This window comes from Shewanella sp. SM55 (assembly GCF_025654025.1).
Lineage (GTDB): Bacteria > Pseudomonadota > Gammaproteobacteria > Enterobacterales > Shewanellaceae > Shewanella > Shewanella oncorhynchi.
On record NZ_JAKKRS010000005.1, the window covers coordinates 173014 to 230684 of the forward strand.

Annotated in this window: 47 protein-coding genes, 2 pseudogenes and 1 riboswitch (1 of these 50 running past the window's edge); of the genes and pseudogenes, 15 read left to right on the forward strand and 34 right to left on the reverse strand. The window is 46.8% G+C overall.

The window, feature by feature from the left end:
- From cmoB to L5L91_RS09085, 3 genes are all read left to right on the forward strand, one after another.
- On the forward strand, nt 1–133 hold the 3' end of the coding sequence (gene cmoB, locus L5L91_RS09075) for a tRNA 5-methoxyuridine(34)/uridine 5-oxyacetic acid(34) synthase CmoB (protein WP_263236150.1). Its footprint begins 860 nt before the window's first position; the window shows 133 of its 993 coding nt (coding positions 861–993); its start codon lies off the left edge, out of view; its stop codon occupies nt 131–133.
- A 294-nt stretch (nt 134–427) separates the two neighbouring features.
- Nucleotides 428–2287: a M3 family metallopeptidase gene (locus tag L5L91_RS09080; protein WP_263236151.1), complete on the forward strand. Its 1860-nt coding sequence runs from the start codon at nt 428–430 to the stop codon at nt 2285–2287.
- A 203-nt stretch (nt 2288–2490) separates the two neighbouring features.
- Nucleotides 2491–3399 carry a LysR family transcriptional regulator gene (locus L5L91_RS09085; RefSeq protein WP_263236152.1) on the forward strand — a complete coding sequence of 303 codons (909 nt, stop codon included), beginning with the start codon at nt 2491–2493 and terminating at the stop codon, nt 3397–3399.
- Between the two features lie 147 nt (nt 3400–3546).
- On the opposite strand, the gene L5L91_RS09090 is transcribed toward L5L91_RS09085, so the two are convergent.
- The 9 genes and pseudogenes from L5L91_RS09090 to L5L91_RS09135 form a co-directional block, all read right to left on the reverse strand.
- Nucleotides 3547–5736: a putative metalloprotease CJM1_0395 family protein gene (locus L5L91_RS09090; protein ID WP_263236153.1), complete on the reverse strand. Its 2190-nt coding sequence runs from the start codon at nt 5734–5736 to the stop codon at nt 3547–3549.
- A 5-nt stretch (nt 5737–5741) separates the two neighbouring features.
- On the reverse strand, nt 5742–6005 hold the full coding sequence (locus L5L91_RS09095) for a chemotaxis protein (RefSeq protein WP_263236155.1): 264 nt from the start codon (nt 6003–6005) through the stop codon (nt 5742–5744).
- Nucleotides 6006–6107: 102 nt separating this feature from the next.
- Complete coding sequence (thiH, locus tag L5L91_RS09100; protein ID WP_263161354.1) at nt 6108–7223, reverse strand: 2-iminoacetate synthase ThiH; 1116 nt, start codon at nt 7221–7223, stop codon at nt 6108–6110.
- The gene (locus L5L91_RS09105) at nt 7220–7984 is read right to left on the reverse strand and encodes a thiazole synthase (protein ID WP_263161357.1); all 765 of its coding nucleotides are present in this window, start codon (nt 7982–7984) and stop codon (nt 7220–7222) included. Before L5L91_RS09105 ends, thiH begins: the two co-directional genes overlap by 4 nt.
- Nucleotide 7985: 1 nt before the next feature.
- Entirely contained in the window at nt 7986–8189 is a 204-nt protein-coding gene (thiS, locus tag L5L91_RS09110; protein ID WP_263138807.1) for a sulfur carrier protein ThiS, read from the reverse strand.
- Nucleotide 8190: 1 nt separating this feature from the next.
- On the reverse strand, nt 8191–9090 hold the full coding sequence (locus L5L91_RS09115; protein WP_263236156.1) for a HesA/MoeB/ThiF family protein: 900 nt from the start codon (nt 9088–9090) through the stop codon (nt 8191–8193).
- A complete protein-coding gene (locus tag L5L91_RS09120) occupies nt 9083–11020 on the reverse strand; it encodes a bifunctional hydroxymethylpyrimidine kinase/phosphomethylpyrimidine kinase (protein ID WP_263161363.1) in 1938 nt (645 codons plus the stop codon). The genes L5L91_RS09115 and L5L91_RS09120 overlap by 8 nt, the downstream gene beginning before the upstream one ends.
- 2 nt (nt 11021–11022) lie before the next feature.
- Nucleotides 11023–13128 carry a phosphomethylpyrimidine synthase ThiC gene (gene thiC / locus L5L91_RS09125; protein WP_263236157.1) on the reverse strand — a complete coding sequence of 702 codons (2106 nt, stop codon included), beginning with the start codon at nt 13126–13128 and terminating at the stop codon, nt 11023–11025.
- A gap of 201 nt (nt 13129–13329) precedes the next feature.
- A riboswitch (TPP riboswitch) is annotated at nt 13330–13428 on the reverse strand.
- A gap of 167 nt (nt 13429–13595) precedes the next feature.
- A pseudogene (locus L5L91_RS09135) lies at nt 13596–14971 on the reverse strand (hypothetical protein).
- Nucleotides 14972–15465: 494 nt separating this feature from the next.
- On the opposite strand from L5L91_RS09135, the gene trhA reads away from it, so the two are divergent.
- The gene (trhA, locus tag L5L91_RS09140) at nt 15466–16149 is read left to right on the forward strand and encodes a PAQR family membrane homeostasis protein TrhA (protein WP_263236161.1); all 684 of its coding nucleotides are present in this window, start codon (nt 15466–15468) and stop codon (nt 16147–16149) included.
- Between the two features lie 162 nt (nt 16150–16311).
- Here trhA and L5L91_RS09145 read toward each other — a convergent pair whose 3' ends face one another.
- The 3 genes and pseudogenes from L5L91_RS09145 to L5L91_RS09155 all read right to left on the reverse strand — a co-directional run bounded on the left by L5L91_RS09145 (nt 16312) and on the right by L5L91_RS09155 (nt 18640).
- Nucleotides 16312–16920 carry a tRNA-uridine aminocarboxypropyltransferase gene (locus L5L91_RS09145; protein WP_263236162.1) on the reverse strand — a complete coding sequence of 203 codons (609 nt, stop codon included), beginning with the start codon at nt 16918–16920 and terminating at the stop codon, nt 16312–16314.
- A gap of 148 nt (nt 16921–17068) precedes the next feature.
- Nucleotides 17069–17599 (reverse strand): NUDIX hydrolase, encoded by a 531-nt coding sequence (locus L5L91_RS09150; RefSeq protein ID WP_263236164.1) that lies wholly within the window; start codon nt 17597–17599, stop codon nt 17069–17071.
- A gap of 272 nt (nt 17600–17871) precedes the next feature.
- Nucleotides 17872–18640, reverse strand: a pseudogene (locus tag L5L91_RS09155) (tRNA (adenine(22)-N(1))-methyltransferase).
- Nucleotides 18641–18907: 267 nt separating this feature from the next.
- Between L5L91_RS09155 and L5L91_RS09160 the strand changes: the two are divergent.
- Entirely contained in the window at nt 18908–21070 is a 2163-nt protein-coding gene (locus tag L5L91_RS09160) for a glycoside hydrolase family 97 protein (RefSeq protein ID WP_263236166.1), read from the forward strand.
- A 105-nt stretch (nt 21071–21175) separates the two neighbouring features.
- Here L5L91_RS09160 and L5L91_RS09165 read toward each other — a convergent pair whose 3' ends face one another.
- Nucleotides 21176–22183 (reverse strand): class I SAM-dependent rRNA methyltransferase, encoded by a 1008-nt coding sequence (locus tag L5L91_RS09165; protein ID WP_263236168.1) that lies wholly within the window; start codon nt 22181–22183, stop codon nt 21176–21178.
- A gap of 211 nt (nt 22184–22394) precedes the next feature.
- The gene (locus L5L91_RS09170; protein WP_263236169.1) at nt 22395–22688 is read right to left on the reverse strand and encodes a YciI family protein; all 294 of its coding nucleotides are present in this window, start codon (nt 22686–22688) and stop codon (nt 22395–22397) included.
- Between the two features lie 890 nt (nt 22689–23578).
- Here L5L91_RS09170 and L5L91_RS09175 point away from each other — a divergent pair.
- Nucleotides 23579–25240, forward strand: coding sequence for an MFS transporter (locus L5L91_RS09175; protein ID WP_263236171.1), 1662 nt, complete (start codon nt 23579–23581; stop codon nt 25238–25240).
- Nucleotides 25241–25388: 148 nt separating this feature from the next.
- On the forward strand, nt 25389–27974 hold the full coding sequence (locus L5L91_RS09180) for a glycoside hydrolase family 15 protein (protein ID WP_263236172.1): 2586 nt from the start codon (nt 25389–25391) through the stop codon (nt 27972–27974).
- 120 nt (nt 27975–28094) lie between these two features.
- Here the strand turns inward: L5L91_RS09180 and L5L91_RS09185 are convergent, their stop codons facing one another.
- The gene (locus tag L5L91_RS09185; RefSeq protein ID WP_263138781.1) at nt 28095–28913 is read right to left on the reverse strand and encodes an AraC family transcriptional regulator; all 819 of its coding nucleotides are present in this window, start codon (nt 28911–28913) and stop codon (nt 28095–28097) included.
- An 80-nt stretch (nt 28914–28993) separates the two neighbouring features.
- On the opposite strand from L5L91_RS09185, the gene L5L91_RS09190 reads away from it, so the two are divergent.
- Nucleotides 28994–30385 carry an SLC13 family permease gene (locus tag L5L91_RS09190; RefSeq protein WP_263236174.1) on the forward strand — a complete coding sequence of 464 codons (1392 nt, stop codon included), beginning with the start codon at nt 28994–28996 and terminating at the stop codon, nt 30383–30385.
- A gap of 115 nt (nt 30386–30500) precedes the next feature.
- Here L5L91_RS09190 and L5L91_RS09195 read toward each other — a convergent pair whose 3' ends face one another.
- The gene (locus tag L5L91_RS09195; protein ID WP_263236176.1) at nt 30501–32375 is read right to left on the reverse strand and encodes a choice-of-anchor I family protein; all 1875 of its coding nucleotides are present in this window, start codon (nt 32373–32375) and stop codon (nt 30501–30503) included.
- Nucleotides 32376–32849: 474 nt separating this feature from the next.
- Between L5L91_RS09195 and L5L91_RS09200 the strand changes: the two genes are divergently transcribed.
- The 3 genes from L5L91_RS09200 to ilvN all read left to right on the forward strand — a co-directional run bounded on the left by L5L91_RS09200 (nt 32850) and on the right by ilvN (nt 36819).
- Complete coding sequence (locus tag L5L91_RS09200) at nt 32850–34073, forward strand: multidrug effflux MFS transporter (RefSeq protein ID WP_263236177.1); 1224 nt, start codon at nt 32850–32852, stop codon at nt 34071–34073.
- A gap of 533 nt (nt 34074–34606) precedes the next feature.
- On the forward strand, nt 34607–36325 hold the full coding sequence (locus L5L91_RS09205) for an acetolactate synthase 3 large subunit (protein WP_263164776.1): 1719 nt from the start codon (nt 34607–34609) through the stop codon (nt 36323–36325).
- Complete coding sequence (gene ilvN / locus L5L91_RS09210) at nt 36325–36819, forward strand: acetolactate synthase small subunit (RefSeq protein ID WP_028759823.1); 495 nt, start codon at nt 36325–36327, stop codon at nt 36817–36819. Before L5L91_RS09205 ends, ilvN begins: the two co-directional genes overlap by 1 nt.
- Before the next feature lie 101 nt (nt 36820–36920).
- Here the strand turns inward: ilvN and L5L91_RS09215 are convergent, their stop codons facing one another.
- The 14 genes from L5L91_RS09215 to trmJ all read right to left on the reverse strand — a co-directional run bounded on the left by L5L91_RS09215 (nt 36921) and on the right by trmJ (nt 47417).
- A complete protein-coding gene (locus tag L5L91_RS09215) occupies nt 36921–37364 on the reverse strand; it encodes an Hsp20 family protein (protein WP_028759822.1) in 444 nt (147 codons plus the stop codon).
- A 362-nt stretch (nt 37365–37726) separates the two neighbouring features.
- A complete protein-coding gene (gene ndk / locus L5L91_RS09220) occupies nt 37727–38158 on the reverse strand; it encodes a nucleoside-diphosphate kinase (protein WP_011789197.1) in 432 nt (143 codons plus the stop codon).
- Between the two features lie 197 nt (nt 38159–38355).
- The gene (locus L5L91_RS09225) at nt 38356–38523 is read right to left on the reverse strand and encodes a hypothetical protein (RefSeq protein WP_263164777.1); all 168 of its coding nucleotides are present in this window, start codon (nt 38521–38523) and stop codon (nt 38356–38358) included.
- Between the two features lie 217 nt (nt 38524–38740).
- Nucleotides 38741–38938, reverse strand: coding sequence for a Fe-S cluster assembly protein IscX (gene iscX / locus L5L91_RS09230; RefSeq protein ID WP_028759821.1), 198 nt, complete (start codon nt 38936–38938; stop codon nt 38741–38743).
- 113 nt (nt 38939–39051) lie between these two features.
- On the reverse strand, nt 39052–39957 hold the full coding sequence (gene rimK / locus L5L91_RS09235; protein ID WP_006081851.1) for a 30S ribosomal protein S6--L-glutamate ligase: 906 nt from the start codon (nt 39955–39957) through the stop codon (nt 39052–39054).
- 157 nt (nt 39958–40114) lie between these two features.
- Nucleotides 40115–40453 carry an ISC system 2Fe-2S type ferredoxin gene (gene fdx / locus L5L91_RS09240; RefSeq protein ID WP_006081852.1) on the reverse strand — a complete coding sequence of 113 codons (339 nt, stop codon included), beginning with the start codon at nt 40451–40453 and terminating at the stop codon, nt 40115–40117.
- Nucleotides 40454–40461: 8 nt separating this feature from the next.
- Nucleotides 40462–42324 carry a Fe-S protein assembly chaperone HscA gene (hscA, locus tag L5L91_RS09245; protein ID WP_263164779.1) on the reverse strand — a complete coding sequence of 621 codons (1863 nt, stop codon included), beginning with the start codon at nt 42322–42324 and terminating at the stop codon, nt 40462–40464.
- Between the two features lie 67 nt (nt 42325–42391).
- On the reverse strand, nt 42392–42916 hold the full coding sequence (gene hscB, locus L5L91_RS09250; RefSeq protein WP_263164781.1) for a co-chaperone HscB: 525 nt from the start codon (nt 42914–42916) through the stop codon (nt 42392–42394).
- Between the two features lie 16 nt (nt 42917–42932).
- On the reverse strand, nt 42933–43256 hold the full coding sequence (iscA, locus tag L5L91_RS09255; RefSeq protein ID WP_006081855.1) for an iron-sulfur cluster assembly protein IscA: 324 nt from the start codon (nt 43254–43256) through the stop codon (nt 42933–42935).
- Nucleotides 43257–43270: 14 nt separating this feature from the next.
- Entirely contained in the window at nt 43271–43654 is a 384-nt protein-coding gene (gene iscU, locus L5L91_RS09260; protein ID WP_006081856.1) for a Fe-S cluster assembly scaffold IscU, read from the reverse strand.
- Between the two features lie 37 nt (nt 43655–43691).
- Nucleotides 43692–44906 (reverse strand): IscS subfamily cysteine desulfurase, encoded by a 1215-nt coding sequence (locus L5L91_RS09265; RefSeq protein ID WP_028759818.1) that lies wholly within the window; start codon nt 44904–44906, stop codon nt 43692–43694.
- A gap of 80 nt (nt 44907–44986) precedes the next feature.
- Nucleotides 44987–45448, reverse strand: a complete 462-nt coding sequence (gene iscR / locus L5L91_RS09270; protein ID WP_006081858.1) for a Fe-S cluster assembly transcriptional regulator IscR — start codon at nt 45446–45448, stop codon at nt 44987–44989.
- Nucleotides 45449–45826: 378 nt separating this feature from the next.
- The gene (gene cysE / locus L5L91_RS09275) at nt 45827–46648 is read right to left on the reverse strand and encodes a serine O-acetyltransferase (protein ID WP_028759817.1); all 822 of its coding nucleotides are present in this window, start codon (nt 46646–46648) and stop codon (nt 45827–45829) included.
- A 40-nt stretch (nt 46649–46688) separates the two neighbouring features.
- On the reverse strand, nt 46689–47417 hold the full coding sequence (gene trmJ, locus L5L91_RS09280) for a tRNA (cytosine(32)/uridine(32)-2'-O)-methyltransferase TrmJ (protein ID WP_028759816.1): 729 nt from the start codon (nt 47415–47417) through the stop codon (nt 46689–46691).
- Nucleotides 47418–47570: 153 nt separating this feature from the next.
- Here trmJ and suhB point away from each other — a divergent pair, with 153 nt between their 5' ends.
- Nucleotides 47571–48374: an inositol-1-monophosphatase gene (gene suhB, locus L5L91_RS09285; RefSeq protein WP_028759815.1), complete on the forward strand. Its 804-nt coding sequence runs from the start codon at nt 47571–47573 to the stop codon at nt 48372–48374.
- Between the two features lie 276 nt (nt 48375–48650).
- On the opposite strand, the gene lolE is transcribed toward suhB, so the two are convergent.
- From lolE to L5L91_RS09300, 3 genes are all read right to left on the reverse strand, one after another.
- On the reverse strand, nt 48651–49901 hold the full coding sequence (gene lolE, locus L5L91_RS09290; RefSeq protein WP_263236179.1) for a lipoprotein-releasing ABC transporter permease subunit LolE: 1251 nt from the start codon (nt 49899–49901) through the stop codon (nt 48651–48653).
- Nucleotides 49898–50593 carry a lipoprotein-releasing ABC transporter ATP-binding protein LolD gene (gene lolD / locus L5L91_RS09295; RefSeq protein WP_028759813.1) on the reverse strand — a complete coding sequence of 232 codons (696 nt, stop codon included), beginning with the start codon at nt 50591–50593 and terminating at the stop codon, nt 49898–49900. Before lolD ends, lolE begins: the two co-directional genes overlap by 4 nt.
- 134 nt (nt 50594–50727) lie before the next feature.
- On the reverse strand, nt 50728–51960 hold the full coding sequence (locus L5L91_RS09300; RefSeq protein WP_028759812.1) for a lipoprotein-releasing ABC transporter permease subunit: 1233 nt from the start codon (nt 51958–51960) through the stop codon (nt 50728–50730).
- 94 nt (nt 51961–52054) lie between these two features.
- On the opposite strand from L5L91_RS09300, the gene L5L91_RS09305 reads away from it, so the two are divergent.
- The 3 genes from L5L91_RS09305 to L5L91_RS09315 all read left to right on the forward strand — a co-directional run bounded on the left by L5L91_RS09305 (nt 52055) and on the right by L5L91_RS09315 (nt 57268).
- Complete coding sequence (locus tag L5L91_RS09305; protein WP_212601065.1) at nt 52055–52696, forward strand: hypothetical protein; 642 nt, start codon at nt 52055–52057, stop codon at nt 52694–52696.
- An 85-nt stretch (nt 52697–52781) separates the two neighbouring features.
- A complete protein-coding gene (gene mfd / locus L5L91_RS09310; protein WP_263236182.1) occupies nt 52782–56267 on the forward strand; it encodes a transcription-repair coupling factor in 3486 nt (1161 codons plus the stop codon).
- The gene (locus L5L91_RS09315; protein WP_173244633.1) at nt 56267–57268 is read left to right on the forward strand and encodes a peptidoglycan binding protein CsiV; all 1002 of its coding nucleotides are present in this window, start codon (nt 56267–56269) and stop codon (nt 57266–57268) included. The genes mfd and L5L91_RS09315 overlap by 1 nt, the downstream gene beginning before the upstream one ends.
- A 76-nt stretch (nt 57269–57344) precedes the next feature.
- Here the strand turns inward: L5L91_RS09315 and L5L91_RS09320 are convergent, their stop codons facing one another.
- Nucleotides 57345–57620: an acylphosphatase gene (locus L5L91_RS09320; RefSeq protein WP_028759808.1), complete on the reverse strand. Its 276-nt coding sequence runs from the start codon at nt 57618–57620 to the stop codon at nt 57345–57347.
- Between the last annotated feature and the right edge of the window lie 51 nt (nt 57621–57671).

The following is a 57671-nucleotide window of genomic DNA, read 5'->3' on the forward strand; positions in this document are numbered from 1 at the left end:
CTGGATGCCCAACGAATCACTGGTTGAATACCTAGATCCTAACGACATCACCAAAACGGTTGAAGGTTATCCTGCGCCCAAACGCGCCACGATTATCGCAGTGAAAAATCAACCTAATCAGGATTTAAACTAACCTTTTCAGTCTGAAGTAAGCGAATATCAGTCATTGCGTCCTCAAGGTTTGAGTTAGTAATGGCTGATATCAAAAGCCGAAAGATCACCATTCATCTAATTATCTGGAATATGTAAGTGTTCAGCAGCTCAGTGTAACTCCTTCCTTGAATAGCAATACATTGGCGACTCCCACCCTTATCGTTGACATCCAGAACAGAACAGGGTTTCATGCATAACAATGACTTGAAGCTAACTCAATTGGATACTAAGTCAAAGTTAACTCATTCCATCACTGATGCAGAACACATAACCCATGTTAAAACCCACTTTACTGGTTAGCCTGTTTGGCTTGAGCCTTTATGTTACGAATGCCACCTATGCGGCGCCAAGCCCTGTTCCCCTCTTAGTTGAACAATGCCTGCGTTTGCCAAGTATTGATCTCGCGACTGTGTTCGCCAATGCTCGTTTAACTGCGTCTGAATTAACCTTGGCCCAGCGCGCGCTTATTTTTGAGCAACAGATGTTAGGGCTTAATAATATCAACGACAGGCTCAACTATTACCGTGGGTTTAACTTACCAAGTGAGGAACGCGAGGGTCTACTGCAATGCCAGCTACACCTCGCCGACACCCTGTCGCAACTTCTCAGCCAAACTGAATTGAGCCAACTAGCCTACGCCTTAGCCCAAGGCAATGCAGAACAAATACTGCTGAGCCAACAGCTTAAACAATTGCTACAACAACATTGGAGCGCCGAGGAGAAAGCGAAATTACATACAGCGCAAGCCAGTATAGGCCAAGGGTTAGGCAGTCAACAATTTAGTCTTGCCTTCAATGACAGCCAATGCCAACCTGAAGTGACTCAGCAACATCATCTGCATACAAAAGAGGATAAAAGTGACGAGCCGAAGCCCGACAGTTCAAAGGAGAGCGACTTTTCTGGCACTATAGTCAGTTACTTACTGACGCAAGAAAACACCGTATGTCGCCAAAATGTATGGCAGGCCTACCAAGCCAGAGCCAGTGAAACCAACCAAACGGCATTAGAGCGTATTGCTGAGCAGCGCCAACAAGCCGCCACTACTGCAGGCTTTACCGATTACAGCGCATTAGCGCTTAGTTCGCAGCATTTATCGTCCCCTGAATTAGTCAAAGCCTTTCTCGATAGCCAAACCCAAGATCTGCAAGTGGCTCCCTGGGATATTGGGCGAACCCTGTCACAACAAGCATCTGCCAAGGGGCCGACATGGCAAACCTCTGACGTCTTGAGTCGCAGCTTTACTTTTCTGCAAGTGTTTGGTTTGCAGTTTGAGACCATAGCAACCGCCAACGCCGAGAAAACACCAACCGTTCCTAATCGGCCGCATATCATCAGAGCCTACCACCAGCAAAGATTGTTAGGTGAAATCTATGTGGCGTACAACCAAAATCCACAACAAGGTAGTCAACAGCAAACATTGCGTCAAAGTGTACTCGGCCAGCAATTTGGACAACAAGCTTTAGATCTCAAGCCACAGCTGAGTAACTACAAAGACATTGAGCAATTAACCGAGTCTATCGCAGAGGCTGTCACTTCCCTTGCTAAAGCGAGCCATTTCTACCTCAACAATGCCATGGGACAAAGTCAAGATAGCTATTTTGTGGCGAGTCTTTGGTTAGCAGAAGTACTGCGCCATCAACTCTTTCCGCAGTTTGAGCACACCTATTTACAGGAGCGTGAAACACTGGCTAAAGCTTATTCGAAGCAGCTTAAAGTCTTTCGCGCTAAGGTTGCAGTCAACTTTTACCAAAACTCAAGTGCACAAGTCTACCCCGATCTCGGTGCGGAGTTTAATGCCAGCTTTGGCCAAGACTGGCCACAAACACAGGATTATCCTTATAGCTTCAATGCTATCGCCAACGAAGGACCGCTATACTACCAATCACTCTGGCAAGCATCGCTAGCCCAGCTGATAGCTCAATCCACATTCAACTGCCAAGACAAACTAAAATTATTCAATGTATTAGTCATCAATGAAGACGCTTTAAGCTTCAGTGACCAATTAAAAGCGGTCATTGGCGCCCCCGTTGATAGTGCTGCGCTGATCCAAAGAATTTCAAATAGCACCGCTTCAGAACATGCTGACAGCTCCAACAACCAAGCTTTTGACGCAATAGGTTCTTGTGCGTTTTAAGTGTGAATGCTTAGGATGTGTTTGTGACTCGCTCGGGCGCAAACACAGCTAATCGTCATGATTAGCCTCTCTATCCCCTCACTAACTTAGCGCGACATAGCTATCTATATGTCGTGGGAATGACTGACTCTATGATATTTAATTGAAAAAGTCGTAAGAAGTGGCCACTATAAGCCTCAATCTATCGTTTTTTTGAGATTATAATGACTCGAGCTAAATCTACCTTAGAACAATGGCGTATTTTGCAAGCGGTGGTCGATTTTGGCGGCTATGCCCAAGCGGCCGAAAAACTCAACAAGAGTCAATCGTCACTTAACCATGCCGTTGCCAAATTACAGCATCAATTAGGTATCGAGCTACTCGAAGTCAAAGGCCGTAAAGCCTATCTCACCCCGCAGGGCGAAGTGCTGCTGCGCCGCTCACGGCATGTCACCCAAGCCGTCAACGAGTTAGAACAGCTTGCGAGTAATCTCGAGCAAGGGTGGGAGCCGACACTCACGATTGCCCGTGAAATTATCTATCCGATGGAAAGCTTAGTGTGTGCCCTCAATACGTTTCTGCCCCATAGTCGTGGCACTCGAATCATCATGCTGGACTCAGTGATCACCGGCACTCAAGAGCTCATTCAGCAGAGTAAAGTCGATATTGCTATCTGTGCAGGGGTGCCGCCTAAAGGGTATTTATCCGAACCCTTATGTGAACAAGAACTCTACCTCGTCTGTCATCCAAATCATCCACTCGCTGATTTAGGCACAATTGAAGACGATAAACTACTGGCACAATATTTACAGTTAGTGATTAAAGATACTGGAGTGCAATCCAACATTGATATCGGCTGGCTCAAAGCAGAGCAGCGCTGGACAGTCTCTAACTTCCATGAAGCTAAAGTCATTTTAAATCAAGGTATTGGTTTCTGTTGGATCCCCTCTTTCTTAGTCCAAGAAGAATTGGCTTCGGGTAATCTAGTACGTTTACATCTTGAGGGCAGCCAAAAACGTCGCATCATGTTGAGCTTAGTGATCCCTAAAAGAGATCAACAAGGGCCTGCATCAAAACTGCTTGCTTCCTTGATTTTAAAACAGCATGGAATTGAAACGACGAATAGTCATTAACAGCAAGATACCAAACGAGTTATCAATTCGAGTGAGCAAAACGATAAGTACTAACTGCTGATTAAATGGTTAGTTCTTAGTGGTATTGAGAGGTTGTTTCGAAAAAGATGATGAACAGCGAATCATGGGAATAGTTAAAGCCTAATCTTACACACTAAAGTCGACATAGCGTGCTTGTTGATAACCCAAATATTGTGGCTGAATAAATCCCGTCTCCTGCAAGAGGTCATCTTCCACATATAACTCGCTCTGCAAAGACACATTCGTATTCGCGCTAGCACTGATATTTGAAGACTGCTCATTTACATTGTTTGCGGACAACACATCCGTAGATTGCAAATTGCTAGGCAGCTCATTTGAAGATGCCAGATAAGAAGGCAGAATATTGGCTTGCGACGTCATATCGACACGAGATGAAGGTCCAGCACTGGCTTGTGCAACCGCAGCATAATAACGGCTTGCAGCACTATCGGATCTTGAGATAAAACCCGTCGCTAAATCCGCTGAAGTTGAAGCTTCTCCAAATGCTAAAGTTGCGGTCGGTGGCTCAATCGTTTCCACTGTGGTCGATGTAGTGACTGAGTCACTGATATCAGAAGAGGTTTTCGAACCCGTATCAATGACTCTCGTGTTGGCCGTTTGTGCCTCGATCGCTTGTTTTAGCTTATCAAGCGCAGTAGAGGCTGGGGTGAATACAGCCTCTTGAGGCTGAACAATATTACCTGACTCATCAACATCTCCCGTCACCACAGGTGTATGTTTTTCTAACGGTGGCAACTCTTTGATTTGAGCATCCGCGTCTATTAATGTTTGAGCCGTTTGCAAGTCAACAATTTGTTTTTGTCGCTCCTCTGCCAGCATCACTTTAGCTTCATTCATTTTTTGCAAGGCTTCCGCGGCAACACGGATATCCGCTGATGACGGGTCAACAGGAGCCATTGCTGCGGCATAAACTTGCTTCATTTTGTTTATCGTTGCAAGCGGGTCGCCTCCCACTGGAGAGACATCAATCTGCACTTCGCCATCGGTGGCGTAACGTTGGCCATCAGCACCCTTTTCATACTTAAAACTCGGGCTCTGAGCGTATTGTCCTCCGACGGTTGCGTGGGCATGCTCATGGGCTTTAACCTCAGAATCTCTGGCCTTAAGTGAATCAACCTGTTGTTGCTGTTGCGCCTGCGCTTTCTCTTGGGCTTGTATCTCTTGTTCCTGAGCCTGCTGAACCAGTGATTGCTGCTTTGCCTCTTCCGCTGCTGCAATTTGCTGTTTCTGCGATTCTTCTTCCTGTACTTGCTTTTCAAGCTGATTATCATTTGGGGCAAAGACAGCAGCTAAGACTTGTTGACTATCATCTGGGTTAGACGCTGCCGCAGGAGCATCTACAGGACTAGCTTGAGCCTGAGCTTCACCGAAAACTTGAGTAAATTGTTCTAACACAGTCGGTTGAGCAACATCATTGCTAGCTGATTGATCTAAGGCTTGCGCAGAGTTTGACTGACCAACAGGCCCTGCACTCGTTGCTATACTCTTATTTACAGCACTGTTGATTACAGAATCAGACGTAGAGGGATCAACTAACGCAGCTCCAGTAAAGACAGTTTGTGGTCCAAACACTGCAGCTAAATCAGGCATTATTGGAGAAACATCACCCGTGCTAGATGGATTGAAAGCAGGAATATCAGTACCACTAGTGCCAATTGATGGACTCAGAGGCGTAAAAATATCAACGGGAATATTGCTCGTTACACTGAGATTTGGACTTATTGTAGCCAAGGAATTTACCCCAAGTCCGCTATTACTCGTACCCGCGACTGGCGAAAATACCTGAGTAGAAATAGGTGTCGCAATCTGTCCCCCGCGTACACCAGAAATAGATCTTGGTCCTGTTAACAAACTAAAACTCGCATCGGCATGTAAGCTAGCTCGATCATTTAACGTATTTACCTGAGGATTGCTCCTTGGCGTTGGTACGGAAAAAGGATCGATCTTGGGTGCTTGGCTTGCACCATTCAGTACAGGAAGTACAGATGCAGTAGTTGATGAAACAGCACTAGAAGCAGCAAAAGACACATTCGGTGATGAGTGGAGAGATTGAGAAACGTTAGCAGCTAATGAAGTAATAGGCGTGGCTTGAACTGGAGCAAATGAAGTTCCAGTAACCTGTAGTTCATGGACACCACTCGCTTCAATTTTTGCGGAGCCCGCAGTGTGAGCGCTGGCTCCTTGATAAGTGCTATTAGCGTGACTCTGGCTTAGATTCGAGCTTAGCATCTTATCATGTGCCGAAAATGAAGAGGATGGCGCTCCAACCTTAGGTGATAGCGCCACAACCGACATGATATTTACACCTTAATATTAATGATCGAACCTATCGTTTCAGAATCAGTTTCAATCACTTCTGTTGACGCTTCCCCTTGTCTTAATGACTCATTAGCGTTAAGTAATGCCGAGGTTTTATCAAGCTGCGCAACATCTCTTGTAGATTCAGCCGGAGATGCACTTTGCGTCGGTGTCGGTTTAGCCACATCTATTGTTGCTTGAGTGAGCCCAGATTGAGCACTTTGCAAGCCTTGCAGACCGGATGAATAAGCAGATTGGATTTGCATAACGGTATTCCTGCACGCTGTGATTAATGGGTCAATTATTGACCAATCACCTGCAAAAGTACAGGTTTTATCCGCATTCTCACCATTTATTTACGGTCTTATTTATCCTGTGATCCAATTGGCTTCCCAATCCTTAAATACGGGATTAAAACCCTGCCGTTGCATCTGTTCAATAACTTGCTCGACGCTGCGATCATCGCTTATCTCAAATTGATCGAGTTGACTGTCGGGTGCTTGATAGCCGCCCGGTTGTGTCGAACTACCCGCACTGATGTGAGTAATTCCAAGTGGTAAAAGATTATCCCTCAGCTCAGGGCTTTCCCTTGTCGACATGCTGATATCAAGCTGATGATTAAAAAGTCTAAATGCACAAATCATTTGTACTAAACCTAAATCCGATAGAATAACTTTTGGAGTGATCCCGCCAGTACAAGGTCTTAACCTTGGCAGCGAAATACTAAAGCGAGTGCGCCAATAGCGACGCTCTAAATAGTCAATATGATATCCCATCATTAACGCATCTAAACGCCAATCATCCAGCCCCAGTAACACCCCAAGACCAATTTTATCGACCCCCGCCGCCGCAACTCTATCCGGTGTTGCTAAGCGATAGGCAAAATCCATTTTTTTACCTCGCGAATGGTGACGAGCATAAGTCTCTGGCTGATAGGTCTCTTGATAAATCATCACAGCATCTAAACCTAGCGTGACTAACTGGCGATAATGGTCCTCACTAATGGGTTGGACCTCCATCGCCACATAGCTAAATTGCTGCTTTACCAATGGCAAAATCTGCTTGAAGTAATCGATACCAACCTTAGTTTCATGCTCACCCGACACCAGTAAAATCGAATCGAACCCCCTATCTTTGATAATGGCTATTTCGGCCATCAACTCCTGTTCATTCAAGGTTTTGCGTTTGAGTTTGTTACTCATGCTAAAGCCACAGTAATCACATTCATTAGCGCACAGATTCGAGACGTATAGCGGTAAATACATGCCCAGATTCGCGCCAAATCGCTGCCGCGTAAGCGCCGCTGAACGTTGTGCCATGGTTTCGATATAAGGCTCTGCCGCAGGTGATATCAAGGCCAGTAAGCTTCGTAAATCCCCTGCTGGACTCACTAACGCCCGCTCGACATCTTGGGCTGTGCAAGAATACAGATCGAGTAACAGTTTATCCCGTGGGATGTTGGCAAATTCCTCTACAAAACTCATTGGTTTAAAAATCCCGTCAGAGGACTGGTCTGTACCGCGCCAGTTTGTACTCGGCCAAGCCCAGCTTCAAAGGCTCGCCGACCGCATTGCACCGCCTCCTTAAAGCACTCGGCCATCACTATCGGCGACGCGCTGCTGGCGATAGCGGTGTTGACGAGCACCGCATCGGCGCCCAGCTCCATTGCCCGCGCAGCCTGTGAAGGCGCGCCAATACCGGCATCGATCACCACTGGCACCCGCGCCTGCTCTATGATGATTTTTAAAAAGCTTTCAGTGACTAAACCCTGATTACTGCCAATCGGACTCGCCAGTGGCATAACCGCAGCGCAGCCCACCTCTTCCAAGCGGCGACAGAGCACAGGATCGGCATGCACATAGGGCATCACGATAAAACCTTTATCACAGAGAATCTTGGCCGCTGCTAAGGTTTCAATTGCATCGGGCATCAGGTACTTAGGATCGGGGTGGATTTCGAGCTTAATCCAATGAGTTCCCAGCATTTCACGGGCAAGCTCTGCCGCAAACACCGCTTCCTTGGCGTTTCTCGCCCCCGAAGTGTTAGGCAATAGCCGGACACCCGCTTGACGTAACGGCGTGAGTAAATCATCAAACCCCATTTTAAAATCAATTCTTTTCATCGCGACTGTCACTAACTGCGATTTTGAAGCCGTTATCGCCTCAAGCATCACTTGGCTATTGCTGAATTTTCCCGTTCCGGTAAATAACCGTGATTCAAACTCCACATCGGCAATCGTTAACATATTAGCCTCCCGCCACTGCTGAAAAAAGTTCTAATTTATCTTCATGTTGGCAGAGAATAGATTGCCAGCGGTTGCGCGGAACCACCTCTGCATTCAACACGATAGCAACTGAGTCGAGGGCAATATCTTGCGCGAGGATCACAGCCGCGAGCGAAGTCGGTTCAGTCAACGACTGTGGGATATTATTTATGTGAATTAAAATCATATCAAACCTCAAGATTATCTTTATTTGATGATAGATAAGCCCCTTTGGGGCCACATATGTCACAATGGGGATCCCGCGTTAATATCGCCGCAGTCCATGAAAGTGATTTAGCGTCGAAGCGCCAAAAACGCCCCAACAAGGCACTTTTCGATTCATTACAACTATCCATATTCAACAAAAGTTGCATAGCCACCAAAGATTGCATTGACGCCATCACGCCCACGCTCGGACCAAGTACGCCTTGGGTACTGCAGCTCTGTGACACTCTCGTCTGTGCGGGGAAAATACAGTGATAACAACCACCAGAGGGGAACTGCACTTGATCGACTGCAAACAATTGGCCGCTAAATGCTGCGATTGACGCGCTGACTAAAGGTAAAGCAGCTTCGATACTGCTGCGATTAATGGCTTGGCGGGTCGCAAAGTTATCAGTGCAGTCAAGCACGAGCACTCTTTTACCCTGTTGTTTTAATTGTAAAACCTCAGCGAAGTGATGAGCTGATGTCTCAGCACTAAATGCTGTTTCATGGGCAGTAACAGTGCACTGCGGCGCTAAGCCTTTGAGCTTTTGCTTGGCAACTCGCGCCTTATTGAGTCCAATGTCGGCATCGTTGAATAGCAATTGTCTTGGTAGATTCGATACTTCAACCTTATCCCTATCGATTAAGGTCAAGCGACCAATACCAGCACAAGCCAGATACTGCGTCGCCAATTGCCCTAAGCCGCCAAGCCCTACAATAACAACGCTGGCGTCGACCAATTGCAATTGCCCTGCCTCACCGACCTCTGGCAATAAGACTTGCCGAGAATAACGCATGAAATCTGAATCACTGAGTGTATGAGTGCTTTGTGTTCCGTCGCAAAGAACCTCTGCGTGATAAAGCGGTGGTTTTTTACTCATGCTTTGCATCCAACTTATGCTTTACAGCCAGTTCTTCAGACAAGCTACATTGCTCCCAAGCTTGGCTCAGCTCTGCAAACGCTGCTAACGGATCCTTAGCTTTCGTGATGGCGCGCACCACAGCAATATTGCCCACCCCAGTAGCTTTCACCTTTGCCAGATTATCTAAGTCCATGCCGCCAATGGCGACCAAGGGATAATGGTCTTGGAGTAACGCCACATAGTGTTTAAGTTTTGCGAGCCCTTGGGGCGCCGAAGGCATTTGCTTCGTCGTGGTTGGGAATATATGCCCAAGCGCTATGTAGGATGGCGAGTATTGATGCGCCAGTAGCAACTCAAAATAACTGTGGCTGGATATACCTAATGCGAGCCCTGCCGACTGAATGGCCGCTAAGTCGGTAACGGCGAGATCTTCTTGGCCTAAATGTACCCCAAAGGCATGGTATTTTATCGCTAACTGCCAGTGATCATTGATAAAAAGCTGCGCATTAAAATGCTTACCTAAGGCAATGGCCGTTTGAATTTGTGCTTCTAATTCAGAGCCAACCAACTCAAATTTACCTGACTCAGACTTGCCTAGCGCAGATTTATCTCGCTGGTATCCTGCTAACCCTGCAGCAGTTGACCCGCTGGTATCGGTTTTTATCCGTAACTGCACGGTTTTAACACCCGCAACTAACAAACTTTCCAGCATGATTAAGTCACTCACCACGGGATAAACACCAAGATCGGCATCGAGCACTTTAAAACCGTGGGATGAGATGTATTGAGCTGGCGTCGAAGTTATTCTTACCTGAGCGGTTGCCTGATCTGTTGCGGAAAAAACTGTTGCAACTAAGTCATTACCAACATCAAGATGTTGGTTGAGGTGATAACTAATAAAATTACCATCACACAATTTTATCTTGGCATAGCGGGACAAGTCATTGGGCCACCCCGTACGGGCCAACGACCCTGGACCTTGCCCTAAACCAATCGCCGCGCTTAAGCCTTGACTCACGTAGGCTTTGGCAACCACCACCGCATCTTGCAATACAAAACCTTGCGCTAACACGGCGGCAATAGCCGATGACAAAGTGCAGCCGCTACCATGGTTATGACGGGTATTAACCCGCGGGCTTGCCAACCAAAAACGCCCATTTTGATGCAGCTCAGAGCTAGCGCGTACTTGATGGCAAACCAGATAATCCTCGGCAAGCCCATGATCCCAGCCGTTGCTATCGAGAGTGCTAACATGAACGTTAGCCTGAGTTTGAGCATGAGTGTTATCGTGAGTTTTAGCATGAGTATCATCAAGAATATCAGTGCTGCCAAAGCTCACATCGCCCCCTTTAGCGAGCACACTGCAATCTAAACTCTGGGATAAAGCCTGTGCTGCAGCAACGAACTGCGATTTGGTCGAAACATCACTGTTAGTTAACCGCCCAAGTTCAAGCACATTGGGCGTGATAAGTTCGATTAAGCCTTTGAAAGGATTAAAATCTAAAGCTGATTTGGCAGAACTTTTTATATCCTGACAGTTATCTGCTGCTAATGCATCGCCACAACTGGCGACCATCACAGGATCGACAATCACAGGCACAGATGGATAGTGGATTTTAAAACTCGCGATCCAATCTGCCAGCAATGCCACTTGAGTTTGATCTGCCAGTAAGCCGATTTTAATTGCTTTGGGTGGCAAGTCTGAAAGCAAAGTCGTCAGCTGAGCCATTAACATCGCCGCTGATACGGGCTCGACTAAAGTGACTGCTACTGAGCTTTGCGCCGTCACTGTGGTGATCACGCAGCAACCGTGACAGCCCAAATCTTGAATTGTCGCCAAGTCCGCCTGAATACCGGCACCGCCGCCGCTGTCTGAACCGGCTATGGTCCAAACAAATGCGGGGCGAGCGGTATTCATGGGCGAATTACCCCCATGAATACCCGACATAATTAGGCTTCCTCTGCTTCGGCGACAAGCTTGTCTTTCACGTGATAGATCTCGGCGCCCGAAGCAGCAAATTGTGCCGATTTTAGCGCCATTGCCGCTTCCAACTCCTGCGGCGTCTTGACTGTGACTTGCATGGCTTGGTCAGCCGCTTCAACTTGATCCGCCTTCGCTTGTGCCGCCTCTAAGCCAGCGGCATAGGCGCGCACATCTTGGGTGATTTTCATCGAACAAAATTTAGGGCCGCACATAGAGCAAAAATGCGCGACTTTAGCGGATTCCTGCGGTAAAGATTCATCGTGGTAAGCGCGCGCGGTTTCAGGATCGAGTCCTAAGTTATATTGATCTTCCCAGCGGAATTCGAACCGCGCCTTTGCCAGCGCATTGTCACGAATTTGCGCACTCGGATGACCTTTGGCCACATCGGCGGCGTGGGCAGCAATCTTATAAGCAATCAAACCTTGCTTAACATCTTGTTTATTCGGTAATCCTAAGTGTTCTTTTGGCGTGACATAACACAACATAGCGCAGCCATACCAAGCAATCATGGCCGCGCCTATGCCGGAGGTGAAATGATCATACCCAGGTGCGATATCGGTGATTTGTGGGCCAAGGGTGTAAAACGGCGCTTCGTCGCAGTGAACTAACTGCTTGTCCATGTTCTCTTTAATGAGCTGCATCGGGATATGTCCCGGTCCTTCGATAATGGTTTGCACGTCGTATTCCCACGCGATTTTGACTAGATCACCTAAGGTTTCAAGCTCTGCAAACTGGGCGGCATCATTGGCGTCGGCAATTGAGCCTGGACGCATACCATCACCTAAAGACAGGGATACATCGTAGGCGACGCAAAGCTCACAGATCTCACGAAAATGGCTGTAGAGGAAGTTTTCCTTATGGTGGCTCAGGCACCATTTGGCCATGATTGAACCGCCGCGGGAAACGATCCCAGTAACACGTTTAGCCGTCATCGGCACATAACGCAGCAGTACACCAGCATGAATAGTAAAATAATCAACACCTTGCTCCGCTTGTTCAATCAAGGTATCGCGGAACACTTCCCAGGTTAAATCCTCTGCCACGCCGTTCACTTTCTCCAGCGCTTGATAAATAGGCACAGTGCCGATGGGCACTGGCGAATTACGGATGATCCACTCGCGGGTTTCGTGAATATAACGACCCGTGGATAAATCCATGACAGTATCTGCACCCCAACGGGTTGACCAGACGAGCTTTTCCACTTCTTCCTCGATGGAAGACGTCACCGCCGAGTTACCGATATTGGCGTTCACTTTCACCAGAAAATTACGCCCGATAATCATAGGTTCGGCTTCGGGATGGTTAATATTCAGCGGAATAATCGCGCGGCCACGGGCAACTTCGGCGCGGACAAATTCGGCGGTAATCGGTTCGCCGACTAAGGCACCAAAGGCTTCGCCCTTGGCTTTACGATTGAGGATTTCATCCTGTACTTGCGCAAGTACCATGTTCTCGCGGATCGCCACATATTCCATTTCTGGCGTGATAATCCCTTGACGGGCATAGTGTAATTGACTGACACGTTTGCCCTGCAGCGCTCTGCGTGGGCGGACAATGGCACTCGAGCCTGCCTCAAAACGCAGATGATCTAAACCGTCGTCGGCGAGTCTTTGTTGGGTAAAGTCTGAGGTCGCGCAGGATAATTGCTCTGTGTCGTTGCGGGCTAGGATCCAGTTTTGTCTTAATTTACCAAGGCCTAGACGCACATTGATGTCGGCCTCAGGATCGGAATAAGGTCCGGCGCAATCGTACACGCGGATTGGCGGATTTTTTTCCATGATGGGCGCATCATCTGTGCCGCCGACCAGGGTGTCAGTCTGCAGAATTTGCCGCATGCCAACGCGAATATCGGCACTGGAACCCTCGAGATAAATCTTTTGTGAATTAGGATGTTGCAGTGGCGCTAGCGTATCGATAAAGGCTTGGGCCTGCGCACGGGTTTCGCGGCGACTCGGCGCCTGAGGCACGATTGATTGACGAGACTCAGTCGATTTATTAGGGATTGTCGATTCTGGCGCTGTGATTTCTGTCGCATTGGCAGCTACAGCTGGGTTTTGGTTTGAACTGGACATAAGCAATCTCACGTTAAAAAATGGAGTTGCTTGTCTGGAGAATTGAGTTGTTGATAGCTGGACATGGCAATCAACTTTTGTGCCCAACACTGGCTTCAAAAATTGAGTTACCCTGCTCAATAACAATTAAATCTCAACATTAAGGCTTAAAACATTGCTGAGTTAACAGGTGTTCAAGCCGTCTATTTTGGCGATTTAATATGTGTTATTACGCTTGTTTCCTTCGCAGGTTTTAACCTGATCAGGTTCAACGGATCCCGAATAAACGGTCTCAGCCAAGAGGCACTCCGACAAGATGAGTACGCAGTATAGACAGAAGCGGCAGCAACAAACAAGGAAAAAAGCAATTAAAAACCTTAACCACCAATCCAAAATAAAGATTTATAATTAATTGTTTTTAATTGATTAAATAAAATGAAACCTAAAAAGCTATAATTAGCATGAAAATAAATCATAAAAGAAAGTCACTATTTATGGGGTTTGAGCATCATTTTGTTTAATCGAGATTGAATGGCATCATCAATAGCTTGATTGATTTTTTTGCCACTGCAGTTAATGGGAAAACCTAAATTTTCGGCGTTAGGATTAACTTGAGTGCCGACTTGTACCACGCGATAACAAGTATCCCCTTTACGCACAATACGATTTGGGTCTAAGGGTAAATCTAGACTCGTTGTGCCACCGAAATCATCAGCATTAGGGACAAATAGCACCTCCATCTCTGGGCTCATTTCACTCATATTCGATTTCCGGGTGAACTTATCAGCCTGTTCAATGACGAGATCATCGAGCGCTTGCTCGCGCTGACGTTCAAAATATTGCTGGGTGAATAAACTCATGCTTGAGCTTGTCGCTATTGTGCTCTCACCTTCTGCTGCAGGCGAGCTCTTAGCGCCAAGCTGCGGCTTCATTTCTGTGGTATCAAGCGTATTAGTTGTTTTTTTGCCGTCACTTCCGCGGGCTGTACTTCACTTTGGGCACTTGATTGAGTTTTCTTTGATTGAGATTGGCTCGATTGAGTGATGTTCGGTTTAACCGTATCTGGGTTCACTTTTTCCGACTCTACTTTTTCAGAGACGGCCTTTTCGGGTGCTATTGTTTCAGGCATGACCTTTTCAAGTATTGGCAGAGGCTTCACTTGAGTTTGAGGTGTGGGAACAATTGTAGGCGTAACAGAACTTGTCGCTTCAGTCTTATCCTCGGCCTTGATCTCAGTTTTGGACTCCGAGGTTTCGGCTTTCTCTACCGCGGGAGCATAAATAAAGTAAGCCTTGATCGCTGTCACTTTAGGGCCACGGCTTTCTATTTCATTCAATCCAAAGGGATTTAACTGCGGGCGCCACAAAATGCAGATAAGTAAAAATAAACACACATGCACTAAGAGCACAAAAAATAACAAACTGAATCCTTTGAAATACGGCTGACGAGCACGCAAAACGGATCCCGTCCCCAATCCCTGAGCACTAGTTTGTATCGTCCTAGACAGTTCAGGTTTGGATTCAGATTCAGATTCAGAAACCAATTTATCTTGATCTTGATGTTCAGCACGGATTTCTTGCAGTACCAAATCTTGGGCTTGCTCTTGGTCTATAGCTTGGGTGTCATGCTCAGTGACTAAAAAGCCTGCACCGCTATTGAACGCTAATGGCTCCGCATTAGTGGTAAAAACAGGCGTTTGAGCAGCATCCAGTTCACCGAGCTGATGATCAAAGGCGATAAAAGTCTCACCTTCTGGCGATGTGACCGAAATCAGCAAAGCACTATCGACATCATCTCCAATCGCTATCGCTGTAGGAGATGCTGTCAATAAAGGCGCGGCCTTGGGTTGATGTTGAAAAGGCAAAATCCATCCTTAGGTTTTGTATAGTATCCATTGATTTCAATGATGCTTAACGTGGAACGATTACACTCTAATTCAATATCAATCCAATATCGGGTTGGTAAATATTGAAAGCGAATTATCTATTGATTGCATTTACTTACGAGTGCTCAACGCAGATTAGAGGAGGCAAACAGAGCAAAGTTCAATGCGAATGCAACCTGCTACAAGCACAGTACTTTACGCCAGTGCTTGATAAGTCACTTGCCTGTTAAGACAAATAAGGCTGGGAATTGGGATCATAATCGCGCTAAATTGAATGTTAAATCTCACGTCTTGAAGCGAGTAGCATCATCAATGCGATGCACTGATGGGAGTGCAAGACGGCGTTAAAAATCTAAAAGATGAAAAACAGAAGCCAACCATAAATTTAAGCTTACAAGTGTACGCTTAAATATGGTGATTTATTTTTCTAACTGATAGACTCAGTCATTATCGTTTACGAGTGTGTATCTACCATGTCGAGTCAAAGTGTTACCGAACAGCTAAACACAGTTAAAAACCCGGTAAAATCTGGACCATATAGTATCAAAGAAGAGATCGCTAACAGTGTATCCCATGGCCTAGGTGTTATTGCGGGGATTGTGGCATTGGTGCTCATGCTGCTTAAAGGTCAAGATCACCTAACGCCAATTCAACTTACGGGCGTAACCATTTATGGTGCGAGCATCATAGTGCTTTTCCTATGCTCGACGTTATATCACAGCGTTAGCCATTCAGGCTGGAAACATAAACTGAAGATCGCCGATCACTGCGCTATTTACTGTTTAATTGCAGGAACTTACACACCTTTGATGCTGATAAGCTTACAAGGCACGCAGTCGATAGTGATTTTAACGGCCATTTGGTCGCTTGCAATTGGTGGGATCCTATTTAAGACACTGTTTATTCACAAATTCAAAAAGTTAAGCTTAGTATTGTATCTCGCTATGGGTTGGCTATGTGTCACTGTGATGGGCGATTTAACGGCGGCGATGTCAGAGGTAGGCTTTAATCTATTAATCTTAGGCGGGTTATTTTACACCTTAGGAGTTGTGTTCTACGTCGGTAAACGCATTCCATTCAACCATGCCATTTGGCATTTGTTTGTGCTCGGCGGTGCCATGAGCCACTTTCTGTGTATTTATCTGACTGTTATTTAAATGGCTATTATTTAGCTGATGGTGATTTAACTGGCTCTGATTTAAATGACTATGACTTAACAGATGGTGATTCAGCTGACGGTGATTTATCTGTGGGTCAAAGCTAAAAGTCGTTAATTATCTATTCAAGCACTTCCTCGAACGCTCTCTCAAACATCGCAATCAAGCACGGCTATTCAATTCAGTAAACAGCGACGCTAATAGCGTCGCTTGTTCCGCTCTGCCACACTGGCGCCAAAGCGCAATAATACATTCTGCGGTACACAAGCCCCCTTCTTGCTGATTACGCCGCAATATAAAGGCGGATTCAGGCATAAGTGGCGGCAAACTGACTCGTGCGGCTGTTTTGAGATAGGGACTCTGGCGCAGCATCTTACGCGCCTCCTGCCAAGTCGCATCTAAAATCACCACTTGGTTCGGCATTCGTTGTGCTGCTATAACTGTAGATTGCGCATGCACTAACAAGGCTTGTGCGTTCGAGAGCGCTGGCTCAGCTAAAACCGTATCTAAGGCATTATGATCAATGGGCCCAGTGTGCTCAGTATCACTTGCTGGAAACAACAGTTTAGCCTGCTGCGATGCCAACATAGCCACTAAATCGTTATCAGGTGCCGTTCTCGACCAGACGATGCTTTTCACCTCTTCAGGGAATGCGGCTAACGCGAGTTGGCCAGTATTCGTTTTGCGGGTTAACTCGCGCTCGTGGGTCAATAAAATAATCTGCATTGCCTTCCTTACTGCTGCAAAAGAATGAGAAATAACATTAAACATCTAGCGATGTTAGGAACAGGCTCGAAGCAGTATCAGCTTAAAAGAGCACGTTGAAATAACGACGTTTAATCGCTACCCAAACCCTGCTCACTCAGTTATGCGTGAAATAAAATCATACATTAAATACATGATTTTAAAGTGATAAAACTTACAAGCATTCCAGCGCTATCTGTTTTAGCAGAAAAGTTTCACGCTCTATTGATTGGCCTTTATGGGGATGATTGCGCTGAATATCTTCGTTATGGGCGATAGCTTGATGAATATTAAGCCATTCAGGCCGCATGCCATTTTTTATCTCATGGGCTTCTAATCGAGTCTCACCTAAACCACGCTCACCCAGTGTGATGTCAATACGGCACACATAACAGAATGACTCCATGTGCACTACATTCGCTCCTTCACGGTACCAAGGTCGAAACTCTTCATAGCGACCAAAGGGCGCTAACACTTGAATGTCTAAGGCACCGGTTTCTTCCTGAAGCTCGCGGATCAGTCCATCTTCGAGACTCTCGCCATCATTAATTCCGCCTCCGGGTAAGCTGTAGTCGCGGTATTTTTGGGTATAAAGTAGCAAAATGTCTTCACCCGATAACACTATCGCGCGGGCAGCTCTGCGGTAAAAAACGCGTGCCGTCTGTAGGTTAACCGCAGGATCTTGGGTGGTTCTCAATAAACGCATCGTCGTAGCCATTTGCCGAAAAGGAGTCGCAGCATAAACGAAAATGCGCCAAATGCAGATCAAAAACTGCCACAGAGGCAATAATCACACTCAGTCCAGTCAGAGTGATTAATAGATTTTAACGATTACAAGATTGATTGTTAACGGTTTATGCTAAAATCATTTTACCAATAATATTAACAACGAGATCGCGATGCATCAGCTCTTTCGCCTGATCCTCATCTTAGCTGCTCATCTTTGGTTCTCAGCGTAATGCCCAAGCGGAAAAATGCTCAAGAACATTCAAGCTCACTCATACTCATTCAAGAGCTGGGCCAATTGCTGCTGATAGGCGTGAATAATTTCAGGAGTTTGCTTGTGCGCCGGCATGCGTTGGTAATGGCCAATCACCTGCGACAGGTAGCTGTGTGCTCGCGGCAAACTTGCTTCATCTAACGTCTGCCACATTAACGACCCAGTAGCAGTGATAGGCAGACAATTTGGAGCCGCGATTGTACTGACATGGAGGATTTCGTAGAAACGTTGATTCTCTTCCAATAAGTGTTCCGACTTAAGCCCTAGCCCTAAGGCCGAAAGTGATTGCCTGACATAGTAATTATGATGCACGGGACACAAAATAAACTCGAGGTGCCGCAGTGGGTGTTGCGCTAAAATTGCCCGCACTAATTTCACCAGCAATTCACCACCCACGCCAGCGATGATAATCAACTGTTTATCTTTGTCACTGGTTTGCTCGAGCGGTAAAGCCGCGACATCGAGGCAATGCACTTGCCACTGAGTATGACAACTTAAGTTTGGGCCTATACCTGGGTTTAAGTGAGGATTTTGGCCTAATAAGTCAGCGGGGAAAAAACGCTGTAAACGCAGCTCAAGCGCCTGCATTAGCGAAGGCACACAATCGACAAAATGCACTTGGCGAGCAGCATTCCTTTTTAACAACAGCATACCGAGCAAACCATGATCGCAGCAGCAATCCCAAATATGATCGTAATGGCCAGTGATCATGCTATCTATCTGTTGTAAACGTTGGCTAATTTTCACGGTTTGACCTTACTACTGCGGCTCCAAATACTGTAAATCCCACTGTAAATCCCACGCTAAATTGCATTTTTAAGCAAAAAGAAAGCGCGCAGTTTACCCGAGTCAAAAGCAAACCACATCTTTTGTTCGTGCCCTCGCAGTGCTTCTTGTCACGTCTGTCACGCCACGCCTTAATGTGGTGAATACGTATGCAGGCCGTTGCGGTTAAAAAGCCATCGCCACTAGTATGCTGTGAGTCACATTCATTATAAAAACAAGGATCAAGGAATGTTCATCAAGACCAACCCAATTCAGTTCACTCGCAGCGACTTAACTGCCTGTCACGTAACAGACTGCCACTTAACAAACAGCCACTCTCGCCAGAGCTCATCGTGCCAAAAGCTATCGCAAGTGCTATTAGGCCCTACAGCCATCGCCCTTGCGGTCACGAGTCTTTTTAGTGCCAACGTATTTGCCAAAACCGTTACCGTCAGCTCACCCAACCAACAAATTCAAATCAGCTTGAGTGACGATACAGGCCGCCCCGAATATAAAATCGATTTTCACGGCAAAACAGTCATAGAACCGAGCCGCTTAGGCTTAGTTTTTCAATCCCTTGGCGAACTCGGTCAAGGATTACAGATAAAAAGCAGCGATAAAAAAAGTGCCGATGAAAAGTGGCAACAACCTTGGGGCGAACAGGAATGGATCCGCGATCAGCACAATCAACTGACTGCAGTATTAAGTAATGGCAAGGTGCAACTCGAAATCGAATTTAAAGCCTTTGACGATGGGATTGGCTTTCGCTATCACTTAGCCCCACAAGCTGCCCTGCCCGCCAATTCGCCGCTATTAATCACTGACGAGTTAACCGAGTTCAATGTCGGCAAAAGCGATAAAGCTACAGCATGGTGGATCCCTGCCCGCGGCTGGAATCGCTACGAATATTTATATCGCACCACAGTGCTTAAAGACGTCGATAGAGCCCATACCCCCTTCACCTTTAAACTCGCAGACGGTACGCACTTAAGTATCCACGAAGCCGCCTTGGTGGACTTTGCCGCCATGACCTTAGATCAACAGCGCGATGGCAAACTTAAGGCCGATCTCACGCCTTGGTCCGATGGTATTCGCGTCAAAACCCAAGTGGGTTTTTATACGCCGTGGCGCACCATTCAAATTGCCGACAAAGCAGCTGGGCTGCTCAATTCGCACCTCATCCTAAACCTCAATGAACCCAATAAACTCGGCGATGTTACTTGGGTAAAACCAGGGAAATACGTCGGTATTTGGTGGGGAATGCACTTAAACGAAAATACCTGGGGCTCGGGCCCAACCCATGGCGCAACCACTAGTGAAACAAAGCGTTATATGGATTTCGCCGCTAAATATCAGTTTGATGGCGTACTGGTAGAAGGTTGGAATGAAGGTTGGGACGGCGACTGGTTCCACAATGGCGATCAATTTAGCTTTACCAAGGCCTATGCTGATTTCGATCTGCCCGCCATCACAGCCTACGGGGCAAAACAAAATGTACGTTTAATCGGCCACCATGAAACAGCGGGTTCAGTCACGCATTATCGCGATCAAATGGCTGATGCCTTCGCCCTGTATGAGCAGCATGGTGTTACTCAAGTCAAGACGGGCTATGTCGCCGATGGTGGCCAAATCAAGCGTATCGATGACAAAGGCATTACCCGTCAGGAGTGGCACGACGGCCAATTTATGGTCGGTGAGTATTTGCACAATGTCACTGAAGCAGCAAAACACCACATCAGTATCAATACCCACGAGCCGATCAAAGACACAGGCCTGCGCCGAACCTATCCTAACTGGATCTCCCGCGAAGGTGCCCGCGGCCAAGAGTATAATGCTTGGGGTAGCCCACCAAACAGCCCTGAACATACGGCCATGTTACCCTTTACCCGCATGCTTGCGGGTCCAATGGACTTTACCCCGGGGATTTTTGACTTAGCGCCCAAAGGGTTGGATGCAGAAAATCGTGTGCAAACCACATTGACCAAACAGCTCGCCTTGTACGTTGTGCTCTATAGCCCAATCCAAATGGCAGCGGATCTGCCGCGCAATTATGAAAAGCACTTAGATGCCTTCCAATTTATCCGCGATGTGCCCACAGATTGGTATCAAAGTGTCGCGCTGGCCGGTGAAGTCGGTGACTATGTGGTCTTTGCTCGCCAAGCGAAGGATCAAGGTGATTGGTACTTAGGCGCACTCACGGATGAAACCGCACGCAAGGTCACGGTCAAACTGGATTTCCTCTCCCCGAATAAACGTTATCAAGCACAAATTTACCGCGATGGTTCAAAGGCCGATTGGAAAACCAATCCCTATGATTATGTGATTGAAACCAAAGAGGTGAGTGCTAAAGATAGCCTAAACCTCACACTCGCCAGCAGTGGCGGCACGGCAATCAGATTCAAAGTACTTTAATAAAGTGCTTTAACGACTTTGTTGCGAGCAACAAAGTCGCTATAAACAAAAGTCACCATAAACAAAGGGCGCTAAAAAGCGCCCTTTGTGTTTACTATGACCCGATTAGTTTAACGTCAGCGCCACTATTTTAAGTGGATGATTGTCATCGAACGAAGGGAAATCCTCATGGGGATCGAGCCAAGTGTGCGTAGTGACTGTACGACCTTGTTTTTCAACACAGCGCACTAAACTGTCGAACCATGCTTGGCGCTCGACTTTCGCCACATTGTTACAGCAAACGATAGTGCCACCGACTTTGGTCGCCATTAATGCGGGCTTAAACAAACCTTGATAATCATTGACCAAATCGACAATACCAAAAGCACTCTTGGCATAACGCGGCGGATCGAGAAACACCAGATCAAACTGGGTTTGCGCCAATTTGGGATAACTCGGTAATTTTTGATTGCGGCGCCCTCCCACACTCAAGCCTGCCAATTGGCGCAATGCCGGAAACGCATCACTCTGCACAAACTCACATACATTCGACACCTGATTTAACGCCGCATTCGCTTTGCCCGTCGCTAAAGCAAAGGAAGAAAAATCAACATTCATCACCTGAGTCGCGCCGCCGATGGCTGCCGCAGTACCAATGCCGCAGGTGTAGGAAAACAAATTCAGCACGGTTTTATCTTGGCTGTGTGCCCGCACATATTCGCGGCCAACACGCATATCAAGGAATAACAGCGGATCTTGTCCTTCGTGGCGCAGTTTAGTGCTGAACTTGATGCCATTTTCCTGCATTACTCGCTCAGAACTCGCGATCTCTGTCAGTGCGGGTGATAAGGCATTCAATACACGGGAATGGCCTAATGAACGATCGTTATACACTATCGGCAAATCGGCCTGTTGCAACAAAACAGTGCCGACATCAACCAACTCTTCGTCGGTTAAGGTCTGATGAAAACTCTGCACTAGCCAAGTATCGCCATAACGGTCGATATTCAAGCCACTGACGCCTTCGACTGTGCCATGGAACACCCGAAAACAATCGGTTTGATCCTGTTCTGCTTGTTGTAAAAAATCATGGCGTTTCGCCAGAGCCGTCGATAACAGCGTTTGAATAGACATAAAAAGCGGGACTCGCGCAGCGGAAACCTGCGTAAGGTTTCAAGAGGGAAAACGGCATAATACCAAACTAGGTCGCAGAATATCGGAAAAGTTCGCCCCGAAAACAGTATAAACACCGACTAACATCCAAATGGGGGGAACTCTATGTCCCCCAACCCGCCAAGCCTGTTATAACCAAGTGCACGGAATAATTTTCAAACAAAGATGTAGGTTAAATCATTTCAAGCAACGGCTCTAACCCTGGCGCCGTTTTAGTCGGCACAAACTCTATCACCTCAAACTCAGCAACATCGGCAATGCAGAAAGGATCTTGCTGCAAAATAGCCTCTAGCGCCGCGCGACTTTCAGCCTTGGCGAGGATGACGCCACCGGTACGTGGCACTTTGCGACCCGAGGCGACAAAAGTCCCTGCGGCATAATACTCATCAAGATAAGCAATATGGGCGGCTAAATGTAACTCCACTTCTGCAATTGGCTTTTTATAGGTAAGCGAGACAACAAACATAGGGATCCTTTAATCAACTGAAAAAATTTAAAATAATCGAACGAAAAACGCTTAATCTGGCGATCATCATAAGCTAAGTACCTATCTGATCCCACCATATCTAGGCTGGCTATTATCATAGTGCAGAGTGCGCGACTTTCGAGTCAAGCTATCGGCATCCGTACTGGATATTTATTGCATGCTGACTCTTATTAAGTGCATTGAACTCGCCGTCAGTTATGACGCGGTTGATTTTATCACTCAGTTAACATCCGCAATAACAATACCCTTTTTTCTAAAAAATAATGCAATGACTGATCATCAAGTATTCTAACAAGATTAGAGAGTTATTTGAGCATTCCAGCAAGCCTATGACTATTGATAAACCGTCTAAATGCGTTACACCTATGTTTCCATCCAGTTACTAAGCCATGATGAATACGTATGTAAGCAGTTGTGCAAAAATCTACGCCGAGGCTACTATAAATCCGCTCGTTTCACCCTCTGCTTGTGGGGTTTGAAATCTGTGAGGTCGTTTCTGATAGGGTTATATACAAGGATTGCTATCAGGCTTAAGTTCTTTCTGCTGACTGGCTTTAGGCCACTCACTTGGGCTAACCCCTTTGAATTAAGGTGTTAGCCCAAATTTGAAATGAATTTATCGGCGAATATGCTTCTGAGGGAGGAGTATATTCGCTATTTTTTCACAGAGTACACTCATTCATGGCATGCGCGAAACTACCATGAATAAGCCATGAATCTGACTCTTAGCTTTTATTGTATGCTCTTGGCTGTGATGAAATAGCTCACCACATAAAAGCAAAGTACAGTGCCAATCCATTGCTCGGCAAAACAATTAAAACAATAAGCACTCAAGGCAGAAATACTGCCGGCAACAGAAAGGAAGTTCAATGTCTTCGAATCACCAGCAAGATCCCCATCAAGCCGCAGCGCCTCAGTTGCCGCATGCATTCAAGCAACAACCTGAGCTGAGTTTCTGGCAAATTTTTAATATGTGTTTCGGTTTTTTAGGCATTCAATTTGGGTTTGCCCTGCAAAATGCCAACGTCAGCCGCATTTTTCAAACCTTAGGGGCTTCTATCGATGAAATTCCCATACTGTGGATTGCCGCACCACTGACGGGTTTATTGGTTCAACCTATTATTGGTTATTTGAGTGATAACACCTGGGGACGCCTTGGCCGTCGCCGCCCCTATTTTTTGATTGGCGCGATTTTTACTACCCTTGCCATTTTCATCATGCCGCACTCGCCTACCCTGTGGATTGCCGCTGGCATGTTATGGATCATGGATGCCTCGATCAACATCGCCATGGAGCCGTTTCGCGCCTTCGTCGGTGACAATTTACCGAAAAGCCAACGTACTCAAGGCTATGCCATGCAAAGCTTTTTCATCGGCATTGGCGCTGTGGTCGCTTCGGCCTTACCCTATATTTTGACTCACTTTTTTGATGTTGCGAATACTGCACCAGCGGGTGAAATTGCCGATTCAGTGCGTTATGCCTTCTATTTTGGCGGCACAGTATTATTGCTCGCCGTTAGTTGGACTGTCGTATCGTCAAGAGAATATTCCCCTGAAGAATTAGCCGCCTTTAACGCAAAACAAGCCGATGCTGAAGATGAAACCTTAGCTCGCACTCGTACCCGCAAGGACTATCAATTTGCCTCCATCGTGTGGATGGGTCTCGGCGCCCTGCTCACCTTCGCTATTTGGGCTCAGGATTTAGATAAGCAGTTGTATATCTTGAGCTTAGGAATTTTCGCCTTTGGCCCATTGCAATTGTATTGCGCGCTGCGTTTGGGCAATTCACAACCCGCTGAACGCAATAAGCTCGGCATGGTATTTAGCGTGGTCGATGACTTGTTCCATATGCCCAAAGCCATGCATCAACTGGCGATCGTGCAGTTTTTCTCTTGGTTCGCACTGTTTGCCATGTGGATTTACACCACCGCCGCCGTGACGTCTTACCATTTTGGCAGCAGCGATGTGTTGTCCCAAGCTTATAACGACGGCGCAGATTGGGTCGGCGTACTGTTCGCCTCCTACAATGGTTTTGCCGCCATTGCCGCGATTTTTATTCCTATGCTGGCTAAGCGTATTGGCATCAAGCTGACCCACACAGTCAATATGTTCTGTGGTGGTATAGGTTTGATTAGTTTCTTTTTTATTACAGACCCAAGCCTGTTATGGCTGCCTATGATAGGTGTCGGTATCGCGTGGGCGTCAATTTTATCTGTGCCCTACGCCATGTTGTCGGGCATGTTACCCCCGCAAAAAATGGGCGTTTACATGGGGATTTTTAACTTTTTCATCGTCATCCCGCAGCTTCTTGCCGCCAGTGTGCTGGGTTTAGTGCTCAATGGTCTGTTCGATGGTCAACCTATTTATGCACTGATCACAGGTGGCGTCTTGATGATGTGTGCAGGCATTGCCGTATTATTTGTCGACCAAGACGTTGTCGAACAAAATAACCCAAATAATCAAAGTGCAGCGATGAACCGCAAGACCCACTTAATCACGAAAGCCACAAGCAAATTAACAAATAAAAGTTAGCTCTTTATAGCAACGATACACAATAGCCGACATGCAGCAATGCATGTTAAGCGCGGTGAATTCGGTCATTTGGCTAATCACAGCAGCATAAAATATCTTTATCAATTCAATCACTATAAAAATAAAACCATTATTTGGGGAGAACGAGATGGAATCGAGTCCTACGCCGCAGCAGGATCTGCACACCAGCCAAAACCGTCACACACAAGCGTTAACAAGACGCAGCCGCCTAGCGCTTGCCGTCGCCGCAAGCCTATTGGGGATAATAGGGTTAGCGGCCTGTTCACCCACATCGAATTCAGCAACAACTGCCACAAGTGTGAATGCCGCGCCAAGTGTGCAGCGGGTTGCGCCCGGCGCACCGGGTAAAGCGCCGACTTGGGCATTTTCGGGTAAAACTGGTATTGGGACGTCTTACGAGCCTTATACCCAAGGTCAATATCAAGATGCCAAGCAAAATCCCATTAGCCGTGTTTGGTTCTCCCTCGCCCAAGGTATTTTAACCGAAACCATGTATGGTCTTATTCACAATGCGCAGCTCAAAGAACTGCAATTTGTGATCACGGGAAATGGCTTTGTCGATACCGAAAAAGATAACACCATCAGCAGCATAGAATATTTAGATACAGATACTAATGGTCGCCCACAATCCCTTGCCTATAAAATTATCAATAAAGATGTTGAAGGTAAGTATCAGATTGAAAAGCATATCTTTACCGATCCAGACCGCGACACTTTGATGATGCGTGTCACCTTTACTGCCTTTGAAGACGGCATTACACCGCATTTGTATGTCAATCCGCATATCGATAACGCAGGCGCCAATGATATCGGCCGCATCGACACTCATACTGACAGTCATGCTGACAGTCATGCTGACAATCATGCCAACACTCATGCTAATAATCAGGCGCTGGTGGCCTATACCGCCGCCAAAGACAGTAGCGTAATGACGGTAAAATCCGATCTGAATTTTGTGCAGGCAACCACTGGCTTTGTCGGTGTCTCCGATGGCCTAGCCGATTTGGCCGATAACGGCAAACTCGATACGCCCTATCAAACGACCAGTGCGCAAGATAAATCGACCGTCGGCAATATCGCCTTTACCGCGAGTTACCCTACGCTCATCAAAGCCAAACCCGTCACTTTTAATCTCGCCATCGGTTTTGGTAAAGATGAAGCACAAAGTTTAGCCAATGCCGATGCCAGCTTAGCCGCAGGTTATGATTCTGTGCTCAGCCATTACAATGCAGGCTGGCAGGGTTACCTAAGCTCACTGCCCGCCATCGCAAACATGGCCAACAACACCACAGATAACGGCAAGCTGCTGTATACCAGCGCTATGGTCTTGAAAGCGCAGGAAGATAAAACCTATGCGGGCGCACTGATCGCCTCGTTATCTAACCCTTGGGGCGATACGGTTTCGGCAGCCGTGCCGAGCACTGGCTATAAAGCAGTATGGCCGCGCGACTTTTACCAATGCGCCATGGCATTCCTCGCCATGGGTGACACGCAAACGCCCAAAGTGGCCTTCGAATACCTGAAAAAAGTGCAAGTGACCGAAAAGACGCCTGGCTTTACGGGTACGCCCGGTTGGTTCCTGCAAAAGACCCATGTGGATGGCCAAATTGAATGGGTCGGCGTGCAACTCGATCAAACTGCCATGCCTATCATGCTCGGCTGGAAACTCTGGCAAGCGGGCGTACTCACCCCTGATGAGATCAGTCACTGGTATCAAGAGATGCTCAAAGGTGCAGCGGACTTTTTGATCAGCGGCGGTGACGTCAATCTGGATTGGAATCACACTCAAATCACCCCACCTAAAACTCAGCAAGAACGTTGGGAAGAACAAGCGGGTTACTCACCCTCAACAACGGCCGCCGTGATCGCCGGTCTTGTTGCCGCGAGTGAAATTGCCAAAGAAGCTAAAGATATTACTTCAAGCGCCCGTTATCTTGCTGCCGCTAAAAGCTTAAGTGACAGCTTGGAAAAGCATTTAGTCACCACCCAAGGGCTATTGAAAAACAGCGCAGATGTCAGCGCGCCTTACTATTTACGTTTAAGCCCGAATGGCGAGCCAAACACTCGCGATACACTGGCGGCAAATAACGGTAAGCAAGGTTTAGATCAACGTCAGATCCTCGATGGCGGATTTTTAGAACTAGTGCGTTATGGCGTGCGCGGTGCAACTGACAAGCTCATCAATAAAAGCCTTCAATTGATTGATAATACTGAGCTTGAGCACAACCTACGCCTTAAATATGAGTTTAGCGCCAAAGATGGCAGCACTATCCCAGGCTTTAGACGTTATGGCAACGACGGCTACGGTGAGGATACGGTTTCTGGCAATAACTATGCAGAATCCGGCAGCAACAGCGCCGATCAACGCGGCCGAATCTGGCCATTCTTCACCGGCGAGCGCGGTCATTTTGAATTAGCACTCGCCCAAGCAAAAGGCGAGCTAACAGGCAATAACGCGCAGCAAACCAAGCAGCAGTTAATCAACACCTATGTGCAAGGCATGGAAACCTTTGCGAATGCGGGCATGATGTTACCCGAGCAAGCGTGGGACGGTGTCGGCGATGCCACCCGCTATCATTACCAACTCGGACAAGGCACCAACTCTGCCACACCGCTTGCTTGGACCCATGCCGAATACATCAAACTGGTGCGCTCAATGACCGATGGCCAAGTCTGGGATTATTACCCTATCGTCCCTGCGGCATTAAAATGACAAGTTGAAATAATCAATTAAAATAGCGCATTAGCTTAACGATACTTTGATAAATTGCAGGCTAGAACAGCATCCTAGATGTTGTTCTAGCTTTTTTATAGACGGTTTATGATGCCTGATTTAGCTCCCGCTTTTCATAGGCTTATGCTGCGGGTAATCTTGCGGCGTGCAACCAAATTGCATTTTAAAGGCGGCACTGAAACTGCTGACACTCAAATAACCTAAACTATGGGCCACCATAGTTGTGCTCTCCCCTTGGCTTAAGCTCTCAAGCGAATTTAACAAACGAAACCTTTGCCGCCATTGTCGATAAGTGAGCCCAGTTTCAGCTTTGAATAGTCGCTCAATCGTTCTCACACTCGCGCCGCCCATTTCGGCTAACTCGGTCAGTGAGTAACTCACTTTTGGACGTCGGATCAGCGTTTGGATTAATCGGCTGAGTCTTGGATCTGAGCCAGCGGGTAAATGGGCATCCAGACTGTCCAGAGTTTGAAGCTCATCGATGGCAACCAAACCCAGCCGATGCAGTTGTCCACTGTCCATAAGATGTGAACTTTCACAAAGTTTAAGCACTAATTCGCGCATCAGCGCTGTCATAGTCACCATCACCACTTGCGTATCCTGTGGCCTAACGCCATAGCTAGGGTCAATATAAATATTGCGAGTATGGGCGTGGGTTTCACTGTTCACTTGATGGGGCAGATTGCAAGGGATCCAAACGGCATGGGTTGAGGGGACCACCCAGACGGCATTTTCACTGCGAACACGTAACAAACCTTTGGCGGCCCAAAGTAGCTGACCCCGCGGGTGCGAGTGAGGCTCGATACCCGCTTCCGCCGCCATATTGCGAGTATGGGTCAGTACGGGCCGATTGGCATCTATGATAAACGCCGCATCACTGGGTGTTAACAATGTCGCTTTAGGAACATATTTTGACATATTACCCTCTTAAAACGCCAAACTAAGTCAGCTATCTTAGTAGGCATCTTTTACGTATTCAACCCAATAGGTCGGTAAACATGAAACGTTTTATTGGCGTTAAACAGCTAGCGTTTTTCAGTGCACTGTTGATCGCTACTTTACTTGCGCTTTTTCCGCTAAGTCAGCATCCCGCGGTGTTTTCCTACAGCGCAGGCGTAGTGTTAGTGACCTTGATGTTTTGGAGCACAGGTTTCTTCCCGCCCTTTATGGCGGGGTTAATCTTTTTTGCCCTTGCCACCATTTTTAAACTCATTGAGCCGAGTATACTTTTCTCCGGATTCGGCTCAACTGCGGTGTGGTTAATCATTTCAGGGTTTGTGATCGGCAGTGCCATCACTCAGTCTGGCTTAAGTCGCAGAATGGCCAGTTTGATTGCCCCCATACTGACCTCAAGTTATCCACGCTTGATTGCGGGTTTAGTCTTTAGTGCCATGCTGCTTGGCTTTGTGATGCCCTCATCCGTTGGCCGTGCTGTGGTCATGGTGCCAATTGGTATGGCGTTAGCTGAGCAAGTCGGTTTTGCTCGTGGTAGCCATGGACGGATAGGCATTGCGACCGCCTTGGCACTGGCGTGTAACATGCCCAGTTTTGCCGTATTGCCCGCGAATATTCCCAACATGATATTAGCGGGTTCCAGTGAGAATCTATTCAATATCCATTTTGGTTATACCGAGTATCTCTTATTGCATTTTCCAATCCTTGGCTTACTCAAATCAATATTGATTGTGGCGCTAGTCGTTTTCCTATTTCCTGCAAAAATTGATAACAACCAGCCTGAACGCGTTATTGAAAAAGAAGCTTATAACCTTGGTATGCAAAAGAAAGTTGCACTGTTACTGACTATTACTTTGCTCTTTTGGGTGACTGACTCGCTGCACGGCATTAATCCCGCTTGGGTAGGATTAACAACGGCTATCTTGTTATTGCTCCCCAAATGGGGAGTGCTTGAGTCTAAGAGTTTTAATAGTTCAGTGGATTTGTCGACCGTCATTTTTGTCGCGGCAGCCTTAGGTCTGGGAGCATTGGTCAATCATTCCGGGCTCGGCACTGCGCTAGGTCAACTGTTCAGTGAATGGTTACCCTTGCAGCAAGGGGCATCGTTCCTGAATTTTATGTCGTTATCGTTAATCGCGACGCTAACAGGATTAGTGGCAACGGTTCCAGGTGTGCCGACTGTGTTATCCCCCATGGCAGCAGACTTTGCCAATGCAACTGGCTTCTCCACCCCTGCGGTATTAATGACGCAGGTGATCGGTTTCTCAACCGTGATTTTTCCTTATCAGGTGGCTCCTTTGATTTTGGCGATGCAATTATCCCAAGAGCCATTAACTAAACTACTTCGCATCACCTTACCTCTAGCGGCAATAACTCTAGTTGCACTTATTCCACTGGATTATCTGTGGTGGCTATGGCTCGGTTGGATAGCCTAAACCCTCACCATTGGCGGTATTCATGCCGCCAATGGTGGATTTTAGAGCGGTTATATCAAGAACTCACAAGGCCCACGTCCAAAGCGCGATGCTCAGGTGACTGAGTAAAGCTCAATTACTTGATCTTGAGTTGGTAAACACTTGTGGTGCCACTGACTTCATTGCCTATGATTAACAAAGGATTACCGTTAGGGCTTTTATCGGCACTGACAAATTTCATCCCTTCTGGCCCTAAATCACCCGCCAATGTTGCATCACCTTTGACTGCACCTGTAGCGGTATCGACAACGAAGTCAGCTTCAAAATCACGATTCACAACATAGTCGACAAAATGCACATCAAAAGGATTAGTCACGTCATAGATCATAAAGCCAGAGGTACGTTCTAAACCAACAAAGGCATATAGTCGTTGACCAATTTGGCCTAGGGCTAAAGCTTCTGGCTCTGGCCCCTTGTCATCGCTGCGACTATCACCTTTATTTTCTTCGTTGTTATTGTTGAATTTATCCCCCAGTAGTGCGGCGGTAATACGTTCAAAATCACTGCCACTGTCAAACACTTGCTGACCATCAGCATTCCAAATCGAGAATGAACGAGCACCAAAGCTCATGACTTTGTCGTAGTCGCCATCCTTATCATCGTCCCCCATGCTCGTCGTTACCTTGAGACGCGCTAATTGGGTTTTATCTTTTGCGGCGGCAAATTGTGGGTGATTCGGGTCGAGCACTAAATCCCCTGCGCGGGCTTCTTCCGAAAAAGCCGCATAGTCACGGGAGTCACCTTCATTCGCAGTCACAATAAAGTCAGTGTTATTCCAACGGTAGCTAGCAAGGGTATCGGGTTGATACATGCCGTACACCCCTGTGTAGCTTTGCTGGTTAACAAGATTATCTTTGTCACTCGCATCAATTTTATTCACATCAAGCCCGTAATCTTTGAGGCCTAGCGGTAAAATCTTCGAGACTTTCGCATTGGCGATATCAATCACGGCAATAGCATTGTTCTCTTGTAAACTGACAAATGCACGGCGGTTATCTTGGCTAATGGCGATATATTCAGGTTCTAAATCCTGCGCCACACTCGCCATTGGGCCATTAATTTTAATGTCAGCGGTGATTTCAGTTGCACGCGCACCGCCCTGATTAAACGCACTAAAATTTATGATGGTCGCAGTAGCTGCGGGCTTACCGTCAGTAATAGCAATCAACGCAACACTGCCTTCAGGATCTAAGGTATAAGCAGGATTAGGTTCGCCTTCATTGGCCACGAGTAAGGTTTTACCATCGTGGGTGAACACTACATTATCGGGTAAAGCACCGACTTCGACGGCGCTGATAAACTGCGGAGCATCTGTGCCATTAAGCTGATAAAAAGCCACAAAACCATTGGCTTGGGTTTCATTGCCTGCAGCGTCACCACGCTCAATGGCAGCCGCTAACAAGTTGCCTGAAATACTCACGCTGTTCACGCTACCCATAAAGGTTTGACCCACATCCTTAGCAACATCGAGTTCTGCTAATTTTTCGAGATTATTCAATGCTAAAGGATCTGTGGCGTTTGATGCAGTCGCTAATAAGCTGCCATCGATAATATCGACTTTGCCGCTGATCGCATTAACCACAAAAATACGGTTTGAAGCACTATGATATTCAACAATTTCGGCGGCACTTAAGCCATAAACGCCTGTCTGATGACGACCAATTAACTCAGCCTTTAAGCTTGCAGTTTGTGGCTGGCAAACATATTGGGTTTGCGCGACCGCAATTTCATTGTCATCCAATTGTCCATTATGGTTGGCATCTAATCCGGTATCGATTCGCTGACCACCGGCGGGACAATTTGCATCACCGATAGTTAATGCGGTCACTTTAACCTGTGAATTTAAGCCGTTGTCGCCTTTATCACCTGCAGCGCCATCATCACCGCTGCAAGCACCGAGTAATAAGCTCGCCATAATGGCGGCTGCAAGCGGGAGTCGTTGTGTTTTCATCGTGTCATTCCTGAATATTTTATTTTTAGTAAGGTGAAGCTAAAACCCACTAAATTAGTCAGCATAAAAGACACCTAGATGACAAAGCAGTGACACTCAGATGACAAAGCAGTGACACTCAGATGACAACTAACACTTTTGAATGAAGCATATTGGAGGATAACGGCTCGAGCCGCCAAGGTTATGCCTCGATTATCGAGACTTGCTACTTAGTTACAATTTAATCGGTAAAATACGGTAAAGAAATCATCGCAAAGATTGGTTTATTTGTCCTAGCGCTTTACTATGCTATTGCTTAATGCCTTACCGTGAAAATTGATCGAAGCACAATTCACTTTTCCCCAAACACTGCCAATTAGCGCAAGATGCTGGCTAAAAATGGACGGATTAGAGTGAATTGTCCTAGTACAATTTAAACCACGCCGCATAACCCTGAGAAATACGCTTTCTATTCTTTCGCCACCCGAGGTAACAGTGGACCCACAATCACAACCTTCTGCCCATAACGGTAGACGTATACCGAATTTAGCACTGCTTATTCCCATGCTAGCGGCGATTGTCGCGATCACACCATTGGCCATCGACATGTACTTACCTGCGATGTCGACATTGGCCCTTAGTTTTCATACCGATATCACAACAGTGCAACAATCCCTGAGTATCTACTTAGCAGGTTATGCACTGGGCATGTTGTGTTTCGGTCCCTTAGCTGACCGCATTGGCCGTCGCCCTATGGTGATAATGGGGCTGAGTGGCTTTATGCTAACCAGTTTACTGATTGGTTTTGCTGGTCAAGTCGAAGTCTTTCTTGGGCTACGCTTTTTGCAGGCCTTTATCGGCGCAGCAGCGACTGTGGTGGTACCGGGATACATCAAAGAAGTCTATGGCGATAATACCGCCAAAGGTATGTCTTACGTGAGTTTAATCATGATGTTAGCGCCATTATTGGCCCCTAGTATTGGCAGCGTGATCTTAGAACTCGGTGATTGGCATTTAATCTTCTTCATTCAATCTGCCTATGCCGCGACCCTGTTATTACTCGTGCTGTTTGCGCTAAAAATGCCCAGCGATAAAGATATGGATACCCGCAGCCAAAAATCGTTTCTTGGTGCCTATGCGACCGTATTTTCCCGACCTGGCGTTAAGTTGAACATTGCCAGCGGCGTGTTAACGTCTTTTGCGTTTTTCTGTTATCTCACCGCATCCCCCTTCGTTTATATGGAAGTCTTTGCCTTAGATAAATCCTATTTTGCCATCTTGTTTAGCACCAACGTTGGTGCCTTGATGTTGGCCAATATCATTAATACTCGCATTGTCGGCCGCTATGGTTCGCTGCGTATGTTGCACGTATCGACCTTTTTTGGCGCTATTGCGGGAGCTGGTTTATTAACCGTCAACCTACTGGATATGAGCTATCATTTTACCGTGATCATGCTTATTCCTTTGATGGGCAACCTAGGGGTGATGTCGGTCAACGCCGATGCGATAGTGCTGATGAAGTTCAAACAAGAAACCGGAACGGCAACGGCGGTTATTGGCACCTTAAGATTTGGCTGTGGCGCGTTAGCGGGGCCATTATTAGCGGTGTTCTATGATGGCACAGCAGTGCCCTTCTCCGCCCTTATGTTAGGCTCTATTGTGTTAGTCGGTATTTGCCAATTCAATCGTCCAAAACATCAAACGCAGCCGACGGTTTAAGGATTTATTTTTAAGGGTCTATTTTTAAGAAATCATGGATGCCAATGCCTCATCTACAACACATGTTTGATCGCGTGAAAACAGCGCATTGGCTTTCACTAAATATAGCAAATAAGTAATATTTAATCGCAATAGTTAAGTATCTGCTTATCTAACGTCCCACACCAAAACGGCACTTTTAGTGCCGTTTTTGCTTTTTAAGCATCTAACAATCTGAAAAATATAAGATAAGTCCATAAATCAGCCTAGATTACTTGGCGATTCCAGCAAGTTCTCCAGCCATTCAAACGTGAAATTGTTTCAAGTTGGTTATTTTTTACATAAAAGGCTTGAAATGTTGTTTTTTTTGAATATGATGAAATTCTGTTCATTGCAACAGTTGCTGCATCCTAAGGATGAATCACTTGTCTTCTACGAAGTCAGTTCAGCATTACGGAGCCTGAATTACCCTTCAGGCTTAATTTTTAGAGCGATTACCGTCGCTGTAACAAAATACTGTTTACCGTAACGGTACTATGCAATAGGAGTTCCACATGGAGATGTTATCCGGCGCCAGCATGATAGTGCGTTCTTTGATTGATGAAGGCGTAAAACACATTTTTGGCTATCCTGGCGGTTCAGTTTTAGATATCTACGATGCCCTGCACGTTATCCCAGGTATTGAACACATACTCGTTCGCCACGAACAAGCTGCCGTGCACATGGCCGATGGCTACGCCCGTGCAACGGGTAAAGTGGGCGTGGTATTAGTCACCTCAGGACCCGGTGCCACCAACGCGATTACCGGTATTGCCACCGCCTACATGGACTCTATTCCCCTCGTAGTATTATCGGGTCAAGTACCGAGCAACCTTATCGGTAATGATGCTTTCCAAGAATGCGATATGATCGGTATCTCTCGTCCTGTGGTCAAACACAGCTTTTTAGTTAAAGATCCCACTCAAATCCCTGAAACGATAAAAAAAGCCTTTTATATTGCCTCTACCGGCCGTCCTGGGCCTGTGGTCGTCGACCTGCCAAAAGATTGCTTAAACCCAGCGCTGCTGCACGAATATATTTATCCCGAAAGCGTGAAAATGCGCTCATACAACCCGACAACCTCGGGGCATAAAGGACAGATCCGTCGTGGACTACAGGCACTATTAGCGGCTAAAAAGCCTGTGCTCTATGTCGGTGGCGGCGCCATTATCTCAGGTTGTGATAAGCAAATTTTACAATTAGCTGAGAGATTAAATATTCCCGTCGTCAGCACACTCATGGGACTCGGGGCTTTTCCAAGTACCCACAAAAACAGCCTAGGCATGCTAGGGATGCACGGTCGCTACGAAGCCAACATGACTATGCATAACTGCGATTTGATCTTCGGTATTGGTGTGCGCTTCGACGATAGAACCACGAATAATGTGGAAAAATATTGCCCGAACGCGACCATTTTGCACATAGATATCGATCCCTCGTCTATTTCAAAAACTATCCACGTCGACATTCCCATCGTAGGGTCGGCCGACAGTATTTTAGACAGCATGTTGACACTGTTAGATGAATCGAACGAGCACAATGACAACGATGCCATCGCCACTTGGTGGAATGATATTGAGCAATGGCGCAGCCGCGATTGTCTGGCCTATGACAAAAACAGTGGTCGCATCAAACCACAGCAAGTGATTGAAACCTTGTATAAGCTAACCAATGGCGATGCCTATGTCGCCTCTGATGTTGGCCAGCACCAGATGTTTGCCGCCTTGTACTATCCGTTCGATAAGCCGCGCCGCTGGATCAACTCAGGGGGTCTAGGCACCATGGGGTTTGGCCTACCCGCCGCGATGGGGGTTAAAATGGCGATGCCTGATGCCACGGTTGTCTGTGTCACGGGTGATGGTTCAATCCAGATGAACATTCAAGAGCTTTCGACCGCGCTGCAATATGATACGCCGGTTAAAATTATCAACTTAAACAATCGTTTCCTTGGCATGGTTAAACAATGGCAGGACATGATTTACTCTGGCCGTCACTCACATTCCTATATGGATTCAGTACCTAATTTTGCCAAAATTGCCGAGGCCTATGGCCATGTAGGTATGACTATCAGCGATCCCGCCGAACTTGAGTCAAAAATGGCAGAAGCACTAGCGATGAAAGACAGGCTGGTCTTTATCGACATCATGGTGGATGAAACTGAGCACGTGTACCCCATGTTGATCCGTGGTGGTGCGATGAATGAAATGTGGCTGACCAAGACGGAGAAATGCTAATGCGTCGAATTATATCTGTATTATTAGAAAACCAATCCGGCGCCTTGTCTCGTGTGGTCGGTTTGTTTTCACAGCGCGGTTATAACATTGAAAGTTTAACGGTGGCGCCAACGGACGATATCACACTGTCGCGGCTTAACATTACGGTCGTTGCCGATGAAATGGTGTTAGAGCAGATAGAGAAGCAGCTACATAAACTCATCGATGTGTTAAAAGTTTCGAATATTACCGAGTCTGCTTATATTGAACGCGAATTAGCCCTTATTAAGGTCCGCGCCCAAGGCGAGTTTAGGGAAGAAGTTAAACGGATGGCGGACATTTTCCGCGGCCAAATTGTCGATGTCACCGCCAATTTATATACCATCCAAATGGTCGGCACATCAGAGAAACTCGATGCGTTTATCCATGCGCTAGGTGAAGTGACTAAATTGGTCGAAGTCTCTCGCTCCGGCGTGGTGGGTTTGGCTCGCGGCGAAAAGGCCATGAAAGCGTAACTTTCTCACGGAAATCTCGTGGACATTTTTTTGCGTAAACACAAAAACATCAAGGGGAGCATTATGCTCCCCTTGTTTTTAGGTGGTTACCGCAGTGTCAATTATGACTGGCTGTCTAGCAAGCGCGATGAAGTGATCTCGATTTTGCGTGGTTTCAATGCTTCAGGGATTTCACGCACTAAATCAATATTGAGTAAGCCATTTTCTAAACTTGCGCCGAGCACAGTGACATAGTCTGCCAGTTGGAAAGTGCGCTCAAAACCGCGTTCCGCTATGCCTTGGTACAAGTATTTACGCTCGGTTTGGCTTTCAGCTTTGTTGCCTTTCACCAGTAATTTCTCACCTTCACTGCTGATCTCAAGTTCATTCATTGAGAATCCGGCCACGGCCATAGTAATGCGATAGCGATTTTCGCCTAATAATTCAATGTTATATGGGGGATAGCCAGTATTACCATTATTAGCGGCGGCATGTTCTGCCAGCTGAGCTAAACGGTCAAAACCAATGGCACTACGGTACAGGGGAGCTAGATCATAATTACGCATATTCATATCCTTGTCTCAAGCAATATGGAGAATTGGCGGACGGTTTTCACGATGAAAACGCTTGTAGAGTCTGCCGAGTTAAATCTTCTGTCCTTACGGCACAGAATTCACACTAGGATCCTCATCGAGCGATCCTGAAATAGATATAAGGACGGGAGAGAAAATTTCAAGCAAGAAAATTAAAAAAATGTGCAAAATTTAAAAAGACTAATAAAAACAAAATTTTATTAAGTTTTAACACTTTGAATTGACGTATGATTTGTATAAAGGGATTAGCGTCATTGCAATATGGAAATCTATATTCACTAAATTGCAGCCAATAAAAAAGGAGCCTAGGCTCCTTTTTCAGTCTTAGCATCGAATTAACGAGTGCGTGGACACAATTCTTCAGCGCTGAAGAAGTAAGCAATTTCACGAGCAGCAGATTCAACAGCATCTGAACCGTGAGCCGCGTTTTCGTCAATGCTTTCTGCGAAATCAGCACGGATAGTACCAGGAGCTGCTTGAGCTGGATTAGTTGCACCTAAAATTTCACGGTGAGCTAAAACAGCGTTTTCGCCTTCTAATACTTGGACCATGATAGGACCAGAAGTCATAAATGCAACCAGAGCACCGAAGAAACCGCGCTCGCTATGCTCTGCATAGAAACCTTCAGCTTGTTCTTTGGTCAGGTGTAACATTTTAGCTGCAACGATCTTAAGACCAGCAGTTTCAAAACGATTGTAGATAGCACCGATGTGGTTTTTTGCAACAGCATCTGGCTTGATAATAGAAAATGTGCGTTCGATCGCCATAACTAGCTTCCTTTGTCAGCAAGTTTAAAAAATTCGCGCGGATTATACGAAATTTAAAAGCTAAATCCTATCTTTATAGCAAATTAGTCTGAGATATTGCGCACATTCGCTTTATTCGTAATCAGTTTGATCACACAAAATACCCCGCTAGGAGGATAAATCCTTAGCAGGGTTCATTAACTCATTAAAAAATGGGATTATTTTCTATTTTTTGCCCAAATACCAGCCCATGCAATCAAAGCGACTAAAATGACTGCGGGTGTAAGATCTAACAAGTGATGGAATAAACCGACACCGCCATGACCTGGATGAGCCCAAGCCATTGAAGGGACAAGCATACATAACAATACAAGCAAAAGTTTCATGTGAACATCCTTGCAGTTGCGATAATAAAGTTAAGCCATATAAATGCCTTAACCAATATACAACAAATTACGATATCCACTGAAAATGAACTTGACTGTGATCAAACTCTCGCGAAATATTCTCTGCGCCACTGCAAATACGTGAGGTAAATCACCTTAGTTAATCTTCTGAAGGACAAGATGCCTCACATAAAAAGCCGTACCACAACTGTGCTCACTACTTTTCATCAATCCAACACTGCTGAATTGCTTCCAGTATTTTTTCATTGCAATGCTTAGGATCATCTGCAAAATCATTCAAAGCTAACACCCACTCATACAGTTGGGTGAAATGCAGCTGAGTGGGATTCACCTCTGGGTGTGCTTCGAGTAATTCCAACGCAATATCTAACGAATCTATCCAAGTTAATGTCATCGTTTTCCCCTATTCGGTTCGCTTGAATGGGTAAGCTAGTGCTTAACGCCGTTACCCATAAGGAGGTGAATCAAGTGTTGATATTCCGTAGTCAATACTCGACACCAAGGGGGCTAACCCTGTGCTTGCGTCACCTTTTTTACTTTAATCGCATTTTTTTCAACAAAATCAATAATAGCACCCGCCACATCTTTCGTGGTGGCGCCTTCAATCCCCTCAAGCCCTGGTGAAGAGTTCACTTCCATGATCACAGGGCCATGGTTTGAGCGTAACAAATCAACCCCTGCCACATTTAATCCCATCGTCTTCGCCGCACGAATAGCTACAGAGCGCTCTTCAGGAGTTAGTTTGACTAAACTCGCCGTGCCACCACGGTGCAAATTAGAGCGAAACTCACCGGGCATAGCTTGACGTTTCATGGCGGCAATCACTTTATCGCCGAGCACAAAGCAGCGAATATCTGCGCCATTAGCTTCTTTAATATATTCCTGCACCATGATGTTGGCTTTAAGGCCCATAAAGGCTTCAATCACGCTCTCAGCCGCTTTGCGGGTCTCGGCTAATACCACGCCAATGCCTTGGGTGCCTTCGAGTAATTTAATCACCAGAGGCGCGCCACCCACCATATCAATTAAGTCTGGAATATCACTCGGTTTATTGGCAAAACCGGTAATAGGCAAACCAATACCGCGGCGTGACATCAACTGCATAGAACGCAATTTGTCCCGTGAGCGGGAAATTCCAACTGAATCATTTAAGGCATAGACGCCCATCATCTCAAATTGGCGCAACACCGCCGAACCATAAAAGGTAATCGACGCCCCAATACGGGGGATCACGGCATCAAATGCAGGTAACTCTCGCCCGCCAATGTGGATACTCGATTGCCGCATATTGATATTCATATAACATTCAAGGGGATTGATTACGTGTACTTCATGACCACGTAATTGAGCCGCTTCAACGAGTCGCTTCGTTGAATATAACTCTGGCCCTTGCGATAAAATCGCTATTCTCATTTGGTCTCCGGCAACCATTAATTTTGAGCGCATAATACGCCTGCGCAAGGATAAATCAAACAACTAGAGGCATAGACAAGATTAGTTGTACAAATGCTCAACGCCAAAAGCAAAAAACCAGTCACGTGGACTGGTTTTAATCATTATCGAAGCAATATTAATTGCCTTCGCTAACCATGTTAACCGTGTATTTAGGGATCTCAATCACCATGTCAGTGTCGACCACTTTAGCCTGACAAGATAGACGGCTTTCGGGCTCGAGTCCCCAAGCTTTATCTAACATGTCATCTTCTAGCTCATCACTTGGCTCAAGATCATTAAAGCCTTCACGCACGATACAGTGACACGTCGTGCAAGCACAGGACTTTTCACAGGCATGCTCGATATTGATGCCATTACGCAGCGCAACATCGAGAATGGTCTCACCAACATTCGCCTCAAGCACAGCGCCATCAGGGCACAACTCGGCATGGGGAAGAAAGACTAATTGGGGCATTACATCACCTATATGTTGTCGATCGACTGGCCTTTGAATGCCACTCGAATAGAATTGTCCATACGTCTGGCAGCAAAATCTTGGGTTTGCTCATCCAGTTTTTCAATCGCGAGTTTAATCGCATCGGCATCATCGCCCGTAGCCACTTGCGCCACATTGGCCATAGTAGCATCGATCTGAGCACGCTCATCGGCATTCAGCAAATCACCATCCTTCGCTAACGCGGCATGTAAAGACTCGAGTACCCTCGCCGCCTCCACTTGCTGCTCAGCCAGCATACGACGACCGATATCGTCTTTGGCATACTTCATCGAATCTTTCAGCATAGTGGCAATTTCAGTATCCGATAAACCAAAAGACGGCTTAACTTGAATACTAGACTGCACGCCGGTGGACTTCTCCATCGCCGTCACGCTAAGTAAACCATCGGCATCCACTTGAAAGGTCACCCGAATGTGCGCAGCGCCAGCGGCTAACGGCGGAATACCCTTTAAGGTAAAACGCGCCAGTGAGCGGCAATCGGCAACGAGCTCACGCTCACCCTGCACCACATGGAATGCCATGGCCGTTTGACCATCTTTAAACGTGGTAAATTCCTGCGCCCGTGCAACCGGAATCGTGGTATTACGCGATACCACTTTTTCAACTAAGCCACCCATAGTCTCTATGCCTAATGACAAAGGGATCACATCGAGCAATAACAAATCCGATTCGGGTTTGTTACCCACTAAAATGTCGGCTTGAATGGCCGCACCAATGGCGACAACACGATCGGGATCGATAGACGTCAGGGGTGGTTTACCGAAGAAAGCTTCGACCTGTTCACGTACTAATGGCACGCGCGTTGAACCGCCAACCATCACAGTTTCAAGCACTTCATCCGTCGTCACACCCGCATCACGCAGGGTACGACGACAGCTGGCAATCGTCTTTTTCACTAATGCCGCAATCATGGCATCAAATTCAGCTTTAGTAACGATTTGCGTCAGTTCAGTACCATCGGCAAGGATCACTTTTGCTTCAGTTTCTGCAGCATCCGTTAAGGCTTCTTTAACTCGACGCGATTCAATCAACAACTGACGGCTTAATTGTGAGTCGATGTCACTAAGCTGCCACACTTGCTGCATATGTGCTTGCAGTAAGTGATCGAAATCATCACCGCCAAGCGCTGAATCGCCACCAGTAGCAAGCACTTCGAATACACCGCGATTCAAACGCAAAATAGAAATATCGAAAGTACCGCCGCCTAAATCATAGATGGCAATCACGCCCTCTTGCTTAGAATCTAAACCATAGGCAATCGCAGCAGCAGTCGGTTCATTCAACAAACGTAGCACTTTAACACCCAGCAAAGCTGCGGCATCTTTTGTGCCTTGGCGCTGGGCATCATCGAAATACGCAGGCACAGTGATCACCACGCCTTGCAGTTCGCCGCCTAAGGTTTTTTCAGCGCGGGCGATCAGCGGACGTAAAATCTCCGCAGATACTTGCACGGGATTCACTTGGCCTTGGGGAGTCACAAATAAAGGTAAACCGTTTTCGCTTTCGGCAAACTCGTAGGGTAATGATTGCTCGCCAGCTTGAATATCCGCTAGGCTGCGGCCCATAAAACGCTTTACCGAAACGATCGTGTTTTGCGGATCCTGCGCCGAACTCAACGCCGCAAGTGCGCCGACTTCGACTGAATCTTGGGTATAACGCACGATAGAAGGTAATGAATGCTGTCCAAGTTCGTCCGGCAGGGTTGCCGTCTCTCCACTTCGAACGGCCGCCACCAAAGAATTGGTCGTACCTAAATCGATGCCAACGGCAAGTCTATGTTGGTGCGGCGCGGCACTTTGACCGGGCTCAGCTATCTGCAAAAGGGCCATATATATCCAACTTAGTAATGCCAACTCAAGCGTACTTGAGTCAGCAAAGTAACATAAACACGGAAAATCAATCTAACAGAGCGTCTTCGACTCTGGTCAACTCGTCGTGTAATTTTGCCATAAATTTGAGTTTGCGAACTTGATCTGCCGCTAACAATGCATCTTCAGCCTGCTCACTGGTTAACAGTTGAGTCAATTGCTGAGTGAGTTGCGCGCGGTACTCTGCAAACGATTGATATAGCTCGTCAATACTCGCTTGAGGATCGGCACTATCGCGTATATCTTCCAACGCCTCGCGCCATTCCATTTGCTGCATCAAGAAGCCGGTATCTTTCACTGTCGTGGTTTCATGGCTTAATTCAATTCCACGCAGCGACAACATATGCTCAGCGCGGCGAATGGGATCTTTTAAGGTTTGAAAACCATCATTGACTTGCGCCGTGCGCTGCACCGACAGCAATTTTTGCTGATCAGTATCATTGGCAAATTTATCGGGATGAACCGCCCGTTGCAGTTCGCGATAGCGTTCTGCAAGTAAGGCGGTATCAATATCGAAGGCAGGGGAAAATTTAAACAGCTCGAAATAATTCATGCGTCAACTTTAGCGGTTAAACAGTGAAACTCTCACCACAACCACACTCACCTTTTGCGTTAGGATTATTAAATTGGAAGCCTTCATTCAGCCCTTCTTTAACAAAATCCAGCTCGATCCCTTGAAGATAGATAAGGCTCTTGGCATCTATGATGATTTTCACATCTTCGATATCAAACACTTCATCGTCATCATTTAAAGAATCAACGAACTCAAGTACATAAGCCATACCAGAACAGCCTGATGTTCTTAAGCCGAGACGCAGGCCTACACCTTTGCCTCGGTTGACTAAGAAAGATCTGACACGATCGGCTGCCGCTGGGGTCATTGTAATCGCCATCTTAACTCCAGATGTTACTTAGCTTGTTTCGATTTGTACTCGTCGATAGCAGCTTTAATGGCATCTTCAGCCAAAATTGAACAGTGGATCTTCACTGGTGGCAATGCCAATTCTTCAGCGATATCCGTGTTTTTGATCGCCGCAGCTTGTTCGATAGTCTTGCCTTTAACCCACTCAGTTACCAGTGAGCTAGACGCAATCGCGCTACCACAACCGTAGGTTTTGAACTTAGCGTCTTGAATGATGCCATCAGCACCAATTTTCAACTGAAGTTTCATCACGTCACCGCAAGCAGGTGCGCCTACCATACCGGTCACGACCGAAGGATCGTTTTTATCAAAAGAACCAACGTTACGTGGATTCTCATAATGATCTATCACTTTTTCACTGTAAGCCATGGTACTGCTCCAAAATTATCTATTGTAAAGGTCAGAATTAATGATGTGCCCACTGAACTTGGTTCAGGTCGATCCCATCTTTAAACATTTCCCACAAAGGAGACATTTCTCTTAATTTATCAATAGATTGAGTAATAACTTCGATAGCGTGATCGATTTCTTCTTCGGTTGTGAAACGGCCGATTGAGAAACGAATCGAGCTATGTGCCATTTCATCGTTTAAGCCAAGCGCACGTAATACGTAGCTAGGCTCTAGGCTGGCTGAGGTACAAGCCGAACCCGATGAAACCGCTAAATCTTTCAGTGCCATCATTAACGACTCGCCTTCAACATAGTTGAAGCTGACGTTGAGGCTACCGCTAACACGGTCAATCGCATCACCATTGATATAGGTTTCTTCAATGTGCTTGATGCCATTCCATAATTTGTCACGTAATGCACCGATACGAGCGTCATCAGAGGCCATTTCCGCTTTTGCGATTGCAGCAGCTTCACCTAAACCTACGATTTGATGCGTTGGTAACGTACCGCTACGCATACCACGCTCATGACCACCACCGTGCATTTGCGCTTCTAGGCGAATGCGTGGCTTACGACGAACATATAGTGCGCCGATACCTTTAGGGCCATACATTTTGTGGCCAGAAATCGAGATCAAATCCACTTTAGTGGCTTGCACATCGATAGGTACTTTGCCTGCACTTTGCGCCGCATCCATGTGGAAAATGATGCCTTTTGAACGGCATAGTTCACCGATTGCATCGATATCGTGGATAACACCGATTTCGTTGTTCACGTGCATGATGCTGACAAGGATAGTGTCGTCACGCATTGCCGCTTCTAAACGTTCCATCGGAATGATGCCGTTTGCAGCAGGCTCTAAATAAGTCACTTCGAAACCTTCACGCTCTAATTGGCGACAAGTATCGAGAACCGCTTTATGTTCAGTCTTACTGGTGATGATGTGCTTGCCTTTCTTGTGATAGAAATGAGCAACACCTTTTATCGCTAAGTTGTTCGATTCCGTCGCGCCAGAGGTAAACACAATTTCGCGGTGATCGGCGTTAATTAACTCGGCAACTTGGTTGCGAGCAATATCCACCGCTTCTTCGGCTTGCCAGCCGTAGCGGTGTGAACGTGAGGCCGGATTACCAAAGATACCGTCCATTGTCATGCATTGGAACATCTTTTCCGCGACTCTAGGATCAACAGGCGTGGTGGCGGCATAATCTAAATAGATAGGAAGCTTCATAACACACTCCGTACTGAGCAGTCTCTGGTAGAGGCTACATACAACGTACAAAAATTATTTTTATATATAACAAAGTGCCGCTATAAACTGACTCTTTGTTCCTTTTGCATAGTGTCTTGCTTAAGTGAGATAAATTGCACATCTCGCTTCTGCATCAAGCCGGCAAGACTGATACCATCTAAAAAATCGGAAATTTGTTTGCTTAAATCGCCCCAAAGTGAATGGGTTAAGCAGCGAGTTCCACTCTGACAGTTGCCAAGTCCTTGGCAACGAGTCGCATCGACAGACTCGTCTACAGCATGGACAACCATGCCGACTGAAATATCATTGGCTTCTAGGCCTAAGCGATAACCACCGCCCGGTCCACGTACACTGGCAACTAAACCGTGTTTTCTTAGCTTAGCGAAGAGTTGTTCCAGATAGGAAAGCGAAATCCCTTGTCTTTCAGAGATATCCGCTAAGGGAACTGGTCCCGATGCTGAGTGGATTGCCACATCTAGCATAGCGGTTACTGCATAACGACCTTTTGATGTAAGTTTCATAACTACCATAGCTCCCGAACAGGTATGCATTATTTCAACATACCCGAGTAATTCAGTCAAGTATTAAAACCTACTAAAACACTCAAGTATATGAGTGTGCACATAACCAATACCCTTTCATCTTGGTGGGGTATTTAACCTTTTTCTAGCCTAAGATTCAATGCTAAAGCGCCAATTAATCGACATCTAGCACGATATAAACGCAGGATAAAAGTGATCTTGGTACTATGGCGCGATCAAACTCAGGTTTGATCGCAATATGCGCCTTTACAACAGGATAAGCTAAAGTAAAACGCTAAATGAGACCCTTGTAAGGGTCAGCCCTTAAGCAAGTTAGACCGCTAAGTTAAATCATTTCGTTGAACCATTTCTTGAAACTTAGATGCTCGGATCAAACTCATCTAATGCACTATGGCGTTTTTCCGCTGCCGCTTTTTCTGCATCATTAAACTCGCCCATATCAAGCTCTGGCAGTTTTTCAGTACAGACATTGCCACCCAGCCCTTGAATGGCTTGACACAACTCTTGAACTTTCGAGTCCATCAAATGCATGTGATCGAGCATCTGCCCTATTGCATTGGCCACCGGATCGGGATTATCCGGTGATACCGCGTACGCATCGAAGCCATATTTTTTTGCCATCGCGCTGCGGCGTTCAGTTTTCTCTTTCGATTGCGGTGACGGTGTAGCCACCACGCGCCCAGGAATCCCCACAACCGTGGTATCTTTGGGCACATCTTTCACCACAACAGAATTCGAACCCACACGCGCACCATCGTGCATGGTAATAGGACCGAGGATTTTTGCCCCTGCGCCCACCACCACGTTATTGGCTAACGTCGGGTGACGTTTCCCCGCCTGCCAGGTGGTTCCACCAAGCGTGACACCGTGATAAAGGGTGCAATCATCACCAATCTCAGCCGTTTCACCTATCACAACGCCCATACCGTGGTCGATAAAAAATCGATGACCTATGGTTGCCCCAGGATGGATTTCAACTCCTGTCAACCAACGGGAAAACGTCGATAAACAACGTGCCGTTAAGCGCCAATCGCGCTTCCATAGCTTATGGCTTATCCGATGCAACCAAATGGCATGCATGCCTGGATAGTTAACCAAGATCTCAAACGCGCTACGCGCCGCAGGATCACGGTGATATATAGATTCAATATCTTCTTTTAGCCTAGCTATCACGCCCATTGTTTATCCTTCGCGATTAGTGTTAATTATTAAGGTTTGGCTATTTTTCTTTAGAACCCGCCACTTTCTCAATTGACGTCAAAATACCCCTGAGGATATTCATTTCCTGACTCTCAATCCGTGCACGACTAAACAAGCGGCGAAGTTTCATCATCACTTGTCCAGGATGGTTCTTGATGATAAATCCAGTGGATAACAGTGTTGTTTCAAGGTGTGCGAAAAAACGTTCCTGATCGGCAGCCAAGGGATACTCAGTCAGCTCTTCTTCGGCAACGTCTTTTTGCGCAAGATGGGCAACGCGGGTTTCATAACAAATGATTTGTACGGCTTGCGCCAGATTAAGCGAGCTATACTCTGGATTTGCAGGGATAGCCACATGATAAGTGCACTGTTGCAGCTCTTCATTGCTTAAACCATGGTTTTCACGGCCAAACACAATCGCAACAGGGCCTTTAAGTGCCTCGGTCGCTAATTTCACCCCAGCTTGTCTTGGCTCTAACATGGGCCAATCTAAGGTGCGACTGCGCGCGCTGGTTGCAATCACTAGACTGCAATCGGCAATCGCTTCAGCAAGTGAATCCACTTTCACAAGATGTTTCAGAATATCCGATGCACCCGCGGCTAATGCTATGGAATGACCGTCGGGCTCAACCCGGGGTTCTGCAAGATACAGAGTAGACAGACCCATAGTCTTCATCGCTCTGGCAGTAGAACCAATATTGCCGGGGTGCGAAGTCCCCACTAAAACCACTCGAATATTACTTAGCATGAAACAACTTAATTTAATTCATAAAACGTTGGGGACGAATATTATCACAGCCATTGCCGAATGCTTATATGAAAATCGGTATTTGATATAACTATCAAATCGAGTATAATACCGCCCGCTATTTTAACGTTCTTTAACATCCAGGGGATTGCAATGCATCCGATGCTGACGATTGCTGTACGCGCTGCCCGCGCGGCCGGCCAAACTATTATGCGCGCCTATACTGAACTTGACCGTATCGAAGTCAGTTCAAAAGGTATCAACGATTTTGTTACCAGTGTAGACAAGGAAGCAGAAGCGACAATTACTTACCAAATTCGTAAATCTTACCCTGATCACACTATCGTGGGTGAAGAGAAAGGCGAAAACCGCGGTGAGAATAAAGACTATGTTTGGATAGTCGACCCTCTGGATGGCACTAACAACTTTGTTAGAGGCATTCCCCACTTCGCGGTTTCAATCGCTCTGCAATACAAAGGCAAGACTGAAGTTGCCGTTGTTTACGATCCTGTCCGTGAAGAACTCTTTACCGCTGTACGTGGTAAAGGCGCCAAACTCAATGATTTCCGTCTGCGTGTGACCAACGTGAATGAATTAGCGCCTACCATGATTGGTACTGGCTTCCCATTCAAAGCGCGTCAACACACTGAAACTTACATGGCTATTTTCGGCGAAGTCTTCGGCCAATGTGCTGACTTACGTCGCGCAGGTTCTGCCGCATTAGATTTAGCCTATGTTGCCGCGGGTCGTTTGGACGGTTTCTTTGAAATCGGCTTAAAGCCATGGGACATCGCTGCTGGCGATCTGATTTGCCGCGAAGCAGGCGGTACAGTGACTGATTTTACTGGCAACCATAACTATTTGGTTTCGGGCAACATCGTTGCTGGCTCACCTAAGGTGACCACAGAATTAGTGAAGATCATGCGTCCATTATTGAACGAAGGCTTAAAGCGTTAATCAAGATTAACACTTAGCTTTAAATAAACGCATAAAACAGATACAAAAAAGGCCAGTGGTAATCTCTTTAAGAGCGCCCACTGGCCTTTTTGTTTATGTGGTTTTCATTCTAAAGCCTTAAGTACTCGAGTCATCAAGTCCTCAGTCGCCACAATATCGTATTTAGAAATAGTATAGAAATAAAGCAATAGTCATTGGGAAGAAAGGAGTGTCCTGAAAACATCTGCACTGATTTCAGCCCACATCGGCTAACATGACGAACAGCCACTTATCCAGTTATCTACCCGCTAACGCTTGTGCTGGTGCAATTTGGCTCGCCTTCCAAGCGGGATACAAAGTCGCGATTAAACTCATCACAAACGCCATCACAATCACCAGTACCGCATCCGAAACATGCAATTCAGACGGTAAAAAATCGACAAAGTAAACATCGGCCGAGAGCAGTTGAATACCGAGTAATTGCTCAACTGAGCTCGCAAGCACACTTAAATTCAGCGCCACACTAATGCCGATAATGCCGCCAAGGCCACAGCCAAGCAGACCATTTAACGCGCCCTGCACCATGAAAATCCCCATCACAGCCAAACGACTCAGGCCCATGGTCATCAAAATCGCAATTTCGGACGCTTTATCCCGCACCGCCATGACTAAGGTGGAGACAATGTTAAAGCAGGCCACACCAATCACCAACACTAAAACTAAATACATCACAGTGCGAACTAACTGAATATCTTGATATAAATGCCCTTGGGTACGGGTCCAGTCACTGATATACACAGACTGCTTTTGCGCATAACCGAGTTCGCGCACTTTTACTGGTGCATCAAACACTTTATCGACACTAATACGCACACCCGTTACACCGTTATTCATGTTCAAGATCTGCGCCGCGTATTGCAATGGAATATAAGCGGTTGTCAGTTCAAGCTCGCCGCCCAGATGATAGGTGCCTGACACCACAAAACGATGGCTCTTCGCCGCACGTAAACTGCCTGCCGCGTCGGGATCGATATCCTGCACATATAAGGCCAGCGTATCACCCACCACAAGCCCCAACTTAGTCAATAAACTCTCGCCAAGGACGATATGATTCTCATCTTGGCTCAGACTCTGCCAGCTTGCATCACTCATAAACTGTGACAAAGTTGAAACCTTCGTTTCTTCTTTCGGATCAATACCCACCACGGCTAAGCCTTGAAAACCACCAGGCTTCTGCACTAAACCTTGCATGCGAATAAAGGGGGCAGCACCACGAATACCTTCAATTTGTAGCGCACCTTGCGCAACACTCTGCCAATTGACGATAGGTTCGTCCACCCCGACAATGTCCGCCTGCGGCACTACACCCAGTAATCTTTGCTCTAGCTCGCGCTCAAAACCATTCATTGCAGACAGAACTATGATCAATACCGCCACACCTAAAGCGATACCGGCAGTCGATGCAAAGGAAATAAAACTAATAAAACTGTTGGATTGGCGGGCGCGATAAAAACGCCAACCAATGGATAGGGCTAACGGTCCTTTCATACTTGGGTTTCCGCCGCTAATTGCAAGTAACCGTTTTTCATCATCAGTTGGCGGTCCATACGGGCAGCCAATTTATGATCATGGGTCACCACCACAAACGCCGTACCTAACTGATCGGCCAGCTCTCGGATCAACTCATAAACCGCATCGCCACTGTTAGCATCTAAATTACCCGTAGGTTCATCGGCCAGCACTAACTTAGGTTTATTAATCAACGCCCTTGCGATAGCGACACGCTGACGCTCGCCGCCCGATAGTTCAGCAGGAATGTGGGTCATACGATGGCCTAGCCCTACCCGCTCCAATAAGACTTTGGCATCGGCGAGCGCTTGTTTACGGTCTTTACCTTGAATAAATGCCGGCATAGCGACGTTTTCTAGCGCAGTGAATTCAGGCAATAAATGATGGAATTGATAGATAAAGCCGAGATCTTGATTGCGGATCTGCGCTTGACGCGCACTAGACACTTGGTATAAATCTTCGCCTAGCAACAAGACTTTGCCCGCGGTTGGCTCATCCAAAGTTCCCATAATATGCAGCAGTGTGCTCTTACCTGAGCCTGAGCTGCCGACAATCGCCAACTGCTCGCCCTTAAACACCTGCAAATCGACATTAGACAACACTTGCGTGGTCACGGCGCCATCATGGTAACTCTTACTGACACTCTGCACTTGCAGTAACACGTCTTGCATTGAAGTTCTCTCTTAAACATGCTTTGGCACCGATTTATTTCATTAAATCAATGCATTAAATTATTTTCATCTTGGCAAGCATCACTCACGGATGAATGCCCATGGGTGACGACTATTCGTAAAAGCTCACGGGGTTACTCGTATCTCAACGCAGTTGCAGGTTGCACACTGGCCGCACGCAGCGCGGGATATAAGGTCGCCAACAAGGTGACCAATAGTGTGCCTATCACGATCACTGACAACTGCATCAACTCCAGTTTTACTGGCAAACTCTGTCCTGCACCTAAAATCGAAATGCCTAATGTCGTCATAATGCCATTCAGATTCAAAGTGATAAGTATACCTACCGCGAGCCCAAGCACTAAACCAAGTACAGCATTGAGCGAACCCTGCACCACAAAAATGCCCATCACGGCGGGCGTGGTTACGCCTTGGGTTTTTAGCACTGCCACATCCGTGGTTTTATCGACCACCATCATCACTAGCGCCGAAACAATATTGAATGCGGCCACGGCCACAATCAGGCTCAGCATCAGTGACATCATGTTCTTTTCCATTTTTACCGCACCAAACAAGTGACCATAGGTATCACGCCAATCGCTAGTTGTTACCTTAATATCTTGTTTAGCGAGAACATCCTGCACTTTAGACGCTAAAGCGGGCGCACTAAAGGGATCGGTTAAATAAAGTCTAAGCTGATCAATAGCCTCACTCGGTTGACGCATTAGACGCTTTGCATCTTGATAATGAATATATGCAACGCCAGCATCAACCTGAGAGCCCATTTCAAAAATGCCAGATACCAAGAACTTACGTTGACTCGGCACAGGGCCTAATGGGGAGTACACCACACCATCGCCACTCAATAATCGTACCGTATCACCGGGAGCGACTTTGAGTTGCCGTGCGAGCTCAGATCCTAAAATCACCTTGAAGTCGCCACTCGCCAACTGTTCAAATGCACCTGAGTAAGTGTGCTGCGCAACGGAGGATAACTTTTGCGCTAATTCGGGAAACACCCCATAAACCTGCACAGCGCGAATATTCGACGCTGATTGCACCATGGCCTGCGTCGATACGCTCGGTGTAACGCCTAACACACCCGGTAAGGCTTTAAGCGCACTCGCCTGCTTTGTCCAATCGACTAATGGCGCTTCGCTATAAAGGGTTAATTGTGGCACTGCACCTAAGATACGTTGCTTAAGTTGGCCTTCAAGGCCATTCATCACTGAGCTGACAACGATCAAGGCTGCAACGCCTAAAAAAATGCCCGAAACGGCAAATAAGGTAATGAACGACGCGAACGCGTTCGCTTTTTTGGCCCGCCAATAACGGTAACCAATATAGAAAGGGAATCCTGGATTCATTGAAAGAGGGTTGCGTCCTGTGTGCTGAACTTGCTAAATCATGAAGATGGGCACGATAATAGGGGTATTGGTCCTATAAATAAAGAGGCAAGCCTTGTTCACTGACACCAATCCGTATTTTAGTGTGCCTCACCACTTTACCGCCTACCTAAGCCAATGGCCGAGTTCCCAGCCATTACCCTCAGAAATGGCACTGAGATCAATGCAATCATTAGGCATTCAACTGCTCAGCGAAGTCAAAACACTCGAAGCTAACTGCTTGCTACAGCTGCGCCATTTAGATAACGAGGCAAAAGTTGTCGTGGATTTTTTAAAGCTGCAATCCCGCAAAGTAGATCTAGTGCTGCAACATGTATTAGAAAAAGAAACCCAAGAGGGCGAAAAATGCTTTGGTAACCAATTTGGTGGTAGTGGCCTGAGATTACTCACCCCAACAGCCTTAGACATTGGCTCCCACTATAAAATTACTCTGTTTATTCACGACGAATTAGTTGCCATTCTCTGTTTTGGCAAAGTCATCGCCACTCAAGCACAAAAAATAGCACAAGCCGAAGGCGATATGAGTCGTAATGACAGAACAGAACAACATACTCAACCTGAACATCTACAATGGCAAACCGACTTTGAATTCAGTCAAATTCTTGAATCTGACGTGGAGCAATTAGTCAAAGCTAGCCTCAATGTGCAACAGAAACAACTCAAGTTACGCAAACTCGCCAGAGACGAGCGTCAATAGCCGCTGACTTTTCTCTGGCACCTACGCCATCAAGTCTCTACAATGTCTGCAACTCTTTGTGAATGAATCAGTTTATCGCACGCCAATGACTCACATATCAGCCCTAACGCCGCCAGCCGTCAAAAATGGCACACAAATTCAGACTCTGTCCACCGTGGGCGGCGTTTGCCAAGCCGTTACACTCGCCAATTTAGCGCGTCAACATAAGGGAACGACCTTAGTCGTCACCAGTGACACGCCAAGCGCCTTAAGCTTAGAGTTAGAGCTGAGTTATTTGCTCAGTAAAATAGGCATTAAGGTCAGATTATTCCCTGACCGCGAAACCTTGCCCTACGACAGTTTTTCGCCCCATCAGGATTTAATCTCCCAGCGACTCGAAACGCTATCGCAGCTGTCTCAGATTGAGCAAAATATCGTTATCGTGCCCGTCACCACCTTGATGATACGCCTGCCGCCTAAGGCCTATTTAAGCGCCAACGTGTTTGTGCTCAAAAAGGGGGATAGCTACAAGTTACACGATGTACGCCAGCATTTAACCGACACTGGCTACCATTCGGTGGAGCAAGTGTATGAACATGGCGAGTTTGCCATTCGCGGTTCGATTCTGGATATCTTCCCAACGGGGATGAATATGCCACTGCGCATCGAGCTATTCGATGAAGAAGTGGAAACCATTCGCCATTTTGATCCAGAAACACAACGCTCATTGCAACCTGTTGACTCGATTCGCCTATTGCCCGCGAAGGAATTCCCAACAGACAGTTCGGCCATAGAAGGGTTTAGGCAAAGATACCGACGCCGTTTCGAGGTCATAGTCAAAGAGCCAGAATCGGTTTATCAGCTAGTGAGCCGTAACTTGATGCCGGCGGGGATCGAAAACTATCTACCGCTGTTTTTTGATGACACCGCCACCCTATTCGATTACTTGCCCAAGGACACTCAACTCGTCACCTTAGGCGATATCGAAAAGTCGGCGCGCGCCCATCTGCAAGAAGTCGAACATCGCTATCAAGACAGACGCGTCGATCCGCTGCGGCCATTACTGGCGCCTAAAGAGCTGTATTTACTCATAGAAGAGTTATTTGCCGCCTTTAAACCGCTGTCACGTTATCAAATGCAAGTGCCAACAGATGGCACTGAAACAACGAAAGTGGTTGTTATTGCCGCCAGCACCCTGCCCGACATCAGCGCCAATCATAAATTAAAGCAACCGCTGCTAGCGCTGCAAGATTATGCCGGCAGCGCCAAACGCATGTTGTTTAGCGCCGAGTCCGAGGGTCGCCGTGAAGCGCTGCTTGAATTGCTCGCTAAAATTCAGTTAAAACCTGCACTGTTTAACCATTTTGATGAATTTATTCAAAGTGATGCCAAGTTAGGTCTTATCGTGTCGCCGCTGTCACGCGGTTGTTTACTGCAAATCAGCGCCAAAGAAAGTATCAGTATCATTTGTGAGACTGAACTCTTCGGCCATCGTATTTCCCAGCAACGTCGCCGTGAGAAACAGCGTCAGATCAGTAATGATGCCCTGATTAAAAACTTGGCCGAACTCAAAGTTGGCCAGCCCATAGTGCATTTAGAACACGGCGTTGCACTTTATAGGGGCTTAGTCACCCTAGATACGGGTGGACTGGTCGCAGAATACTTGCAATTAGAATACGCTGGCGGTGACAAACTGTATGTGCCAGTGTCTTCATTGCATCTCATCAGCCGTTACAGTGTTGGCGCCGATGAAGACGCCCACTTAAATAAACTCGGCAACGAGACGTGGGCTAAAGCCAAGAAAAAGGCGATTGAAAAAATCCGCGACGTCGCAGCCGAGCTGCTCGATGTCTATGCCCGTCGCCAAGCGCGTCCTGGCGAAAGCTGCGCAATTGACGAAGAAGAATACGCTCAATTCGCCCGCGGCTTCCCCTTCGAAGAAACCGTCGATCAAGAAAGCGCCATCATCGCCGTGTTAGCCGATATGCAATCGCCGACCGCAATGGACAGATTAGTCTGTGGCGATGTGGGCTTTGGTAAAACCGAAGTCGCCATGCGCGCCGCCTTTGTGGCCGTCAACGCTGGCAAACAAGTGGTCGTGCTAGTTCCGACCACACTGCTTGCCCAGCAACACTATGAAAACTTTAAAGACAGATTTGCCGACTGGCCCGTGGTCACTGAAGTGATGTCGCGCTTTCGCACCGCAAAAGAACAAGCCCAAGTGCTGCAGCAATTGGAAGAAGGCAAAGTCGATATCGTTATCGGTACCCACAAGTTACTGCAATCTGAGGCCAAGTTTGAAAACTTAGGCCTGTTGATTATCGACGAAGAACACAGATTTGGTGTGCGTCAAAAAGAGAAAATCAAAGCGCTGCGCGCCAACGTGGATATCTTAACCCTGACCGCGACGCCCATTCCGCGCACCTTAAACATGGCCATGTCGGGCATGCGCGATTTATCAATTATCGCCACTCCGCCCGCCAAACGTTTAGCAGTGAAAACCTTTGTGCGGGAATCGGATCCCGCGACTGTGCGCGAGGCTATTCTGCGGGAAATTCTCCGTGGCGGCCAAGTGTATTACCTGCACAATAATGTTGAAAGTATTGAGAAATGTGCCCAAGGCATTATCGATTTATTGCCTGAAGCGCGAGTCGTCGTTGCCCACGGTCAAATGCGTGAGCGCGATCTAGAACGGGTAATGTCAGACTTTTACCATCAAAGATTCAACGTGTTAGTCTGTACCACTATTATCGAAACCGGTATCGACGTCCCAAGTGCCAACACCATTATTATTGAGCGCGCCGACACCTTTGGTCTGGCGCAGTTACACCAATTGCGCGGCCGCGTCGGGCGTTCGCACCATCAGGCATATGCCTATTTGATGACGCCGCATCCCAAACGTATGACCCCAGATGCGCGCAAACGTTTAGAAGCCATTGATGCTCTTGAAGATCTCGGTGCGGGCTTTATGCTGGCGACCCAAGATTTAGAGATCCGCGGCGCAGGTGAACTCTTGGGCGATGAACAGAGTGGCCATATTTCGAAAATTGGTTTTAGCTTGTACATGGAAATGCTCGAAGCGGCAGTCAAAGCCTTAAAACAAGGCAAAGAACCGTCACTGGCGCAAATGCTCAATCAGCAATGCGAAATTGAACTGCGTATCCCCGCCCTACTGCCTGAAGCCTATGTGAGCGACGTAAATATTCGTCTGTCGCTCTATAAACGCATCGCAGGGTGCGAAACACAGGCGGCGCTGGATGAGTTAAAAGTCGAATTGATCGACCGTTTTGGCTTATTACCTGAACCGACGCGTAACTTAATGGAAATGACCCTCTATAAACATGAGGCGACTCGCTTAGGTGCGACTAAAATAGAAGTGCACAGTAAAGGTGGCAGCATCGAATTTAGTGATGATCATGTCATAGATCCTGTGTTTATTATTGGATTACTCCAAAGCCAGCCACAAATCTATCGAATGGAAGGACCGAATAAGTTAAAGTTCAGCCTTGCAGCCGAAACCAGTAAAGACAGGCTCGCTTTAGTGAAACTTTTGCTAGAACAATTATCGCAACATCGTCTTGGAGATAAATAGTGTTACGTAAACTCGCGGTCTCTATCGCTACACTCATTGCACTATCACACAGTCAGGTCGTCCAAGCAGAAGCTTGGTTCGAGGTTGAAGTCTATGTGTTTGAACGCCAAAGTCAGTCAAGTGAACAATGGCCTGATGCGCCGAACAAGACGAAAACCGATAACGCAATAGACTTAATCTCCCCCGCTATCGCGCAAGCAATCACGCCGATACCCAGCGCATCTGCGCCTTGCACACTGGTATTTGATGCCGATGCAAATAGCCACTGCGCTGAAACCTTAAACGGTACCTCGACGTCAGAACCTATGCCTGCTGCGCCTGCGAGTGTGGAATATCGTTACCCGCCGGTGATCCCATCAGAAATCAGCAGCGCACAGATCAGTTATCCTACAGCCAATGGCAACCCAGTATTGTTAACCCGCAGCCAAAGTCAGTTCGCGAGCATTATCAATAGTATTTCCCGCGAACGTGGTACGCGCAGTTTACTGCACATGGCTTGGCAACAACCTATGCGTGGTAAGAGTGGCTCAGTACCCATACGCTTATTTGCGGGTAAAGATTTCTCAGGTACTTATCACTTCGATGGCAGAAAAATCATTAAGCAAGCTCAAGCAGAGCCTATGACTAATGCCGATGGCACACCAATGCTTGCACCTGCTGTATCACCAGTATGGGAATTAGATGGCACACTGAATATCTATTTAAGCCACTATTTATATATTGAAACCGCATTGCACTTGCGCAAAGAAGGCAGAAAATTAATGCCAGCCGTACCCAGTGATGCGGCCGATACCAGCGCAACACTCACGGCGCCCAAAGTCATGACACCATTTTTAATGTCTGTGCCTTTGGAGCAAAACCGCCGTGTGAAGAGTGAAGAAATCCATTATTTAGATCATCCCGAAATGGGCATGGTGATCCAAATCCGCAAGATGGCGCAACCCAGTGCAATGCAAAATAATCAGAATGCCGAATCAATACAAACTGTTGGCCAATACTGAACAAACGCACAACCCGCACAACCCGCACAATTCTTAAGTTAAAACGGTGCAGTTAAGTTAACACGGTACGTTTAAATTAAGACTGAACGATGGAGAAATCGAGGTAGATATCATCAGCCTCGTCTTCTCCTACCGTTACGGTTAATCCCTCAGTGCAAGGCACACCTACTTCGCACCAAGCAATTAAAGCATTAACAGCAATGTCACTGCCTTGGGCGAGTACTTCAACACTGCCATCGCGGCAATTGGTTACATATCCTGTCACGCCCAAGGCTCTGGCCTTAGTCAAGGTCGCATGACGGCAACCCACACCTTGCACTTTTCCCGTCAAATTAATTAATACTCGCTTCATCTCACGCTCCTTTTTCACGGAACCTTGTTATAGAAATAAGCATAGCCGCAA

Bases quoted from the DNA above. Each gene is read 5' to 3' on its own strand.
- L5L91_RS09080 (WP_263236151.1), top strand. From the start codon at position 428: ATGTTAAAACCCACTTTACTGGTTAGCCTGTTTGGCTTGAGCCTTTAT.
- L5L91_RS09085 (WP_263236152.1), top strand. From the start codon at position 2,491: ATGACTCGAGCTAAATCTACCTTAGAACAATGGCGTATTTTGCAAGCG.
- L5L91_RS09090 (WP_263236153.1), bottom strand. From the start codon at position 5,736: ATGTCGGTTGTGGCGCTATCACCTAAGGTTGGAGCGCCATCCTCTTCA.
- L5L91_RS09095 (WP_263236155.1), bottom strand. From the start codon at position 6,005: ATGCAAATCCAATCTGCTTATTCATCCGGTCTGCAAGGCTTGCAAAGT.
- thiH (WP_263161354.1), bottom strand. From the start codon at position 7,223: ATGAGTTTTGTAGAGGAATTTGCCAACATCCCACGGGATAAACTGTTA.
- L5L91_RS09105 (WP_263161357.1), bottom strand. From the start codon at position 7,984: ATGTTAACGATTGCCGATGTGGAGTTTGAATCACGGTTATTTACCGGA.
- thiS (WP_263138807.1), bottom strand. From the start codon at position 8,189: ATGATTTTAATTCACATAAATAATATCCCACAGTCGTTGACTGAACCG.
- L5L91_RS09115 (WP_263236156.1), bottom strand. From the start codon at position 9,090: ATGAGTAAAAAACCACCGCTTTATCACGCAGAGGTTCTTTGCGACGGA.
- L5L91_RS09120 (WP_263161363.1), bottom strand. From the start codon at position 11,020: ATGTCGGGTATTCATGGGGGTAATTCGCCCATGAATACCGCTCGCCCC.
- thiC (WP_263236157.1), bottom strand. From the start codon at position 13,128: ATGTCCAGTTCAAACCAAAACCCAGCTGTAGCTGCCAATGCGACAGAA.
- trhA (WP_263236161.1), top strand. From the start codon at position 15,466: ATGTCGAGTCAAAGTGTTACCGAACAGCTAAACACAGTTAAAAACCCG.
- L5L91_RS09145 (WP_263236162.1), bottom strand. From the start codon at position 16,920: ATGTTTAATGTTATTTCTCATTCTTTTGCAGCAGTAAGGAAGGCAATG.
- L5L91_RS09150 (WP_263236164.1), bottom strand. From the start codon at position 17,599: ATGCGTTTATTGAGAACCACCCAAGATCCTGCGGTTAACCTACAGACG.
- L5L91_RS09160 (WP_263236166.1), top strand. From the start codon at position 18,908: ATGTTCATCAAGACCAACCCAATTCAGTTCACTCGCAGCGACTTAACT.
- L5L91_RS09165 (WP_263236168.1), bottom strand. From the start codon at position 22,183: ATGTCTATTCAAACGCTGTTATCGACGGCTCTGGCGAAACGCCATGAT.
- L5L91_RS09170 (WP_263236169.1), bottom strand. From the start codon at position 22,688: ATGTTTGTTGTCTCGCTTACCTATAAAAAGCCAATTGCAGAAGTGGAG.
- L5L91_RS09175 (WP_263236171.1), top strand. From the start codon at position 23,579: ATGTCTTCGAATCACCAGCAAGATCCCCATCAAGCCGCAGCGCCTCAG.
- L5L91_RS09180 (WP_263236172.1), top strand. From the start codon at position 25,389: ATGGAATCGAGTCCTACGCCGCAGCAGGATCTGCACACCAGCCAAAAC.
- L5L91_RS09185 (WP_263138781.1), bottom strand. From the start codon at position 28,913: ATGTCAAAATATGTTCCTAAAGCGACATTGTTAACACCCAGTGATGCG.
- L5L91_RS09190 (WP_263236174.1), top strand. From the start codon at position 28,994: ATGAAACGTTTTATTGGCGTTAAACAGCTAGCGTTTTTCAGTGCACTG.
- L5L91_RS09195 (WP_263236176.1), bottom strand. From the start codon at position 32,375: ATGAAAACACAACGACTCCCGCTTGCAGCCGCCATTATGGCGAGCTTA.
- L5L91_RS09205 (WP_263164776.1), top strand. From the start codon at position 34,607: ATGGAGATGTTATCCGGCGCCAGCATGATAGTGCGTTCTTTGATTGAT.
- ilvN (WP_028759823.1), top strand. From the start codon at position 36,325: ATGCGTCGAATTATATCTGTATTATTAGAAAACCAATCCGGCGCCTTG.
- L5L91_RS09215 (WP_028759822.1), bottom strand. From the start codon at position 37,364: ATGCGTAATTATGATCTAGCTCCCCTGTACCGTAGTGCCATTGGTTTT.
- ndk (WP_011789197.1), bottom strand. From the start codon at position 38,158: ATGGCGATCGAACGCACATTTTCTATTATCAAGCCAGATGCTGTTGCA.
- L5L91_RS09225 (WP_263164777.1), bottom strand. From the start codon at position 38,523: ATGAAACTTTTGCTTGTATTGTTATGTATGCTTGTCCCTTCAATGGCT.
- iscX (WP_028759821.1), bottom strand. From the start codon at position 38,938: ATGACATTAACTTGGATAGATTCGTTAGATATTGCGTTGGAATTACTC.
- rimK (WP_006081851.1), bottom strand. From the start codon at position 39,957: ATGAGAATAGCGATTTTATCGCAAGGGCCAGAGTTATATTCAACGAAG.
- fdx (WP_006081852.1), bottom strand. From the start codon at position 40,453: ATGCCCCAATTAGTCTTTCTTCCCCATGCCGAGTTGTGCCCTGATGGC.
- hscA (WP_263164779.1), bottom strand. From the start codon at position 42,324: ATGGCCCTTTTGCAGATAGCTGAGCCCGGTCAAAGTGCCGCGCCGCAC.
- hscB (WP_263164781.1), bottom strand. From the start codon at position 42,916: ATGAATTATTTCGAGCTGTTTAAATTTTCCCCTGCCTTCGATATTGAT.
- iscA (WP_006081855.1), bottom strand. From the start codon at position 43,256: ATGGCGATTACAATGACCCCAGCGGCAGCCGATCGTGTCAGATCTTTC.
- iscU (WP_006081856.1), bottom strand. From the start codon at position 43,654: ATGGCTTACAGTGAAAAAGTGATAGATCATTATGAGAATCCACGTAAC.
- L5L91_RS09265 (WP_028759818.1), bottom strand. From the start codon at position 44,906: ATGAAGCTTCCTATCTATTTAGATTATGCCGCCACCACGCCTGTTGAT.
- iscR (WP_006081858.1), bottom strand. From the start codon at position 45,448: ATGAAACTTACATCAAAAGGTCGTTATGCAGTAACCGCTATGCTAGAT.
- cysE (WP_028759817.1), bottom strand. From the start codon at position 46,648: ATGGGCGTGATAGCTAGGCTAAAAGAAGATATTGAATCTATATATCAC.
- trmJ (WP_028759816.1), bottom strand. From the start codon at position 47,417: ATGCTAAGTAATATTCGAGTGGTTTTAGTGGGGACTTCGCACCCCGGC.
- suhB (WP_028759815.1), top strand. From the start codon at position 47,571: ATGCATCCGATGCTGACGATTGCTGTACGCGCTGCCCGCGCGGCCGGC.
- lolE (WP_263236179.1), bottom strand. From the start codon at position 49,901: ATGAAAGGACCGTTAGCCCTATCCATTGGTTGGCGTTTTTATCGCGCC.
- lolD (WP_028759813.1), bottom strand. From the start codon at position 50,593: ATGCAAGACGTGTTACTGCAAGTGCAGAGTGTCAGTAAGAGTTACCAT.
- L5L91_RS09300 (WP_028759812.1), bottom strand. From the start codon at position 51,960: ATGAATCCAGGATTCCCTTTCTATATTGGTTACCGTTATTGGCGGGCC.
- mfd (WP_263236182.1), top strand. From the start codon at position 52,782: ATGACTCACATATCAGCCCTAACGCCGCCAGCCGTCAAAAATGGCACA.
- L5L91_RS09320 (WP_028759808.1), bottom strand. From the start codon at position 57,620: ATGAAGCGAGTATTAATTAATTTGACGGGAAAAGTGCAAGGTGTGGGT.